Annotated in this window: 44 protein-coding genes and 3 pseudogenes (1 of these 47 running past the window's edge); 18 read left to right on the top strand and 29 right to left on the bottom strand. The window is 55.6% G+C overall.

The annotated features are described in order from the left end of the window. The coding region (locus ACFOFO_RS19310) for a hypothetical protein (protein WP_390332456.1) at positions 1-814 on the top strand (814 nt) is incomplete at its 5' end. 232 nt (positions 815-1,046) lie between these two features. Here the strand turns inward: ACFOFO_RS19310 and ACFOFO_RS19305 are convergent. The 6 genes from ACFOFO_RS19305 to ACFOFO_RS19280 all read right to left on the bottom strand — a co-directional run bounded on the left by ACFOFO_RS19305 (position 1,047) and on the right by ACFOFO_RS19280 (position 6,084). Then, positions 1,047-1,310 carry a DUF1488 family protein gene (locus ACFOFO_RS19305; protein ID WP_390322533.1) on the bottom strand — a complete coding sequence of 88 codons (264 nt, stop codon included), beginning with the start codon at positions 1,308-1,310 and terminating at the stop codon, positions 1,047-1,049. 652 nt (positions 1,311-1,962) lie between these two features. Further along, a complete protein-coding gene (locus ACFOFO_RS19300; protein ID WP_390332454.1) occupies positions 1,963-2,532 on the bottom strand; it encodes a cysteine dioxygenase family protein in 570 nt (189 codons plus the stop codon). A gap of 431 nt (positions 2,533-2,963) precedes the next feature. Further along, positions 2,964-3,878: a glutaminase gene (locus ACFOFO_RS19295; protein ID WP_390332459.1), complete on the bottom strand. Its 915-nt coding sequence runs from the start codon at positions 3,876-3,878 to the stop codon at positions 2,964-2,966. A gap of 444 nt (positions 3,879-4,322) precedes the next feature. Next, complete coding sequence (locus ACFOFO_RS19290) at positions 4,323-4,607, bottom strand: hypothetical protein (protein WP_390332452.1); 285 nt, start codon at positions 4,605-4,607, stop codon at positions 4,323-4,325. Between the two features lie 384 nt (positions 4,608-4,991). After that, entirely contained in the window at positions 4,992-5,360 is a 369-nt protein-coding gene (locus ACFOFO_RS19285; RefSeq protein ID WP_390322530.1) for a cation transporting ATPase C-terminal domain-containing protein, read from the bottom strand. A gap of 337 nt (positions 5,361-5,697) precedes the next feature. Then, complete coding sequence (locus ACFOFO_RS19280) at positions 5,698-6,084, bottom strand: cupin domain-containing protein (RefSeq protein ID WP_390322529.1); 387 nt, start codon at positions 6,082-6,084, stop codon at positions 5,698-5,700. A gap of 373 nt (positions 6,085-6,457) precedes the next feature. On the opposite strand from ACFOFO_RS19280, the gene ACFOFO_RS19275 reads away from it, so the two are divergent. Next, entirely contained in the window at positions 6,458-6,826 is a 369-nt protein-coding gene (locus ACFOFO_RS19275) for a cupin domain-containing protein (RefSeq protein ID WP_390322528.1), read from the top strand. Positions 6,827-6,958: 132 nt separating this feature from the next. Next, positions 6,959-7,165, top strand: coding sequence for a hypothetical protein (locus ACFOFO_RS19270; protein ID WP_390332451.1), 207 nt, complete (start codon positions 6,959-6,961; stop codon positions 7,163-7,165). Positions 7,166-7,661: 496 nt separating this feature from the next. Here the strand turns inward: ACFOFO_RS19270 and ACFOFO_RS19265 are convergent, their stop codons facing one another. The 3 genes and pseudogenes from ACFOFO_RS19265 to ACFOFO_RS19255 form a co-directional block, all read right to left on the bottom strand. Next, positions 7,662-8,060, bottom strand: a complete 399-nt coding sequence (locus tag ACFOFO_RS19265; RefSeq protein WP_390322526.1) for a cupin domain-containing protein — start codon at positions 8,058-8,060, stop codon at positions 7,662-7,664. 190 nt (positions 8,061-8,250) lie between these two features. Continuing rightward, a pseudogene (locus ACFOFO_RS19260) lies at positions 8,251-8,343 on the bottom strand (integrase); the annotation flags it as partial. A gap of 71 nt (positions 8,344-8,414) precedes the next feature. Next, positions 8,415-8,846, bottom strand: coding sequence for a YybH family protein (locus ACFOFO_RS19255; RefSeq protein WP_390322525.1), 432 nt, complete (start codon positions 8,844-8,846; stop codon positions 8,415-8,417). A gap of 59 nt (positions 8,847-8,905) precedes the next feature. Here ACFOFO_RS19255 and ACFOFO_RS19250 point away from each other — a divergent pair, with 59 nt between their 5' ends. Further along, the gene (locus ACFOFO_RS19250) at positions 8,906-9,127 is read left to right on the top strand and encodes a hypothetical protein (protein ID WP_390322524.1); all 222 of its coding nucleotides are present in this window, start codon (positions 8,906-8,908) and stop codon (positions 9,125-9,127) included. Between the two features lie 235 nt (positions 9,128-9,362). Further along, positions 9,363-9,650 (top strand): hypothetical protein, encoded by a 288-nt coding sequence (locus tag ACFOFO_RS19245; RefSeq protein WP_390322522.1) that lies wholly within the window; start codon positions 9,363-9,365, stop codon positions 9,648-9,650. A 397-nt stretch (positions 9,651-10,047) separates the two neighbouring features. On the opposite strand, the gene ACFOFO_RS19240 is transcribed toward ACFOFO_RS19245, so the two are convergent. The 3 genes from ACFOFO_RS19240 to ACFOFO_RS19230 form a co-directional block, all read right to left on the bottom strand. After that, on the bottom strand, positions 10,048-10,938 hold the full coding sequence (locus ACFOFO_RS19240) for an alpha/beta fold hydrolase (RefSeq protein ID WP_390322521.1): 891 nt from the start codon (positions 10,936-10,938) through the stop codon (positions 10,048-10,050). Between the two features lie 418 nt (positions 10,939-11,356). Next, entirely contained in the window at positions 11,357-11,908 is a 552-nt protein-coding gene (locus ACFOFO_RS19235) for a hypothetical protein (protein ID WP_390332448.1), read from the bottom strand. Between the two features lie 485 nt (positions 11,909-12,393). Then, positions 12,394-13,347, bottom strand: coding sequence for a LysR family transcriptional regulator (locus tag ACFOFO_RS19230; RefSeq protein ID WP_390332447.1), 954 nt, complete (start codon positions 13,345-13,347; stop codon positions 12,394-12,396). Positions 13,348-13,448: 101 nt separating this feature from the next. Between ACFOFO_RS19230 and ACFOFO_RS19225 the strand changes: the two genes are divergently transcribed. The 9 genes from ACFOFO_RS19225 to ACFOFO_RS19185 all read left to right on the top strand — a co-directional run bounded on the left by ACFOFO_RS19225 (position 13,449) and on the right by ACFOFO_RS19185 (position 21,897). Then, a complete protein-coding gene (locus ACFOFO_RS19225) occupies positions 13,449-13,607 on the top strand; it encodes a hypothetical protein (protein WP_390322517.1) in 159 nt (52 codons plus the stop codon). 280 nt (positions 13,608-13,887) lie between these two features. After that, complete coding sequence (locus ACFOFO_RS19220; RefSeq protein WP_390322516.1) at positions 13,888-15,081, top strand: M20 aminoacylase family protein; 1,194 nt, start codon at positions 13,888-13,890, stop codon at positions 15,079-15,081. A gap of 656 nt (positions 15,082-15,737) precedes the next feature. Then, entirely contained in the window at positions 15,738-16,808 is a 1,071-nt protein-coding gene (locus ACFOFO_RS19215) for a porin (protein ID WP_390322515.1), read from the top strand. A gap of 89 nt (positions 16,809-16,897) precedes the next feature. After that, entirely contained in the window at positions 16,898-18,094 is a 1,197-nt protein-coding gene (locus ACFOFO_RS19210; RefSeq protein ID WP_390322513.1) for an ABC transporter substrate-binding protein, read from the top strand. Between the two features lie 64 nt (positions 18,095-18,158). After that, positions 18,159-19,019, top strand: a complete 861-nt coding sequence (locus ACFOFO_RS19205; RefSeq protein WP_390332445.1) for a branched-chain amino acid ABC transporter permease — start codon at positions 18,159-18,161, stop codon at positions 19,017-19,019. An 11-nt stretch (positions 19,020-19,030) separates the two neighbouring features. Next, positions 19,031-20,050 carry a branched-chain amino acid ABC transporter permease gene (locus ACFOFO_RS19200; RefSeq protein ID WP_390322512.1) on the top strand — a complete coding sequence of 340 codons (1,020 nt, stop codon included), beginning with the start codon at positions 19,031-19,033 and terminating at the stop codon, positions 20,048-20,050. Further along, positions 20,047-20,814 (top strand): ABC transporter ATP-binding protein, encoded by a 768-nt coding sequence (locus ACFOFO_RS19195; protein ID WP_390322511.1) that lies wholly within the window; start codon positions 20,047-20,049, stop codon positions 20,812-20,814. The genes ACFOFO_RS19200 and ACFOFO_RS19195 overlap by 4 nt, the downstream gene beginning before the upstream one ends. Then, positions 20,811-21,515: an ABC transporter ATP-binding protein gene (locus ACFOFO_RS19190; protein WP_390322510.1), complete on the top strand. Its 705-nt coding sequence runs from the start codon at positions 20,811-20,813 to the stop codon at positions 21,513-21,515. Before ACFOFO_RS19195 ends, ACFOFO_RS19190 begins: the two co-directional genes overlap by 4 nt. Before the next feature lie 64 nt (positions 21,516-21,579). After that, the gene (locus ACFOFO_RS19185) at positions 21,580-21,897 is read left to right on the top strand and encodes a hypothetical protein (RefSeq protein WP_390322508.1); all 318 of its coding nucleotides are present in this window, start codon (positions 21,580-21,582) and stop codon (positions 21,895-21,897) included. A 2-nt stretch (positions 21,898-21,899) separates the two neighbouring features. Here ACFOFO_RS19185 and ACFOFO_RS19180 read toward each other — a convergent pair whose 3' ends face one another. The 6 genes from ACFOFO_RS19180 to ACFOFO_RS19155 form a co-directional block, all read right to left on the bottom strand. Further along, positions 21,900-22,493, bottom strand: a complete 594-nt coding sequence (locus ACFOFO_RS19180; protein ID WP_390332443.1) for a DUF5710 domain-containing protein — start codon at positions 22,491-22,493, stop codon at positions 21,900-21,902. Positions 22,494-22,653: 160 nt separating this feature from the next. Beyond that, positions 22,654-26,673 carry an NACHT domain-containing protein gene (locus ACFOFO_RS19175; RefSeq protein WP_390332442.1) on the bottom strand — a complete coding sequence of 1,340 codons (4,020 nt, stop codon included), beginning with the start codon at positions 26,671-26,673 and terminating at the stop codon, positions 22,654-22,656. Between the two features lie 478 nt (positions 26,674-27,151). Beyond that, positions 27,152-30,232, bottom strand: coding sequence for a type I restriction endonuclease subunit R (locus ACFOFO_RS19170; protein ID WP_390322504.1), 3,081 nt, complete (start codon positions 30,230-30,232; stop codon positions 27,152-27,154). A 152-nt stretch (positions 30,233-30,384) separates the two neighbouring features. Continuing rightward, entirely contained in the window at positions 30,385-32,733 is a 2,349-nt protein-coding gene (locus tag ACFOFO_RS19165) for an AAA family ATPase (protein ID WP_390332440.1), read from the bottom strand. Next, the gene (locus tag ACFOFO_RS19160; protein ID WP_390332437.1) at positions 32,730-34,052 is read right to left on the bottom strand and encodes a restriction endonuclease subunit S; all 1,323 of its coding nucleotides are present in this window, start codon (positions 34,050-34,052) and stop codon (positions 32,730-32,732) included. The genes ACFOFO_RS19165 and ACFOFO_RS19160 overlap by 4 nt, the downstream gene beginning before the upstream one ends. Next, the gene (locus ACFOFO_RS19155; RefSeq protein WP_390332435.1) at positions 34,042-35,610 is read right to left on the bottom strand and encodes a class I SAM-dependent DNA methyltransferase; all 1,569 of its coding nucleotides are present in this window, start codon (positions 35,608-35,610) and stop codon (positions 34,042-34,044) included. Before ACFOFO_RS19155 ends, ACFOFO_RS19160 begins: the two co-directional genes overlap by 11 nt. A 296-nt stretch (positions 35,611-35,906) precedes the next feature. Here ACFOFO_RS19155 and ACFOFO_RS19150 point away from each other — a divergent pair, with 296 nt between their 5' ends. The 3 genes and pseudogenes from ACFOFO_RS19150 (at position 35,907) to ACFOFO_RS19140 (ending at position 38,670) form a co-directional block, all read left to right on the top strand. Further along, on the top strand, positions 35,907-36,602 hold the full coding sequence (locus tag ACFOFO_RS19150) for a DUF6946 family protein (protein ID WP_390322502.1): 696 nt from the start codon (positions 35,907-35,909) through the stop codon (positions 36,600-36,602). Positions 36,603-37,111: 509 nt separating this feature from the next. Continuing rightward, positions 37,112-37,442 (top strand): annotated as a pseudogene (locus ACFOFO_RS19145) (HsdM family class I SAM-dependent methyltransferase); the annotation flags it as partial. Between the two features lie 130 nt (positions 37,443-37,572). Beyond that, on the top strand, positions 37,573-38,670 hold the full coding sequence (locus tag ACFOFO_RS19140; RefSeq protein WP_390332434.1) for a PLP-dependent cysteine synthase family protein: 1,098 nt from the start codon (positions 37,573-37,575) through the stop codon (positions 38,668-38,670). 252 nt (positions 38,671-38,922) lie between these two features. Here ACFOFO_RS19140 and ACFOFO_RS19135 read toward each other — a convergent pair whose 3' ends face one another. From ACFOFO_RS19135 to ACFOFO_RS19125, 3 genes are all read right to left on the bottom strand, one after another. Beyond that, entirely contained in the window at positions 38,923-40,125 is a 1,203-nt protein-coding gene (locus ACFOFO_RS19135; RefSeq protein WP_390322501.1) for a cyanophycinase, read from the bottom strand. A 234-nt stretch (positions 40,126-40,359) separates the two neighbouring features. Beyond that, positions 40,360-41,577, bottom strand: coding sequence for a polysaccharide pyruvyl transferase family protein (locus ACFOFO_RS19130; RefSeq protein ID WP_390322499.1), 1,218 nt, complete (start codon positions 41,575-41,577; stop codon positions 40,360-40,362). Between the two features lie 725 nt (positions 41,578-42,302). After that, positions 42,303-42,788, bottom strand: a complete 486-nt coding sequence (locus ACFOFO_RS19125) for an adenosine-specific kinase (RefSeq protein ID WP_390322496.1) — start codon at positions 42,786-42,788, stop codon at positions 42,303-42,305. 272 nt (positions 42,789-43,060) lie between these two features. On the opposite strand from ACFOFO_RS19125, the pseudogene ACFOFO_RS19120 reads away from it, so the two are divergent. Beyond that, positions 43,061-43,293: pseudogene (locus ACFOFO_RS19120) on the top strand (DDE-type integrase/transposase/recombinase); the annotation flags it as partial. A gap of 87 nt (positions 43,294-43,380) precedes the next feature. On the opposite strand, the gene ACFOFO_RS19115 reads toward ACFOFO_RS19120, so the two are convergent. The 8 genes from ACFOFO_RS19115 to pgi all read right to left on the bottom strand — a co-directional run. Then, positions 43,381-46,290, bottom strand: coding sequence for an EAL domain-containing protein (locus tag ACFOFO_RS19115; RefSeq protein WP_390332458.1), 2,910 nt, complete (start codon positions 46,288-46,290; stop codon positions 43,381-43,383). 218 nt (positions 46,291-46,508) lie between these two features. Then, on the bottom strand, positions 46,509-47,285 hold the full coding sequence (locus tag ACFOFO_RS19110) for a hypothetical protein (protein ID WP_390322491.1): 777 nt from the start codon (positions 47,283-47,285) through the stop codon (positions 46,509-46,511). Between the two features lie 896 nt (positions 47,286-48,181). Next, complete coding sequence (locus ACFOFO_RS19105; protein ID WP_390322490.1) at positions 48,182-48,970, bottom strand: outer membrane beta-barrel protein; 789 nt, start codon at positions 48,968-48,970, stop codon at positions 48,182-48,184. A gap of 227 nt (positions 48,971-49,197) precedes the next feature. Beyond that, the gene (locus ACFOFO_RS19100; RefSeq protein WP_390322489.1) at positions 49,198-50,202 is read right to left on the bottom strand and encodes a hypothetical protein; all 1,005 of its coding nucleotides are present in this window, start codon (positions 50,200-50,202) and stop codon (positions 49,198-49,200) included. Positions 50,203-51,021: 819 nt separating this feature from the next. Next, positions 51,022-51,300, bottom strand: coding sequence for a hypothetical protein (locus ACFOFO_RS19095; RefSeq protein WP_390322488.1), 279 nt, complete (start codon positions 51,298-51,300; stop codon positions 51,022-51,024). A gap of 259 nt (positions 51,301-51,559) precedes the next feature. Next, positions 51,560-52,585 (bottom strand): glucokinase, encoded by a 1,026-nt coding sequence (glk, locus tag ACFOFO_RS19090; protein WP_390322487.1) that lies wholly within the window; start codon positions 52,583-52,585, stop codon positions 51,560-51,562. A gap of 213 nt (positions 52,586-52,798) precedes the next feature. Next, positions 52,799-55,573, bottom strand: a complete 2,775-nt coding sequence (gene ppc / locus ACFOFO_RS19085) for a phosphoenolpyruvate carboxylase (RefSeq protein WP_390332432.1) — start codon at positions 55,571-55,573, stop codon at positions 52,799-52,801. A gap of 60 nt (positions 55,574-55,633) precedes the next feature. Next, positions 55,634-56,305, bottom strand: partial view of a glucose-6-phosphate isomerase gene (gene pgi / locus ACFOFO_RS19080; RefSeq protein WP_390322486.1) — the 3' portion only. It continues 1,011 nt past the right edge of the window; the window shows 672 of its 1,683 coding nt (coding positions 1,012-1,683); the start codon falls outside the window, past its right edge — the gene reads right to left on this strand; the stop codon is at positions 55,634-55,636.

Here is a 56,305-nt window from a genome sequence, read left to right as displayed (position 1 = left end):
GAATGGGTGTCCAGTTTGCCGTGAAATCGGTGTCCAGTTTGGTGTGGAATACGCAACGGGGCGCTATGGCGCACTATTCAAGACGCTTGCCAATGCCAACAACAAGAGCAACTTTCTCGCGTTCTTGCTGGAAGTGACCTTTGCCCACCAATTTGAGACCGCCGGAATGCCTCTCGCATACGAGGTCAAGCAGGTCTCCGAGCAAACCAGCTCGGTTGACTTTAAGCTGGCTGCCCAGACCGGCGACGCCGTATTCTTCGAGCTGCAGTTGCAACAACAGGACCAGCCGACTGCTAACCACATCGCCGAGCAACTGGCGCAAGGCCTAGTCTACGCAGCCATGAAGGACGGCGATGGACAGACGGACGAAATCTTCCGCCTGCAATCGACCATCCTCAGGAAGGTTCAGAAACCGGATGGCTCACCAGTCAAGTTCCTGCAGAATGGGGCGGGCATTGTGAACATCGTCGTCGTGTGCATCTCGGACATCCTACTGGAGACGCCCGACGCGTTCGACTGTACCCTGACGATGTACGGCGACCTCGAGGTGCCAGAGCATTGCCGGCGCGGGGTATTCGGTCTGTTCCAAGACACGAAGGCTGGAGACACCGAGGAATTCCAGGTCCGTGCGGCGAAGTACGCGCACATTAAGGGCACCCTCCACGGAGTGTTGTTCATATTCCGGCCCAACGGGTCAGGCGTGCTGGACTACCACTTGCAGCAGGTCATGGTCTGGAACCGCAACCTCGTGTCGCAGGCTCAGGCGGCCCCTCTGATGAAGCAGATTGCAGCGGCGTTGCCGGCCAAGGTATAGGAGGAGGAGCGTAGCCGACCGGCACTCGACATCTTGTCAGCAATGCATTTGAATGCCGAGTTCAGGTCAGCCTGCTATCCGCGCGGAATCGAATGACCGGAATCGAGGCGAGCCACAAATGACCGATGTTGGCCGATTCCAGCCTTTCAAGTACACCTTTCAAGTACAAATTAGTTCAGACTTGATCCGACATGCGATGTCGGATCAAGTCTGAACTAATTTGTATGAGCCGTCAGAATTCTCCAGTACTCAGAAGCCTCTCGGTTCCACTGCTGCGCTCCAACAGGCGAGTGGCAACTTCTTCGATGCGCGCCCTATTTTGCTTAAAGGTGCTAACCCAGCTTTGCCCCGATGAAGATGTGAGGTCGAAGTGGTCCTCAAGCGCTTCGCGTGATATGACGCACCAAACTATGTCACCATCGACAACAGCTTGGAATGCAACCCCTTCGCTGGAGTCTATATGCGGCTCAATGCCGCGTGGAAAGCTGATATTCATAACCACCTCCTTGCCTGATCGACGGGACTGTTGATACTCCCGGCGGAGTTCTACATAGATCTAGCATACCCGCCTCCTACAAGGATGGCACGTTCGGGTCAATCATCCATTTACCATCCACGCCTGAGTCGTACTACCCGATCATCTGCATTGCGTGATCGAACTTCCGCCTGGCAATACAGATTTTGCGACACGCTGGCGCTTGATAAAAATTCGTTCTTCCAAATCTGCAGGTGCTGGTGCAAATTGACCGAATCGAGGCGAACAGTCTTCGTCTTTGTGAAGTCGGGCCTCTCGTTGTCCGTGAGTCCGGCATTCTTCAAATGAACGAATGCCATCGACGTTGCCCATCTTTCGACGCCGGCGCAGTCTGGACTCGCGGCGAACGCCGAACACGCAAGACCGGGTAGGACGAGCGCTGCAATTCGTACGACGAGCATCTTCATGACGCCCAACGACATGAGCGGCGTGCCGGCTTGCCGGGGCACGCCCGCTCGATGGAGGGGGTATGCCTCATTGGCTGGCGGCGAGGTAGAGCCATCCACTGCCGCCGTCCCGACGCATGACCGTAGCCTGCGCTCGCGCGAGGCACTGCGGCTGAAGTTGCAAGAAATCGCCCTTGTTCCTTGGGTGCTCGGTGTAGGCACAGTATTCAACCCTCAACCTTCACAACAAACGGCATCTCCATGCGTTTTTCCAGATCAAACTGTGACCGTCCCGTATGGTTGATGTGCTTCCCGTAGATATGAAGAGAGACGGTGACCACGTCAGAATCGTTCCAAACGCTATGTATCATGCCTCGTGGCATAGCTATGACATCGCCTACATTGCATACTTTCTCGCCGACCTTCTTGAGTTCGGCGTAACCCTGCCGACTATTGTCATCCACTCGCTCATAAAATTCGTTCTTCTCTGGGCCGTCTACTCCTGCGACTACCGCCCACGTGCCGTGGTCGTGCGGCGGGGCGCCTCGATGCGGAAGCCAGCTCACAGCCAGAATAGCCAGCGTGTGGTTGGGTTCCTCGTGCAGTAAATAGACGCCGAACCCCTGATCTGGGTCGGCGTGGTACATGCGGTCCTCAAGCCAGTTTGCTTTGGCGCGGGCAGCACGGTGCGCAAGTGGACGAATACCAGCAAGAATTTCGCGCTCATCGTTGAACCTCGCGCACACTTGCTTTAGGTCAGCCACGAGCTGTGGAATGGTATAGCCATCAGTGATCATTATCGTCCTCCTTTGCTGCCAAACGCCAGACTTCAGCGGCCACCGAGGGCAGTCCGCTGGAATGATGGGATGGACTCCCCCCACTTTTTTTCCATGACGATGTTGCAGTGAGCGTACACTGGGTGCGGCCCCTCCGATAGCGTGCTAAATCCGTGCTTGCGATATAACGCGATTGCGGGGGCAAGGACAGTGTTCGATAGAAGATAGCCCCTCGATGCTCCTCTCGCTCGCGCGCGCTCAAGCGGGCTCGCGGGCAGCGCTGGTTGGTTGGCGGCTAGTCCACCGGGCAACCCACTGCACACCGGAAAACGGTGCGTGGCAGGGGAAGTTTTCACGTTTGTGCAGAGACCTATTAACAGACCCTAGCAGTCAAAAAAACGGCGGATGCAAGGTTTTCATTCGCCATTTTTGTTGATATTGTCGTTTCTTCGCTAAAAAATGGAGCGCGCCGTCAATGTGGTAAACCGCTCCAACGCATAAGTGCCGGCCAGCGAGTTGCCGGTGGCGTCCAGCCCGGGTGACCAGACTGCCACTGCCAGTTCTCCGGGTACCAATGCCAGAATGCCGCCACCGACGCCGCTCTTGGCCGGCAAGCCCACGCGATAGGCAAAATCGCCTGCTGCATCGTAAGTGCCGCAAGTCAGCATCAGGGCATTTAGGCGCTTGGAAGAGCTGGCACCGAGTATCTGCGCGCCACTCCATGGCACGGTGCCATGCTGGGCTAAAAAACTGCCTGCCTTGGCTAGCTCGGCACAGCTCATGGTGATGGAGCACTGGCGGCAATAACTGTCGATCACGGTCTTGACCGGATTATGCAGATTACCGAAATCCTTCATCAGATGTGCAATCGCATAATTGCGATGCGCGGTTTCGCGTTCAGACTGGGCAACCGTCGCATCAAAATCGATATTTGGCTGATCAGCAATCATGCGAACGAACTGCAGGATCGCAATATCGGATTGCACAAAACGGCTGGACAAAATATCTGTGATCACCAGTGCCCCAGCATTGATAAAGGGATTGCGCGGTTTGCCGCGTTCGTACTCCAATTGCACCAGGGAGTTAAATGGGCTGCCAGAAGGCTCGCGCCCGACGCGCGACCAGATCGTATCGCCTTCCCGCGAAAATGCGAGTGCCAGCGCAAATAACTTGGTCACGCTTTGCAGCGAGAATTTTTGATCTGCATCGCCTACCGAAAACGTCTGGCCGTCCAGACAATACACTGCCATGCCAAAGTGCCGCGGCGACACCTTGGCGAGTTGGGGAATATACGTGGCCACCTTGCCTTGCGAGAGCAAAGGCTGCACTTCGGCGCAAATGGTTGCAAGAATGGTCTGGTAATCAATGGCAACAGGCATAGGCGGTGCGAGAAGTCGAGGGGTTGGGAGCGCTTTTGGTACGCGAATATGTGGGTATGGAATTCGTGCTCATGGCTTAGGTTCAATTGCTCTTCGCTCTGGAAATGCCATCACGGTTTACTGTCCGTGGACTCAAGCGACCTAAATGCAAAACATCTACCAAGGCCGGGACAGATCCTATTTTGCAACACAAAAACAATATCTTGAGGGGACGGACTACGCTGTGCATTGCCCCCAACTCTGCTGAATATAGAAAATCGTTTTAAATAGAGAACTCGACGGCTCTATTTGTATATATGCCAGCTCGACTTGACAGCGCATTTCAATTCGCGCTGAACGGCACGTCCAAGATAAACTGAGCAGCCAGTCCAGTGCCGCAAGCCCGTCGTACCCGCACAGTGTGTTCGGTGACAGCATGAACATCATCAAACCCTACCCCGTGAAATCTCGCCGGCTCATCACTAATGCGGACTGGTTGGCCGCTAACGTCTGGACCACCGCGCCGACCAAACTTGCGTCAAGTTCTTCGGCGTCTCGACCGGTTACCGCGCTCACGATGGATATTGCCTGCAGCACCTGCGCTTTTGTTAATTCCACCGCAGCGCCAAATATGGCCGCTTCGTCATCAGTCAATTCCATAAACTTTGTCTTCACGAGAGACTCCGTTAATAAAGGAATAGGAATCCTAGCATGAAGGGAACGCCCTAATTTTTTCATCCGTGATGATCCTGGCGTTGATGGAAGCGAACTTCGCGCATGAGAGCGAGAATGCGAGGGCGGCGTGATGTTACAAAAAGTCGTTTGCCCCGAGCAAAACAGGATTCATGTCAGGTCGCGCACCAAAATATCTGCGCAACACCTGAATGATGGAATGTCTATCCCTCGTATGCCTTCGCGACGGATGCCTTGAACGCATAGTCCTCTGCAAGTGGGAACGTTGGGTGCCGCCACTTTGGCACTTCGATGCCGTTTCAGGAAGGGGACGACCATTCCATTAGCCTCGCCCATGAACGGACGTTCATCCGATGATGAGAAGCGAAGGATGCATTGTTCCGTCTTAAGACGTTGCCTGAACTTATGCCGCCTATAGAGGCTGACGGGCTAAGCCCGGGTGACAGATCTGCGCGGCCACCGTCCAGCCGCTGACCATCTGTAGAAGCCCTGCTTGGCCAATTCAACAACGAAGAGATAGACAAGCACCATGGCCCCGAGAATGAAATAGAACTTGGCAGACGGTGGCACAAATCGGAAATACGTTCCAATCGGCGTAAACGGCAACAGCACCGCGATAGCCACAACCGCCAGAGAGGTTGCCGTCAGCAGTGGATGGGCGCGGCTTTTCAGTGGGTTCCCCCGAGTGCGGATAATGAAGATCACCAGCACCTGCGTGCATAGAGATTCAACGAACCAGCCTGTCTGAAACAATTTTTCGTCTGCCCGAAAAACGATCAGCTTGCCAAAAGGTGGCAAGTTTGATGCGAATATGCGGACGTGAAGTAGCGCCGCTACAATGTTGGCTCAAGCCATTCGCACGTGTGTCAACCGAGTGTGAAAATGTGGAGATATATTTCAGCGATCGGCAACACTGCGTTGGGCGGCGGTCACCTGCGGGCAAGGCAAATTGCCCGCCTTGCTGCAGACTCGGCGCCCACGCATAGTCACCTTCCTCAACGAAAACGACCCGGTCGCACAGGCGGTCGAGTCGTTAAAGCCCAACCCAAGCGTTATGCCGTTCGCGTTCTCAGAAAATCGCTTGTCTGAGCGGCATTACTCCGCAATAAGGGTTTGGTGCATCGTGCTGCCTACGTCATTTTAGGTTCACCACGTAAAGGACAGTCTCGGTTTTACCGATGTTTTTGACTATATAGGAGGCATCGGTTGACTCATCAACCCGCACTTCACCGGTCTTCCATTGACGAATTTCTTTCGTGCCGTCGAGGTAGATGCGTTGGAGTGTTCCTCCCTTTAAGGCGCGTACGACGCGATAGGGGCGCGCCCTACTTTCGCTTTCGGCGCCTGGTTTGAGTCTTTGCTCTACGACCCGCACCTTATCGTTGTCCAGCAGTACCGTCAATTCCTCCTTTAATGGAGCCGCTGTCGCCTTGTCCTGCGCCATTGCCTGATTCACAATGCCTGCTGCCAACATGAACACAGGAACCAGCACACCAATGAAAAGCCGGACTAATTTGTTCATAATGCACCCTCCTTCCGAGTGTTATTAAAAAAGCCCAGGCGCGGCGATCCCGGTCGAGGCCTATGTACTCCGCAAAGGAAATATGGCCCGGTCTGTGATATGACGGGATTTTCTCAATAACGGATCTCCACATCCTATTGAGAAAAATCCGGCAGAGTCTGCGTCATATCAATAGGTCGATCCTCTCCTGTGATGTAACAACACCACGTATTGCGCTTGCGATGCACTGACCTATATTGAATTATTCAGTTTGAGTTCAAACCTCAAAACAGATTAGTCGATAAAGGCGCATCTGGTTCAACCACTTTCACTGCTCAATTATCCTGATTCGCCAATACCATACTCGCCTACAACTTACTTGGAGGGTCATGCGATGAGTGCGTCGTTAGAGAAAAAATCTTTGGACAAGCCGGACGAAGTCCGCCCATTCAAAGATGGAAAAGGCAAGGTAGCTGTCTTTACACTCGGCAACCACACAATGGGCCGTGGCGAGTTCGAACCTGGTTGGCGCTGGAGTCTGCACGTGAAACCGATAGCAGGAACGGATTCTTGCCAAGCAGCTCATACAGGCACCATCCTTGAAGGGCGAATGGTCGTTAAAATGGACGATGGATCTGAGATGGAATACGGGCCGGGCGATGTCTTTTATATGCCCCCTGGGCATGATGCCTGGGTAGTTGGAAACCAACGTTGTGTGTTGTTCGATGTAACAGGCGTCGCAAAATACGCCAAACCCCAATAAGACCGCTCTTTGCCCTGCTTCAACTGTTCTACAGTTCCACAAAACTTCAAGATGGCCGCCCGTTTCCATGTCACAGGCGGCGTTTCCTGCTGAACCTCTGCGCAACTCACAACCTGCAGACGCTGGTGCGAATTGACCACCGCGCCGGTTCTCGCTGACCTGCTGCGCCGGCCCGAGCTGACCATCCCTGATGGAGTTGACCACCCGGATCGTGAATGGCTGCATGCTGTCTGCCCCGACAGACCGGTATCGACCCTGAGCCGTCATCGACGAAAAACGAAAGCGGCCATTCACCGCAAGGGTGAAAAAATGGAAGCGGCCGTTCGTGATGCGAAGTAAATATTCCGAGCTGAACGGCAGCTGTGTATTGTCAACGGCCATTCGGGCTTAGAATACCAATGGGAACTGTCGGCCAAGACCTGCCGGTCAAGCATCTGCGTTCTAAGGTCTGCTACAGACTGGTTGCGGTCACTCGGCGTCGATGGAGCGCCAACCAGTTCTATGCAAAATGCGTTCTTCGTCTACATTGGAACGAACGGCGGCTTAGGTGGGTAGACCCGCCGTTGACGGAAATTTATCAACGAGCGGCTGGTTTTCCAACGCCTGGCGGGCGGGTTTCGACCCATTGCGGTCATTTGACCGTGCCAAAAGCGGACGCACGAGCGACGCACGTTTCCGGTTCAGAGTTCGGGTCTATCGCGTCACTACGACTTGAGGCAGTAACAATAAAGAAACTGATACGTCGTGCCAAACAGTGTTGGTGTACTTTAATTGCATTTCAGACAATTCATCGCCAAACTCACTTCTCAGAGAACTCGCGCGAAAAATGCCAGAGTTACTCGTCGACGACGGTTTCATGCTCCGCTGGGAGGATGACTTCAAGCAACTCGCAGTCATCCGACCATCCAACGACGGTGTGTCGAATATTTGGTGGTTGTATCCAGCATGAACCTTCTTTCATGGTCTGGACTCCGTGCCCCTCGAACTCGCTTTTGAACCAGCCTTTGAGGACATATATGAGCTGGAATTGCACATCGTGATGGTGCCGCTGGCTGAAGCTTTCTGAAAACGGTGCAATCATCCGAATGACGTGCGCCGTGGCAGCCCCGTTGGTCGCCATTGCAACCCCTAAGTCTCGATAGGACGAATAGCTGCGAAGACCCCCTGTTTTGAAGTCATCTTCGTTGAGATGGCTTACCGTGAATTGCTGGTTTGGCGAAGTGACGACTGTCATGACGAACTCCTTTAAGTAGCACCCCAATATCCAAACCACGACATCTTGCGAAGCACAAGACTTCTCATAAATATGGGATGACCGCTTTGCAGTTGAAGCTTGGTAGGCGGCTATTGGCCGTTATGGAAAGCGTTCCATAATGGCCAGTCAGCGACCGTCGCGTTCGGCGGTCGTGACCAGTCTGGCGGGACTACACCTCCGTCTGTTCGGCGATCTCTAGAGCATCGTCGACCTCGATCCCAAGATACCGCACGATGCTTTTCAGCTCGCTGGGGCTCAGAATTGGCCAACCCTGCTCATCGACACAGGTCAAGTCCACATTCACATTTCACCCAAGATGGCAGGATAGGTTGATTACGTCTTGGCCTGCATCCCCTTAAGAACATCCAACATCGCCGGAGAAACATCCGTGTGGTGATGGACGATCTTCCAGCTACCCGCCTCGCGGCGGTAGATGTTTGTAACGCGATGATCCAAGGTAACCTGTTGTTCAGCAAACTTAGCCTGCCCACGCTCAGAACCCAGTTCGTAGGCCAGATCTCCTATGACCTGAATCATCTGATCATCCAGTCTTATCTGTCCCTCTGATGCGATCTGGGCCACTTGCTGAAATGATTCTTGGACTTTGTCCCAACCGACCTGCCGTCCGCCAATCGGATGCATGGCCGTTACGACCTCACCGTGCGACCAGATGTCTGACAGTGGCCGGGCATCCCCATTGGCCATGTTATTCAACGCTGCGTAGAACTGTTCTGATGCTTTGCGCACTTCGTCTTCTGTGGACATAATCATTCTCCTTGAGTGATTAGTGGGCTACTAATTTAGCATACACTACCGGCCGTTTCGTGCTGAAGCAACTGGCCGTCAATGTCCGCTACGCGGAAATTCTTGCGTTGCCCTTGAAGGTCTCCTTTGGCCGGATGCTGACGGCCAGCCATTCTGATGGCCCGTTGCATGCTATCGTGAAAACATTGGCAGAAATTTGTTTCATCACAAGAGATACGTCAATGTCCGCATTTGGCCTCGTTACATTTCGCTTGTATGTCATCGGCGTTTGGCTAAGCTGAACAAATGACGTGACAAGAGGCTCTCTTCGGCGACCACCGGCAGCTTGTGGCCGATTTTTGTACGCGTTCAGCATCATGGCAGAAAGCGGCCATACGGCTTCGCGCGAAGCGGCGCAGCAAAACTGTCTCCCGATAACAAAGTTGACCTAAACCGCTGCGCGTTGAGGATTTCACTTTATGCGTCAACATCAAGGGCCGCGACAGGCGGCTCCTTTAAGCTGAAAGGAGAACGAAAATGGCATACGGGATCGTGCATTACTTCCCTGGTGGAACGAAGGAGCAGTACGAGGCGTCAATCGCGGCGGTGCATCCGAGCAGGGAGAGCCTGCCGAAAGGCCAGATCTTCCACGCGGCTGGTCCGTCGGCTGGCGGCTGGACGATCGTGGCTGTCCACGACTCCAAGGAGAGTTGGGAGCAGTTCCGCGACGGCATCCTGATGCCCCGAATGCAACAGGGCATCAAGGGCGGGTTGACCCCGCCACCACAAGAAACGGCGTTTGACGTCCACAACCTGCAGCCGTAACAGCCTATCCGGGATCGTTCTGCTTCGTTCGCAGCTTTCGATCGGAGCGCTGTGTGCCGACGGTGGCACAGTAAAGATTAACGGCCCGCTTCAGACTGACACCGGCCATTCAGGCGTCACGGGTGACTGGCAGCAAAGCAGCGTCGGACCTGCCCGCCAGGCCTTGGAAAACCAGCCGCTCGTTAAGAAATTTCCGTCAACGGCCGGTCTACCCACTTAAGCTCCCGTTCGTGCCAATGTAGGCGAAGAACGCATTTTGGATAGAACTGGTTCGCGTTCCATCGAAGCCCAGTGACCGCAACCAGTCTTGACCTGACGTAGAGCGCGGGACGCCCAATGTCTCTTGATGGCCGGCACGGGACATTTCGACCGCTCCGCCGTGCTCAAGCCGACTCGATCAACGCAGATGCTCAACCAGCGCATCTGCCACATCGTCCGGCGCTTCCCTCGGCGGAAAATGTCCGACACCGTTCATCAAAAGGCGTCTGTATCCCACCGTGAAATGCTGTTCCAGGTTTTCCGATGAGTTCGGTTCATCGCATTGATCCGCGGCGCCCTGTACCATCAGCGTCGGCGTTGCGATTCGATCGATTGTACGCAGCCGTTCTGCGAGCTCCGAATACGCCGGGTCCGATGGTTCGTCTTTCCGCCAGCGTCTCCGATACCCATTGAGGGAAATTGGAACCCAATCGGGATTGTCAAAGGCCGACGCGGTCAACGTGAACTCCTCGTCATCGAACCAACCGGGCGGGGACCACGTGTCCCATTGAATCCGCGCAAAACCTTTCGCGTCGGCGCGGATTGCAGCAGGGCCGTCATCGAGCGCCATGAACCACTGGTACCAGAATTTTCTGGCTTGGGAAAATGCTGGAAGCTCGAACTTTCCGTAAGGCTGGAACGCCAGGGCCAGCGCTGCGATGCGACGAACGCGGTGCGGAAAGAGTGCAGCGAGCGTGTACGCGGCGCGGGCGCCCCAGTCGTGGCCGACGACGTCGAACCGGTCGAGGCCGATTGCATCGGCGAGATCGATGGCGTCCTGTGCGAGAGCCACACCCGATCCGTCGCGCACGGCATCTGCTCGCAGAAAGCGGGTATCGCCCGTGCCGCGAAGCTCAGGGATGACGGTTCGAAAGCCCGCGCAAGTCAGCCGGCTGGCGACGCCCTTCCAAGCTCTTGCCGAATCGGGCCACCCATGTAACAGGATGACTGACGGACCGTCGACAGGCCCGGTATCGAAAAACGAGATGTCGAGCGTCTGTGTCTTTGCGTGGCGTTTCTCATTGTTCATGTTCGACCCCAACTGAGATCTAAAAGAGCAGTATACCGAAAGCAGGACATGGAGCGCCACAAATGGCTGCTGTTGGCCGGCTGATTTAAGCCAGTCATTTTCTTCACTGCAAGGTGGTAGCGCACGCCAGCACTGCACAACAAGAAATCAATCGCGAAATAATCGCATCGTAAGTTCGACTGCTTGCTTGACTGTCGAACTTGTGGTGGCAGTTTGAAATGCGAATTGGTGGCTATTTTGAAATGCGAAACGCTGGCAACTTTCGTATGCGAAAGGGTGGCAAGGTCGATGCGAATATGCGATGAGGCTGGAAGCGGACGTACGACGATACATACGCGACCTTCCGCTTTTAGCCACATTTTGCCCGTCAGGCAGGCCTTGCTCTTGCAAGAATTTTGGTTGCATCATTTGCTTATGATTATTTGGCGTTTGCTGATTGGACGGATTGCGAGTCATGTGTATGGAAATGCCCTTGCTGACGCAATGTTGCCAGCGTCTTGGTGTAACTTTGCATGTAACCTTTGCCGAGTAACACTACGCCAGCGATTAAACCGTCACAGACATAGTGGCTGTTGATCTCGATAACACCTGCCTCAAAAAATTTACCGGAACCGCCGACAATGTCTCGAATGCGGTCGGTCAAACCTAGGACGCCAAAGGCAACTGAACTATCCGCCTGAATGAATATCGAGTAAGAGCGGGTGTCCCGCAGATAGACCCAGGAACCGATCTTGAGTGTCTTGACGGCACCAAGCATATTTGTATCGTAGCCATCGGTCTGCCTAGCATGCGCAATATACCGCTCCATCAATGATGGTTCCGCCATCAGTTTCTTGCGTGCCCTTTGCATTTTTTCGAGCAATGTGACTTCCAAATCTAATCCATGCGTGTCGACATCTATGGCAAGAAGGAATCGTTTGTAGGTCTCAATAAACCGCGTTGCAATATCGTGATCAAGAATCATGGGCATGAGATTGGTAGCTGTGTCACAGGCCGCTATTTTAATTGATCAAGGAGCTATCCAAATATCTCAATCCGTTTCGTCAGCCAATGTATTTGATGGATCAAGTCGACGAGGATATCAGCGCGAATGACTGTAATCGAGAACTTTCTCGACTGGCTGGTTGTGGCCGAACTGCGTCATTTGCGAAGGTCCGAGTTCGACCCTTTAGAAGCATTCAGGAATTTCAAACGACCGTCTGCTTAATACCGTATTGCGGACGCTGGCAACACCTGAGGTACATCATCAGCTTGGGAAAATGCCGCAGGACTGCGCTCTTCCAGCGAACGGTAGCTGAACATGGCGTGTTGGGTGACCTCGGATTTGCGAATGGATTTAACAGATAAATTGCTTTGACTACACAAAGTATACCCGCGCCCATCTATTGACAGGCCCGGGGGATCTTTCAACAGCCTGTTAAGTTGACAATACCCTCACACGTGCTGGCATTAAGTTCAGATCAGTAACTCCAGCGAGTCGAAGAGTAAGCGATCGTCGCTACTTGCAGACCGAAAATGACGACGGATTACATATATTAGGCAATCAATAAAGCACTGTGCAGCACTACTGAGTGTGTTATCGCGACGGGTGATAATACCAAGCCTTGCCAGTTGAAATTGCTCTTTTAGCGGTAGCACGACCATGCGTTCGCGGAGCGGCAAAGTGACAAGCAGTGGACCGGGATAAAAACCGATCATCCCAGCTTGTTCTACCAAAGTTTGCAAAAGTCCGAGAGAGTGCGCACGTATGATCCGGTTCTCGTCGATGTATGCGCCATGTTGCCAGAACAGGTTATCCATGAAGGCTTCACGACCATCTGTCGCATAATTTACTACCCAGTCATGCTCAAGCAGACCATGAATTGAGCTACAGCTCTGAAGCGGGTGACCGCTCCGGACTGCTACCCACGACCGATAGCTGAGTAGCACTTGACTAGAAAATTCTTGTGCCATCACGTCATTCAAATGTTGGCTGATCGCGAAGTCCATGTCGCCGTGACGCAAACGCGATTGTGAGACGCCCATCAGACCCTCGAAGATTTCTAATTGGACGTCTGGCATCTGTTGGCGAAAGCGCGTCACGACTTCTGGTAAAAAAGCCAGTATGACCCATGGTGTAATGCCAATGCTTAACTGGACTTTCCCTTGTCCGCGAAATTGCGCCAGCTCCGTTTGTGCACGGTTTAACTGACCGACGATGAGCCGGGCGTGGGTCAGGAGTGCCTTGCCGTATTCGGTAAAGCTAATACCACTGGCATTGCGCAATGCCAGCGGTAGCTGTTGTTCGGTTTCCAGTTCACGCAAGGCTTTAGTAACAGCGGCCTGCGATATTCCAAGAATGCGTGCTGCAGCTCGGATGCTGCCGGTCTCTGCGATCACGACTAATGCTTGTAGCTGATGTAATTTCATGAATATCCTAGGAGACAACTGCCAGTTGTCAGCATAACAAAATGGTGTCTACCTACTTATAGGCAGGCAAGTTACGATCATCAAAAGACGGATTGTACCGTTTGAATACAGTCAAGCTGATGGTCCAGGGACCGACAGCAAACTGGATTCGTGGCTTGCTATTGGAGTTCGGTTTGATCATCTGCTATCCATCTCATCTATCTGGCAGCCAGCAGCAGCGTGTCGCCGTTGCAAGTGCGCTGGCGATGGACCCGAACTGATGCAGCTTGACGAGCCGATCTCGGCTCTCAATCCGGAATTGCTAACAGATATATGCGCGCCATGTAAGCGCTGGAAAAGTGGGATGCACGACAATCGTCATGACCAATGAGATGGGGTTTGCGTGCGGAGTCTCAAATAACGCTATTTCTTGCACCAAGCAAAAATTGAAGAACATCGTGATCCGAATATGGTGGCTAAAAATAAAAAACAGTACCCGTTTCTAGCAATTCCTTTCTGGTTCATTAGAGTAAATTCAACGACAACAAACGAGAGCTTATCTTGAAACTGATCGATTCCATTCTCCAGTTCCACACCGAGTTACAGCAAATCCGGCGCGATATTCATGCGCATCCAGAACTCTGCTACGAAGAAAACCGCACCTCCGATATCATTGCGCAAAAGTTGTCTGATTGGGGTATCCCAGTGTTACGCGGTTTGGGCGTGACTGGCGTAGTCGGTATCGTCAAGAATGGTTGTAGCGATCGCGCGATCGGCTTGCGCGCCGACATGGATGCATTGCCGATGCAGGAGCTGAACAACTTCCATTACACGTCCAAGCATGAAGGCAAGATGCACGCTTGCGGCCATGACGGTCATACTGCGATGCTATTGGGCGCTGCCTGTTATTTGGCTAAACACCGTAATTTTGATGGCACTGTGTACCTGATTTTCCAGCCGGCGGAAGAGGGTGGCGCTGGCGCGAAACGGATGATTGATGATGCCTTGTTTGAGCAATGTCCGATGGAGGCTGTATTCGGCATGCACAACTTTCCAGGGATGGCAGTTGGCGCCTTTGGCGTGACACCAGGACCAATGCTGGCGTCTCTCAACGAATTTAAAGTGACAATCAAAGGCAAAGGTGGTCATGCTGCACAGCCCCATAAAGCGATCGATCCCATCATGATCGCTGTGCAGATTGCACAAAGCTGGCAAACCATCATCACGCTTAACAAAAGCCCGCTCGACCTGGGCGTGCTTTCGATCTCGCAAATTCATGCCGGTAGCGCGGTCAATGTGATTCCGGATGAGGCGACACTGATTGGTACAGTACGCACCTTCAGCATCGACGTACTGAACTTGATCGAACAACGCATGCGCGACATCGCACAGCACACAGCTTCCGCGTTTGATGCGCAGTTGGAATTCCAGTTCCGCCGGAATTACCCAGTGCTCGTGAACCATGCGAAAGAAACCGCGTTTGCGATCGACGTGATGCGCGCGATTGTTGGTACAGATCAGGTCGATATACAAATGGAGCCTTGCCTAGCTTCCGAGGATTTCGCTTTCATGCTACTCGAAAAGCCAGGCTGCTATGTTCACATCGGCAATGGAGGCGGTGAACACCGCGACTCAGGACATCATTTAGGGCCATGCAATCTGCACAATCCAAGCTATGACTTCAATGATGACTTGTTGCCGATCGGTGCGACTTACTGGGTACGGTTGGCCGAGACTTACCTAAATAAGGCATAAACGCATCTGTGTTTTAGCTGTGTTGTAAAGAGTGCGTTGAATAAAGTTGACTTCTATTCAAGCCTTGATTGGAGGATTTTCAATCTCAATTTTTGTATTAAATAAAAAATAAATCATGAAAAAACAAGAAATAGTTTTCATGCACAAATCAAGTTTTTAGATTGTTATGAAGCATACCAAAGCGACGCTAAGTCAGGTGAATCGGCAATGATAGAAGGTCACTTTATTCCAATTGAAAAGCGAAGCGGAAAGCCGACGCACAAGAAAAAGCGATTGTTGATGGGGTCTTGTATCTGCTGAAAGTGGCTGCGGTTGGCGGATGTCACCGAAGAATTTTCCGCCATGGAAAGCCGAGCATGGCCACTTCTGTCCGCTGGAATAGGTAATTTTCGCCGGCTCGGAAAAGAAGTGGAAATCCTAAGTGTAATCGCCGAAAACATCATCAGCATCGCCATGCTTAGGTCGGTGCTTTACAAACTCAGGTGAATTGATTGCAAGACATCTTCTGTTTTTTACCCGCCGTGGCGGCTCCACGGATCATCGTTCTGCAATAGCCATAACTGCTGGTCGTAGTTAAAATATAAAACCAGAAATTCATATCGAACTTATAAAAATCAGGAGACAGGATGCACCCAACTCAATGCAGGTTCAAAAAAATGCAACTCGCTATCGCCCTTGGCGGAGCGATGGCTATTCCGGCAATGGCACAAACCTCAGTCTCGGTTGCCGGTGTGATCGACACTTATGTCGGTTCGTTGAAATACAGCGGCGATTCCGGACGTACCAGCGTCGTTAACAGCAGCGGAATGACAACCTCGTGGATCGGCTTCAAGGGTTCTGAAGATCTAGGAAATGGACTCAATGCCAACTTCAAGCTGACCTCGTTCTTCCGCTCCGACACTGGTGCTTCCGGTCGTTTCAATGAAGGCGAAACGCTGTTCTCGCGCGATGCTAACGTCGGCCTGTCCGGCAGCTTTGGTGCCGTATCACTAGGGCGCGATCTGGCACCGAACTTCCTGCCATCGACTCTGTTCAATCCGTTCGGTGGCTCATTCAAGCTATCGCCATTGATGTTGCACATGGATGTCCCTAGGTTCAATGCATCCGGCTGGACTAACTCGGTTGCGGGCGATACCGGTTGGAGCAATGAGATCATTTATACAACACCTAACTTTGCTGGTCTGAAGGCCAACCTGCATTACCAGTTTGGCGAGGTGGCCGGCAATACCGGAAAAAATAATGTCGGTGCTAACCTGTTGTACTTCCACGGCCCGCTGGGGTTGACCGCTTACTACCAACGGGTTCAAGTCAACAATCCTTTGGAAGTTTCACCGAACAACGTACAACCGACAACCAACATTCCACTACCAAGCGGCATGATGGCAGCGCGCCAGTCAGCATGGTTTGTCGGTGGCAGCTATGACCTGACAATCGCGAAGCTGTTTGCAACTTACGACCAGACGTCGCACGACATTGACCTGAAGGACCAGACAGTCCAGCTAGGAGCCAGCATCCCGGTCGGCGCTGGCGCGATTCTGGCGTCGTGGGCCAATACCAAGCGTGAAGGTGCTGCCATCGGTGCTTCACTCAAGCGCAATACGGCGTCGCTGGGTTATGACTACAATGTGTCGAAGCGCACCGACCTGTATGCGGTCTATATGTACGACAAGATCACAGATCAAACCGTCGGCAACAGTATGGCACTTGGTATCCGTCATCGCTTCTGATCGAAATTTTCTCAGTAGTTGGTGCAGAACTTGCGTTAAAAATTGTAGATGCAAGCTGTTAATGAACCGTCATTTTTGGAGATGGAATTATGATCAATCGTCGCGGTTTTCTTAAGCTTTCCGCACTTGCAGCACCTGGCGCACTGTCATTCGGTGATGTGTTTGCGCAATCGGATGTCATTCAATTTGGCTGCCCGGTGCCGATGTCCGGCCCGTTTGCTGCCAACGGAAAATTTGCAGACATGGGCATGAAGCTGATGCTGCAGAAATACGGAAAAGTGCTAGGTAGAAATCTCAGCTACACCGCGATCGATACCGAAGGGAAACCGGCAACCGCGGTACGAAAAATGCAAGAGGCTATAGAAAAGGGAACGCACTTTTTTGCTGGCGGTAGCCTGTCGTCGGAAGCGCTGGCCATGGGCAAGGAAGCGGAAAAGGCCAACAGCATTTTCATCACTTATGCAGGCGCGGACGAGATCACGGGCACCGAATGCAATCGCGCCACTTTCCGCTGGTCGGCCCCCACTTTCGGCGCGATCGGACAAACCGTGCGTCCTTTGCTCGATAAACTGCCGAATGCGAAACGCTGGTACACGATCACACCGCAATATGTGTTCGGCGACGGCTTGCTCAGCGCCGCCAAGGCGGTCTTCAAGGAAAAGGGCATTGAGCACGTCGGCAACAGTTATCACTCGCTCGCCGAAAAGGAATTCAGCGGCTATCTGACCAATGCGATGGCAGCCAAACCCGATGTATTGCTGCTGTTGAATTTCGGTTCGCAGTCGTCCGACACCTTGCGCCAGGCGGTCAGCTTCGGCATGAAAAACCATATGACGATATTGATGGCCTGGGCCTCCGGCCTGGAACAGTTTGAAACGCTAGGCGCGGACATTTGCGACGGCGTGTATTTCGGCGCGCAATACTGGCATGCGATCGATTCGCCGTTCAACAAGGAATTCGTGAAGTTTGTCAATTCCAGCCTGACGATCGATCCCAATTACAGTCTTGCCAGTTCTTCCATCTGTACCAAGATCCTGCTGGACGCGATCATCAAGGCCAACAGCACTGACCCGAAAGCCGTGATCGCAGCGATGGAAGGAATGAAATACGAAGGTCTGACCGGCACCGAAGAAATCCGCAAGGGCGATCATCAAGTGCTCAAAAATTACTACCTGCTCAAAGGCAAGGCGAAATCGAAAATGCGCAGCAAGAACGATTACGCGGACATCGTTTCGTTCGGCAAGTCGTTCCTGCCGCTGGACAAAACCATGTGCAAGATCGCTTGAGCGAAGTATCGGCGATGATTTGGAGCATCGCCGCTGTCTGTCAAATCACGGGTACTGAGATGTCATGAATATATATCTGCTGCAAGTCGCAAACGGCGTAGGGATCGGCATGTTGTATTTCCTGCTTGCAGTAGGATTGAGCATCGTGTTCGGCTTGCTGCGCTTCGTCAATTTTTCGCATGGCGCATTTTTCCTGCTCGGCGCCTATTTCAGTTTTCAGCTTGGAGAGATGGGACTGAACTTCTGGTGGTCGCTGCTGGTCGCGCCGTTGGCGGTCGGGGCGTTTGCATGGCTGATAGAAAAATTCGTGCTGCGACATATCTATGCGTTGCCGCATCACTTTCATATTTTGTTTACGGTCGGGCTTGCGCTGGTATTGCAAGAAGCGGTGATCTCTTATTGGGGACCGTTGGGCAACAATATTTCACCACCCGATTCGTTGCAAGGTGTGGTGATGATGGGCAATTTCGTTTTTCCGAAATATCGTCTCTTCGTCATCGCGTTCACCGCCGTGATGGCCCTGCTGTTGTGGTGGGTGCTGGAAGGAACCCGGCTGGGCGCTATCGTGCGCGCCGGCAGCGAGTCGACGGAAATGGTGTCGCTGCTGGGCCTGAATATCAACCGTATATTTAGCCTGGTGTTTGCGCTCGGGGCGCTCACAGCTGGCCTGGCCGGCGCGCTGGCGGCGCCGATCCGCGGCGTCGAACCTTTCATGGGCATCGAAGCGCTTGGTATCGCTTTCGTCGTCGTGGTCATCGGCGGCCTCGGCAGTTTCTTCGGTGCGCTGGCGGGCGGCATACTGGTCGGCATCGTGCAAAGTCTGATGAGCACGATCTGGTCCGAGGGTGCTCATCTGATGATTTATATCGCGATGGCGGCAGTCATGCTGCTACGCCCTAACGGCCTGTTCGGCCGGGCCAGCTGAGGAGAATGGCAATGAACAACTTCATGCATTTTCGCTACACGCTGCTGGTCACCGCGACGGTACTGATCCTGCCGCTGACAGTCAGCTCGGGTACGCTGGCGACCGAAGTGCTGATCTTTGCGCTGGCGGCGCTGGGCTGCAATCTGCTGCTCGGCTACACCGGCCTGATGTCATTCGGGCAGGGTATCTTCCTGGGCGTCGGCAGTTATGCAACCGGCCTGTCGCTGCTGCATCTGCATGTGCCTTTGCTGCCGTCGCTGCTGATCGCGATGATTATCGGCGCACTGGCGGCATTGCTGGTCGGATGGTTTTCGATTCGCCAGCGCGGCACATACTTCGTCATGCTGACGCTGGCGTTCGCGCAAATGTTTTACTTCCTCGCGTACACGATGAAGGACATTACCGGCGGCGACAATGGCTTGCTCAATATCCCGCGCCCGAACCTGTCTCTGTTCGGCACAACCTTATTGGCGACTGCAACGCCGTGGCAGTACTACAGCTTTGTCGCGATCGTTTTTGTGCTGGTATTCTGGCTATTGCAGCGCATCGTCGATTCGGTGCTGGGCCGCACCTTGCTGGCGATACGCGACAATGAAACGCGGGCGGCGGCGGTCGGTTATGACATTTCGCTGTTCAAGCTGGCGGCCTTTGTTATCTCCGGCGCCGTCACCGGGCTGGCGGGTGGGCTGCATGCGATGATGACCGGCCTTGCGCCATTGTCCAATATCGAATACCACGCCAGCGAATCGATTCTGATCATGACCGTCGTCGGCGGCACCGGCAATCTGTTCGCGTCGGTGCTGGGCGCCGCATTCTATGTGCTGATCGGCAACTGGCTGTCGACCTTGTGGCCACGCTGGCTGATGTTGCTCGGATTGCTGTTGATAGCAGTAAGCCTGTACATGCACAAAGGTCTGTACGGTGTCGCGCAGTCGCTGTTGCAACGTCTGAAGGCGCCGTGCGGCGCTTACCCCGGTGCCGATGCCGCCGATAACGTGAACAGCCGCGCCACTAAGGAGAAACATTCATGACGACCCCGATCCTGAAAGCAGTGAACGTGACCAAACGCTATGGCAAGTTTACCGCGGTCAACAACATCACACTGGACATCATGCCTGGCATCGTGCATTCGGTGATCGGGCCTAACGGCGCCGGCAAGACCACGCTGTTTCACACACTGACCGGCACCACTCCGATCACCGCAGGTAGCATCCTGGTCGAAGGCGAAGAAGTCGCGCACTTGCCCGGCTACAAGCGCGTGCGCAAAGGCTTGGCGCGCTCGTTCCAGGTCACCAGCTTGTTCCCGAATCTGAGCGTACGGGAAAATCTGCGGCTAGCGGCACAAGGCCGAAGGCCGGCGCAAGCTCTCAATCCGTGGCGGCGCGCAGAGTCGCTAACGGCGGCTTGCGAGATTGCCGACGACTTGCTTGGGCAACTGAATTTGCATGGTGTCGCGCAGCGCGCGTCGGCCGAACTATCGCACGGTCAGCAACGCCGCCTGGAAGTCGGTATGGCGATGGCGGGCCAGCCGAAAGTCATTTTCCTCGATGAGCCGACCTCCGGCATGGGGATAGATGACATCGCTGAAATGAAGCTTCTAATCCACGGCCTGCGCGACAACTGTACGGTGCTGCTGATCGAGCACAACATGGATATCGTGATGGATATTTCCGACCAGATCACCGTGATGCAGCAGGGGCAGATACTGGCTCAGGGCAAGCCGGACGATATCCGTAACGATGAACGCGTGCGTCGCGCTTATCTGGGCAGCATGATCACCGGGGGGCGAGCATGATACTGAAAGTCGATGAAATCCACAGCTATTACGGCAAGAGCCATATCCTGCAAGGCGTGTCGGTCAGTGTTTCAGAGGGCGAAGTGGTGACGCTGCTTGGTCGCAATGGCGCCGGCAAAACCACCACGCTCAAAAGCATCGTCGGCGTCGTGCGGCCGCATCAAGGCAAGGTTGTTTTTCAGGGCGACAATGTGGTCGGCCTGCCGGCTTACCAAATCGCGTCGCGCGGCGTTTGTCTGGTGCCGGAACATCGCGGCATTTTCAAGTTGCTGACCGTCGAAGAAAATCTGACGATGGCGGCGCGGCGCGATTCCGCGTGGGGACTGAAAGATGTGTACAAAATCTTCCCGCGCCTGCAGGAAAGGCGCAAGAATGGCGGCGGCCAGTTGTCCGGCGGCGAACAGCAAATGTTGGCGATAGGACGCGCATTGATGACGCATCCGAAAGTGATGATGCTCGATGAACCGGTCGAAGGTCTGGCACCGGTGATTGTCGATGAAATCGTCGCGCAATTGAAACTGATCAAGGCGACCGGCATGTCCATCATCCTGGTGGAACAAAATCTGGAGGTTTGTACGCAACTTGCAGACCGTCATTACATCATTGAACAGGGCCGCGTCGTGTATGCCGCAAGTAATGCCGAATTTCTGGCTGACGATGGTGCGAAAGATCGTTATCTTGGCGTGAATATTGTTGCATGAATGCAGCACTAGGGCCCCTCAGGTGTTGCCAGCGTCCGCAATACGGTATTAAGCAGACGGTCGTTTGAAATTCCTGAATGCCTATTGTTGGCCGATTCCGGTCCTTCATGTATGTTCAGATTCCGGCCGCATCCGACACCGCATCTGCCAGCAAGCCGTTGGTCGTCTTTTTACACTCAACATCCATGCTGCTTGCGCCCATCCGCTAACAAAACATGAACGCCAGCATCGCCGCATCATCCTCAAGCATCACCAGCAATGTCACACTCCAGAAAAGCAGATGGGTTTGCAGGATGCCTGCAAGGCGCTTAACACCCATATCCATCCAAATATGAGTGCGACACAAGAAACGCCACTCACCCCGGAGCGGGGGCATCCGTAAGTTCAAAGCTGACCAAACGACTGCATCTGTAGTTGCAACGCCTCGGGCCACCAGCGGCTGAACAGGTGCACATCCACGCCGTGGGGGATGTACCACTTGCGCATGGCCCCGTCCCATCTTGCGCCTAGGCGCTTGACACTATCCTTCTCGGCAAACGGCACGTCCAGGAACAATATGGATTCCGCATTCCCGTGCACCACTGGATTAACGGCTTTACGTGCCGGCGTCGCGGGCCGGCTCGAAACGGCGCGTCCGTGGATGATGGCCTGTGCCGTAACGACCCGCTCCGTGCCATCAGCGAGCGTCTCCACCGCGCGCGCACCATCAATGGTGTCGGTAGTCGTTATATATGGCGGGTCAAATGGTGGTGCTTTATTCATCATCATATTCTTAAAAATCTCGGTCACGCGATCAGCATACCTCACTCGTCCCGGACGACCGATGGGAACGGCCGCATGATCAACTTGCACCAGCGAGAGCAGCAGTAACGGCATCCGCCAGGCCGGCACCTTCAAGACCAGGGTCGCACGATATTCGGCGCACATAGGCCGGCTAAAACGAGCTAGGCGCAGCGCTCGGCGATGGTTGAAGGACATGGCCGCCGTCTGCAGTAGCGCCTTGGCACGGCGCTACCGCATATCCCGCGCCTCCATTCTGACCACGGTTAAGCCTAGGGCAACCGATGTTTCGCGAGGTAAAACCTGATGGGGAACCATCTTTGCAGCATCGTCCGCGTCGCGGCGGCTAAGCAGTCCGTTACTCAGGCCAGCTTACATCCAGCACGCGAACGAAGATGCGCCGCCGCTCGGTCGGATCGAGTTGCGCTTCGAGACGTGTTCGGAGTTCTTCGGCTGAACGCGGCTGTTTTCCGCCGTCAGGAGGGCGCGGCATACCCATGCCGCCAAACCAAAGTACAAGATAAATGCCGAACCCGTGGGCACCCGGCGCGATGGCGTACTGATTAATAAGTTGCTTGCTCGGCGCGGTCCATAAGGATGAATTGCTATCGCGTTTGATTTCGATAGGTAGCTCGAATTCGGTGTGGTATGACAAGCGTAGGTCGGCGCGCTTGTCGTTGGAGTAATCACCTTCAGGCTGGCAATCAACATCAAGCTGGTTGAGACGTGTTCGCAGACGGAGGAGCAGCGCATCGCGACAAACATTTTCTTCGCGCTGGGTGGTCGGCTTCTTGTTCTCGATGTTCCAGAAGGCGCGGAAGCCGTCGTCATTATCTTGTCGGATTTCTCGGCCAATGTCGTCCAGATGAATCAGAGTAAGGGCTGCAAGGTCGGCGACGTCGGCAGGTGCTTTGCCGGCGAGTACCTGTGCAACCTGACGCGGCGTCAAAAATCGGAATTCATTCTCGCGTTGACGAAGTATCTGCTGATGTCGTGCGTTTTCGAGTGCGAATTTTAGCTTGGTCAGTGAGTGAAGGCCGAGTAAGCGGCTGATTTCCAACGCCGCATCCGTCGTCGCCATCGCGCCGAGGCGGACAATCAGGGCGCGGACGTGATCACCGCGTTGCATAGTATCTGTGACCCATCCGGCACCATGAGTCCACCCGGTTTCCGCATGCGGCGCAAGCAACTCGATCAGCTTGCCAAGTGTGTGGGCCGAAAGCGCATAGTCATTATTGCTATCGGTAAAACGTCCACCAAGGAAAACAGAAAGGTGATTGATGCGACTCGGCGATTTTCCCACATAACGCCAGAGCGCGGCCTCGTTGTTCGCAGGGTCTAACAAGGTGGCGGCCGCATGCCAGTAGACCTTTTGGGCCTCATCCATGCCCTTTGTTGCAATTTTCTTCTTGGCGAGGATACGGGGGTTTTCTGGCGTATAGCTTAAGGCTGCCTTGAGCAGACATTCCAAATGATTCAATTGCCCAGCTCGCGCACTTTTCGGAAAACTCTCCAGCAGGCGTGGCGCAACAATAGTGGCAACGGCACGGTATTCAGGGTCGCGACTAAGCGGATAGATGCTGTCGACAAAATCCTGACCGGCGTTTAGGGATGCGCTTGCATAGGCGGATAGCACATCGGCAACCAGCGCAGGGCGTTGTTGTACCAGATACATGAACCACGCTGGCGTTTTATCCACACCATAGGTTAGACGGAAGGCGACCAGGCGACGCAGATTTTCTTCGGGAAGGTGGTCGACGTTTATACCACCGTCCTGCCATCGCAAGTCCATACCGAGAAGACAGGGCAAGCGAAATCGGTGCTGCATTTGTTTAACACTCAGGTCAACGATCTCGTCGACAGTCGGCAAGTCAGCACGTTCGGGGCAGAGCCGTAGTCCCGCGTCTGCTGCGGCATGCACTTCATTACCGTTTTCACAGAAATTGTCGAAGCGCTCGGCAATTGTTTCGCCGGGAGAATCGATGAAGTGGTTCATCCATACGTTTGCGAGTTGTTCCATGAGACCGACGGATGCATTACCAACGCGAACTGCGGGAAGGTACGGTCTTATCCCGGTGGTGCGCTGTCGTCTGGTCTCGTCGTACTGCTGTTTACGCGCCGTCGCCCTTGAGGCCTGTTTGGAACGCCAGTCGGGAATTTCGCAAACCAACAAGTCCGCCAGCCATTGTTGCCGTCCAGGGTTGGCGACGCCCCAAGCATCGATGATGTCGAGCGATAGGCCGGTAGCGCCCTGCTGATACATGAGAGTATTGACCGCTTTGGACAGGTGTATCTGGGCGAGCGCCTCATTGACCGTGAGCGACACTTGCCAAAGGTGCCAGAGGCCGATGTCATCGGGGACAGCCGCATGGTGCAGCCGTGCTTCCGCAACGTAAAGGTAAACTGCTGGATTTTCATGGCGTTCGCACTGTGCGAAGCAGAGTTTTAATATCGCCTTATACCGAGCTGGTCGCACTTCCAGCCATCCTGCAATCGTCTGCTGCTGGGTCTTTTCCCTTATCATGTGACCATGCTGGTCGATGCCGATACCCAGCCAGGCAAACAGTCGGTCGTCAGTGATCTGGTCGCCGTGAATAGTGACGCCGCGTGCCAATAATGTGTCGGCCATCGTATTGAGACGGCGTTCATAATGATCGTCGAAACAGAATTCGGGACGGTCGACGAGTCCGTCCAATAGCAACGGCAGGTGTTCGGGAGCGCACTGCAGTATTTCATGCGTCCAGAACCAGACGTAACTGCCCAGCAGATTGGGGGCCTTGGGCGTGTGCAGGTGACGCAGCAGCGTCTTCGCGTCAATATGGGCCGGGAACAGGTGACGAAGTAGGAGGCCAGCAAGTTCGTCGTCGTCATCGGACACGCGGCCATCGGTGATATCGCCAAGCAGCGCAAGTGCAGTCTGCGAGTTGGACCCCACTTTGAGCCAGACGTGAAGTGCATTTTTCCTGACAGACGTCCATCGAGTTTCGTCGCGGATGACAGCAAGCATGACCGGAACTAGTTCGGGCTGGACATCGCCTTGTTCGACGATGTCGAGAACACAGTCAACTAGTGCCTGATCGGCATCGCCGCGCACCGGTGAGTTCAGGATTGTCAGGAAGTCCTTGCAAAGTTCGGCATCGGCCAGTGCACCGAAGCGATGCTTTGTCGGCGCGTCCCAGCGAAACTCGGTGAAGCGTTCTGCCTCGCGGCGTAGTCCTGCAAGAATGTGTCGCTTGTCGGGCACCGGCATAGGTTTGACGTCACCATAGACGATCACCGTTAGCGGATCAGCCTCAATTAAGCGCGGGCGGGCGGCATGACAGCGCAGCGCAAGCCAGCCGTAAAGACCACGCAAACCGGCGACAGCGCGGCCATCCCGGCCAAGCAATAGGTTCAGCACACGTCCTAGAAGTAGACCTTCATCGATGCGCTGTGCCAGCCAGCGCGCAGCGAGGTATTCGGCTACGCTGCGATGACTTGGCGACACGCGCTCTTCACCTTCGGGGCGGAATAATTTGCTGCCGATGGCTTGCCATGCATCATCCAGGTCGGACAACGCGAGACTGTCGAGGGGCATGAGGCGCTTGCTCGCACTGGCCGAATCAAGCGCGATGCCAGTTTGGTCGGATAGAAGCAAGATTGCACAGAGCTGGCCGGCTGCATCCAACACTTTTGGGACAGAGCGAGATTTGGTGCGTGCAATGTCACGATGCCTTTTGTTGTGTTCCTCTGCGAGTTTTTCGCACGCCAGTTCGTAGGTGTCGTCTCGCGTGGTCGGCCACTGATCGTCACGGATTGCGCGGGCGAGCATTTCCAATGTCTGCGGATTGTCGAGCAAATCGGCGACGCCGTGCTGTTCAGCAGCCTCGACAAATGCGTGTGGATCGTCGATTTCAAGATTTTCACGCAAGATGACCAGAATGTCCTGGGAACTCAGTGCTTCGAGAATCAGCACCGCAATCTGCTTATCGGGCGACGCCACATCGAGTTCGCCGCGATCGGTTGATCCGTACCAGTCAGCGGATCGGCAGGAAATGCGAAATGGCGGGTATCCAACACGCCTTAACTGTTTGCGAATTTGATGGAGCGTGTTGTTAGCGCCGCCGCTCGCGCGGGTTTCGTCTAGGCCATCAAGAAATATTGTCTTTCCCGCCCAGTCAGGTTCTGGGTCATCTCCGATGAAGTCGTCAATGCGTAGAAACAGCCCGCCCGTCGCCGTTGCTTCCATTTCAAGCGCACTGGACTTCCCCGCACCGGGTTCGCCGAGTAGTACCCAGGCGGCATGCGTGCGAAAACTTTCCAAGTATTCGGGCTGGTTCTCGACCACAGCGCTGAGGGGATCGGGTGCCTTTCGGGCACGACGAGGGACGAGCGTCATTGTTTCACTTCAGCCGGTCTTCCGCCGGGCGCGATAGGAGTGCGGCAAGTGGAATGGCCCCTTTCGCGGATGACGACTTGACTCGTATCCTTGAATTTTTCAGAAAACACGTTTAACCCTTTTGGCGATCCATAGTTTGCGCCGCTTATTGCGTTGGTAGCTTAAATCCACTTTATCTGGGCTTTCACGAAAGCATTTTGCGTGGCATGCGTCGACTGCGATGTTGAAGAGGTGGGCGCCGAAAGCGCTTTTCCATCAAATTTTCGTATGACTGATCGTTGCAAGCGTCAACAAGTGCTAAAGCCGCACGGTCAGATTGCATCGCGGTAGGCCATCCGGCAATAAATAATCGATTCTTATCAACATGACGTCAAAATAAGCTGCGGTCATTACTCACATTGAAAAATGTCTTGCAACGCTACCAGTTGCGCTGGACATCGCTGGTTCACGAATGCGGGCCGACGCCACAATTTATAGATCACGCCCACTCTGCACACAATGATTCCGCTTGCCGCAACACCATCTGCACCGCCTCGTCCTGCTTTACTGGTGGGTACTTGTACTTTCGCAAGATGCGCTTGACCAGCAGCCGCAGCTTGGCCCGCACATTGTCCCGCACCGCCCAATCCACGCTGACATTGCGCCGCAAACTCTCGGCGAGTTCATGCGCGATTTTCTTCAGCGTCTCGTCGCCCAGTTCGCGCACCGAATCTTCATTGGTCGCAAGCGCGTCGTAGAAGGCCACCTCGTCTGCGTTTAAGCCAAGTTCGGCGCCCCAGTCGGCCGCCTCCTTGAATTTCTTTGCCATCGCGATCAGTTCTTCCATCACCTGCGCGGTTTCAATCGAGCGGTTCTGATAACGCGTGATGACGTTGGCGAGCAGTTCAGAAAATTTATTATTCTGCACCACGTTGGTCGCGAAGCGCGTTTTGATTTCGCCCTCCAGCAGCCGTTCCAGTAATTCGACTGCCAGATTGCGCTCGGGCAGGTTGCGCACTTCATTGAGGAAGTCGTCATCGAGAATGCCGATGTTCGGTTTATCCAGGCCCGCCGCATCGAAAATATCGACGACTTGGTCCGACACCAGCGCCGAGCCGATGATTTGCCGGATTGCCACCTCGCGCTCTTCATCGATCTTCTTCTTGCTGGTGATGTCTCGCTTGGTCAGCAGTACCTTCACCGCTTGCAAGAATGCCACTTCTTCGCGCACGGCCTTCGCTTCGTCGAGCGTACAGCAGAGCGTAAATGCTTTCGACATTGCCAACGCGATGTCGCCAAACCGCTTCTTGCCGTCTTTCAGCCCCAGCACATGGTTCGCGGTTTTCGCCAAGACGCCATGTCCGCCGGTGAGAAAGCCGCTGTAGTCATACCCGTGTAGCATGGCGCGCAGCACATCCAGCTTTTCTTCCAGCACTGCGTACGCCTCATTCGCGTCGACAGTCGGTCGGCCCCGTCCCTTGCTGGCCGTGTACTCCTTCAGCGCCTGTTTCAGCTCGCCGGCGATGCCAATGTAATCGACGACCAGACCGCCCTGCTTGTCGCGGAATACGCGGTTGACCCGCGCAATCGCCTGCATCAGGTTGTGGCCCTTCATCGGCTTGTCCACGTACAGCGTATGCACGCAGGGCGCGTCGAAACCGGTCAGCCACATGTCGCGCACGATGACCAGCCGTAGTGGATCGTCCGGGTCCTTGAAGCGCTTTTCCAGGCGTTTCTTGACCTGCTTCGAGTAGATATGGGGCCGCAACAGCGGCTTATCGCTTGCGGAACCCGTCATCACGATCTTGATTGCGCCTCTTTCTGGGTCGGCGTCGTGCCAGTCCGGTCGCAGCGCGATGATCGCGTTGTACAGGTGCGCGCAAATTTCGCGGCTCATTGCGACAATCATCGCCTTGCCAGTTTGCGCCTTGCTGCGCTCCTCAAAGTGCGCGACCAGGTCTGCCGCCACCTGTTTGATGCGCGGCTCCGCGCCGACCACCTTTTCCAGCGCTGCCCATCTGCTTTTAAGCAGCGCTTGCTGGTCGTCTTCCTCGTCTTCGGCCAGTTCGTCCACTTCGGCATCGATATCTGGCAACGACTCTTCTTTCAGGCCCAGCTTGGCTAGGCGTGACTCAAAATAAATCGCCACTGTCGCGCCATCGTCGCGCGCCTGCTGCATGTCGTAGATGTGGAGGTAGTCACCGAACACCGCGCGCGTATCGCGGTCTTCACTCGACACCGGCGTGCCGGTAAAGGCGACAAATGTGGCATTCGGCAGTGCATCGCGTAGATTCTGCGCGTAGCCGACCTGATAGCCCTTGGCGTCGCCCTTGAACTTCGCCTCGAAGCCGTACTGGGTGCGGTGCGCCTCATCGGCGATCACCACAATGTTGTGCCGGTCGGACAGCAGCGGAAAACTGTCTTCATCCTCGCCCGGCATGAATTTCTGGATCGTGGCGAACACGATGCCGCCCGATGGCCGGTTCGCCAGCTTCGCGCGCAAATCCTGCCGCGTTTCGGCTTGCACCGGCTGCTCGCGCAACAAGTCCTGCGATAGCGAGAACACACCGAACAACTGGCCGTCCAGATCGTTACGGTCGGTAATCACGACGATGGTCGGGTTCTCCATCGCCGCCTCACGCATCACGCGGGCGGCAAAACAGGTCATCGTGATGCTCTTGCCGGAGCCTTGCGCGTGCCACACCACGCCACCCTTCTGGCTGCCGCCTGGCCGCGATGCGGCAACCACCTGATTGGTCGCAGCACGCACCGCGTGGAACTGGTGATAGCCGGCGATCTTCTTGACCAGCGTGCCGTCGTCCTCGAACAGAACAAAGAAGCGCAGGAAGTCGAGCAGGTATGCCGGTGCCAGTACACCGCGCACCAGCGTTTCGAGTTCGTTGAACTGCCCCAGCGGGTCCAGCGTGACCCCGTCAATCGTGCGCCAGGCCATGTAACGCTCGGCATTGCTGGAGAGCGAACCCATCATCGCCTCAGTCCCATCCGAGATCACCAGCACTTCGTTGTACTGAAACACATCGGGGATTTGTTCCTTGTACGTCTCGATCTGGTCAAACGCTTTCCAGATATCGGCGTTCTGGTCGGCGGGGTTCTTCAGCTCCAACAGCACCAGCGGCAGACCGTTGATGAACAGGATGATGTCGGGGCGGCGGGTATATTTGGCACCCTTGATCGAGAACTGATTGATCGCCAGCCATTCGTTGGCAACGATATCGGCAAAGTCGATCAAGCGTACAAAATCACCTCGGGTCTCGCCATCTTTCTGATATTGGACCGGCACACCGTTGATCAGCAGGCGGTGGAACTGGCGATTGGCCGCCAGCAGCACTGGCGTATCCAGATTCAAGACCTGCTGCAACGCATCTTCACGGGCGACCGACGGCACCAGAGGATTGAGCCGATTGATCGCGTTGTGCAGTCGGTCGACTAAAACGACCTGGGTATAGTTGCTGCGCTCGGGGGAATTGCCATCAATGGCAATCTCGGGGCCATAGACGGAGGTGTAGCCGACATCGGCCAGCCAGGCGAGGGTTTCTTGTTCGAGTTGGTCTTCAGTCATGTTGTGGATTCAGCTTTTCTCAAGTTCCAACTCTATGCCAGTGGTGGCACCCAGATCAGTAATGTTTTTATCTTGTACGAACCGGGGCGATAATTTCCGCCCTGTTTGGTCACAGATGGTTCGCAGCACAACGCGTTCGAGCTGTCCGAAAGTCATTCAGTGGCCTCATCCATGCTGCGTCCGCAAATACCTGCCATTCGGTCGAAGTGACCGGCATCTACGTGTTTTATCAACCTCAATACATCCTCAAGGATTTCCGGCCCCTCGGCGAGTATGGAATGGTCATGCTCAGGTTCTGCCACCATGCTGTGATGTGAATAGCTGTGCGTGAACCTGATAATTCTTGCTTTCTTGGCATCATCAAATCCCTCGATGTCATCAATCTGCTGCTGGAGCCTGCCAGCCTTGTCGGGGCGTTTGAAGGACATAACGGCTTCAAGCAGCCGCCTCGCCACATTCGACATTCCATAAAAATCAGCCATGGTCTGTCCTTCCGCAGGGCGCGAAGCGTCCATTACGGTCTGGAATAGGTAGTGGTATTCCGACTCATGGTTTTGTAGGAGCGGGTCGAGTGCCGCTAGGTACGCGGTTCGATGTCCATCCGTGCTACGCGACTTAAGCATATAGAGCTGTGCATCGCGATCCTTCTTCTTCCGGTGTGTAAGCCAATTGCTCACCTGCCGGAAGAAGGTAAAATTGTGCGTAAGGACAAAGAGCTGACCGACATTTTTGAGTCGAGCCTTCATAAAACCAAACGCGCAATACAACGAGTTCGCATCCAGGCTTGAAACAGGGTCGTCGACAACCACGATACTAGCCTTGAGGTCAAAGCCTGTATCTTCGAGCGATTTCAAAAAGTAAATGAAGGAGACTGCTGTCCGTTCCCCCTCACTGAGATTCAAGGCCGGCACGCCATTCCTTGTGATGGTGTACCCCGTATCGTGCGCGATGAAACGCAGCTCGTCTCTGCCGAGATACGACGCCATGTCCCGGTTCAGGTCTTCTGCTGCCTTCAAATGATGGCGGATCGCAGCTTCTAGGGTTGCGATATTGGCCCGCATTGCGCGTGCAGTCGCTGTAACTTGGTCTATTTCCTTTTGCAGATGGGCGATTGCGCTCAGTTGGGCCTGATATTCGCCAAGAACCTTGTTAACTTCATCTATCTCCAGCGCGCCGCGAGCAGCCGCCTGCTCTTTCTCAAAATTGGCAGATAACTGATTGTGCTTATCAATCGTTCCGCACAAGCGCTCGAACGCATTCCGGCCTGCCAGCGCGCCGATTCCTGAGCCGACAGCCATCAGCACTTGGAAGAAAGTCTCCAACTTCCCCTGTGGGGTGCCATCATCGCTACCACCAATTAGGAAACGACGGAATTCAACGCGCCGAAAGGGCTGTTCTTTTTTCGCCTCCAATGCTGCACGTAGCGCATCCAGATAAGCGCCGACGACAAATGACTGGCTGCGTAGCGCCGTCTCTGCCTCTTCGTAATCGCTGATTAGGTGCGAATAGAGCAATCCCTTGTTGGGTACATTGATATTGCGCACGAAGTTTTGGGTGGCCGTCACGTCGGCGATCAGTGTCGCGACCTCGCTTTGGAATCGATTGAATTCGTCATTGAAGTGCGCCTCAAGTCGTTGTAGCCGTTCAGGCGGTAGTGGCTGCGTACAGAACTGGCAGTGGCTGTTTGAATGCTCTCCGCGATGCAGGAGTAGGCCTTGTCCCACCCAGTTTGCGATTGCTGGACTGCTTATCAAGTCGTCAATCGTGCTGGCAACGACCGAACGGTCGAGAACCTCTTGGACCCTGCTGGTCAGCGCGACAAAGTCAGGATAGTCAGCGATAGGTCGATTGACGGTGTCTTTTGCAATTCCTTCCTTGGTCACTAGATGCCGCTGCCGTTCCTCGGCGGTGAGCAGTGCAACGGGCGTACCAGAACATAAGTGGTCCGTAGTTTGCTTGAACCTTGCTGAGTTGTAGCTGTTGTATGGGCCGCCGCCGGTGGCAGTCAGCAGGTTTTTGATGGCCTTGGCTTGTACAGAACAAAATTCTTCGTGATCGCGCTCGCCGGCGCGCAGGCTCTCGTTCAACCGTGCCTTTTCTGTTTCGGCGTCAGCACACTGAACCTTCAGGCGTTCGATCTGCGATTGTTTCTCGGCGCTGTCTTCTCCCAGGAAATACACTGGGGGAAGGCTGCCGTTGGCCACCTCGAAAATCGAGCGGTTTAGGGTGTCACGATTGAATACCCGTACTTGCGGAAGTACTGCCGTGGGGATGTCGTTCTGCCCCACGGTTCGATCGCCGATGCGAAACTGCACCTCACCTTCGTCAACCGCCCGCTTCTCTTGCAGATGGCGGAACAGGTTCGAGAGCGTAGTTTTCCCCGCTCCGTTCCAGCCATAGATGAGGTTGAACCGGGCAAAGTCTGGCAAGGCTGCTTGCCACGCGAATTCTCTAAATATCCGGTGGCCCTTGATCTTTGACAGGCGAGTGACCAGCATCATGCTGCCTCTAGTGCAGTCTCGGCCTCGGGCATACGTAGCTGGCCGGAGATCAGTCGGGGGAGCATGGTGTCGCGGAGGGTGGCGAGAGTTTGAGTTTGTTCCAAGTTTGTTTTGATGCGATTCATCACAGGGCTTAAAACAGTTTCAAATGCTTGAATTACATTTTTGTCTGGGTAAATTACGAATACACCCCTCATCGTGTCCGTCGTGATGGTGTCGAATACTGAGCCGTGGCTCCGTTGCTTCAGTGATTCAACCAGGCGATAGGTACTGAAGTAAGTAAAGTAGGCATCATCCGCTTTACCTCGCAGACCGTAACAGGATTGATTCATAGCCATTTCTCGTCCGACCAATGCCAAGCGACCGACAGTGCCACGTGCGGAAATAATTGTGGTGCCTTCTGCCAGCAATTTGGTAGATGAATTATTGAGACCTTGTACAGAAATGTGCTTGGCTGTGTCGATAACAAATACATCAGTAGTGGCTGGAGCATCAACAACTGAGAACCACGGAATATCACCACCCCAGTATTCTGGTATTGATGTTTTCGGCGTGCCTCCACCTATTACTTTTACCGTATCAGTAAACGCGAGACGACTCCACCCCTTCGGCACCAAGCCCAATTCCGATTCCTCGAAGCTATCGGGGAAGAGCGCTGCGGCGGTGGGGTCCATGCCTTCCGGCTCGCGGCCTTGCTGTTTGGCCCGCACGGGGTCGAAGTCCACGAACCAGGATTTGAACAGGGCCTGGGCGATGGCTTCGAGGGTGGTGTTGGTTTCGCGTAGTAGTGCGATGCGGTCATCAAGGGCCGTTAAAACAGATGCCACCTGTTTTTGAATTGCCAGCGGCGGCATCTTAACTGGAGTTTTTTTAAGGATGCCAAGATTCGTATGCGGTACACCTGTTTGAATTGCAGAATTTCGTATGTACCGCAACTGATCCGGCGAGTTAAATAGGTAATAAAGAAAGTTAACGTCAGCCTTGCTAGGATCAACGGTGATCTTCATCTGGCTTTGCGATACTACGTAACGATCATGTCCATGATTAGGAACAATCGAGACCTGCCCAAGTGTTCCGCGCTGCGTAAACACCAGATCGTTTGGCCTTGCGATGTTTTGGCTTAGCTGTACAGTTTTTTCATTCGACACATAAACAAACGCGCCTCCAACCCACTTCTCGCCCATGTTTGCGCCACGGATAACCGGTACGCCTGTCTCCACATAATCCTTGGAAACAAGGTTCGATCCGAACGGTCCTCCAACAATCGCGTTCTTTTGTGGTGCGGCCAAATCAGCCAGTGTCAAGTCGTCAAAACTCATACCCCAGGCCTCCCAACTTCTGGCGTATCAGTTGATCCAGTTCCGCGCCTTTCGCCATTTGTTCACCCAGCATCTCGGTCAGCTTTTGCATCTTGTCGGCAAAGCCCTCGTCATCGTCTTCAACCGCTTCTGCGCCGACATAGCGGCCGGGGGTGAGGACGTGACCGTGTTCGGCGATTTCTGCCAGGGTGACGCTGCGGCAATAGCCTGCGACGTCGGCATATTCTTCGCCTGATGCATCCTCGCCGCGCCAAGCGGCAACGGTGTTGGCAATCTTCTCTATGACTTCATCGGTGAATTCGCATTGCACGCGGCTGATCATGCTGCCCAGCTTGCGAGCGTCGATGAACAGCACTTCGCCTTGTCGAGCGCGCTTTTCCTTGACCAGGAACCACAGGCAGGCAGGAATCTGGGTGTTGAAGAACAGTTGGCCGGGCAGCGCGATCATGACTTCGACCTTGTCGGCCTCGACCATCGCGCGGCGGATATCGCCCTCGCTGTTTTGGCTGGACGACATCGAGCCGTTGGCCAGCACGATACCGGCACGGCCTGCAGGCTTGAGGTGGTGCAGCATGTGTTGCAGCCAGGCATAGTTGGCGTTGCCTTGCGGCGGGGTGCCATAGACCCAGCGTGGGTCGCCTTCCAGGCTGCCATGCCACCAGTCGGAGATGTTGAACGGCGGATTGGCCAGCACAAAGTCGGCGCGCAGGTCGGGGTGCTGGTCGCGCACGAAAGTGTCGGCGGGTTCTTTGCCCAGATTGAAGTCGATGCCGCGAATGGCGAGGTTCATCGCCGCCAGCCGCCAAGTGGTGGGGTTGGCTTCCTGGCCGTAGATGGAGACGTCGCCCAACTTGCCGCCGTGGGCTTCGATGAATTTTTCGGATTGGACAAACATGCCGCCCGAGCCGCAGCAGGGGTCATACACCTGTCCATGATGCGGAGCGAGTACCGCGACCAGTGTCTTGACTATGCTGGCGGGCGTGTAGAACTGCCCGCCGCGCTTGCCTTCGGCACTTGCGAACTGGCCGAGGAAGTATTCATACACCTGGCCGAGCAGATCGCGGGCATGGTTTTTGGCCGTATCGCCCGATTCACCAAAGCCGATTTTGGAGACCAGGTCGACCAGTTCACCCAGTTTGCCGTCGGGCAATTGGACACGGGCGTAGCGTTTGTCGAGGATGCCTTTGAGCTTGGGGTTTTCAGTTTCAATCAGCGATAGCGCATCGTCGATGCGTTTGCCGATGTCGGCTTGTTTGGCTTGGGCGCGCAGGCTTTCCCAGCGGGCGGCTTCGGGCACCCAGAATACGTTGACTTCCTTATAGTAGTCGCGGTCTTCCAGTTCTTCGGCGAGCAGCGCGGCGTCGGCGTCATGCAGGAAGTAGTCGTCAGCAGCATCGGCAAAACGGCGCGTCAGCTCATCACGGCGGGTCTGGAAGGTGTCGGAAATGTACTTGACGAAGATGAGGCCGAGGACGATGTGCTTGTATTCGGCGGCGTCCATGTTGGCGCGCAGCTTGTCGGCAGTGGCCCAGAGTGTTTTCTTGATGTCTTCGATCATGCAGGGCAGGCAAATAGGATGGAGGAAATGAAGCCCCTATCTTATCCGATCCGATTGCCTTGCTGATAAGAAACGTCAGGAAGATTTGCCTGCCAATTCCAGCTTTTCCTTGATGGAATTGGACTAAGTTGTAATCCGGCAATAAAAATCAAAAGCGCCTGAAATTTAATAATATAAATGCAACTATTGGTCTATAGTCACTTGGCGGGAAGCTGCACGGAAAACCTGCCGAGCCGGTTTCGTTAACGTTGCTGCCAGCTCAAATTACTTGCTGATTGCTTTCATGGGGAGAATTTATGAAGCGTATATTTGTGCCGACTGCAGGCGCGCGGGATTGGCAGCGGCTGCTCGCAAAGCCAATGTTGCACTGGAAGAAGGGACGCTCAGCAATGACGACCGCAGCCTGCTGGGAAGCTATGCCCGGCCAGCTTCCCGTGGAAGTCAAAGCGATTCTGGACTCCTCGAACGAGGCCGAACTGACAGGCTTGCAGCTTCTTGCTGCCCTTCCTGAATGGGAAGTGCCATTACCGGGTGGCGCACGGTCGTCATTTACAGACGTCCTTGCCCTAGCCTCGAATAACGCAGGTTTGGTCGCTGTAGCGGTTGAGGCGAAAGTCGACGAAGCGTTTGGCCCGACCTTGCGCGAGAAACGTGCTGATCCTAGCGACGGTGTGCTGGGGCGGATTAGCTATCTGCATGAAGTACTGAGACGGGAATCGCCGCTCGATGACCAAATTCGCTACCAGTTACTGCACCGTACGGCGTCGGCACTGCTGACCGCAACCGACTTCCATGCGTCGGCGGCGGTCATGTTGGTCCACTCTTTTAGCCCGACTGCACGCTGGCGAGAAGACTTCGATGCTTTTTCTTCCGCTATGGGCGCGACACCATTATCGGATAACCTATCGGTTGTTCCGGGATTTGCGGGTCCAAAACTGTATCTGGCATGGTGCGCCGGCAACCAAGCATTTCTTGATGATGACCTTGGGTAGCGACGGATAGTCAATCAGCGGCGACGTAGCGACGGATAGTCAATCAGCGGCGACGTAGCGACGATCACCAACCGCGACAATAGTCGCTCGGCGGGCGTAGGCCGGACACGGCACTGATCACGGCTAAAGCATCGTTGGCTCGAATACGATAAAAAGACTAAGAAATATTTTTGCGGGTATCAGTGCGGGTATATGCGATTCGTAAAATTTGCAAACCAATTATCCATGCCTGTTTTGATGCCCTATTCAAGTCCACCTATCGCTCAGTGCCGGTGATGCACTCGGTGTCGTCGTCGTGGCCGTGGTCAGCAGCATGGCCTTTCGTCATCTTCTTGAACCGCCAGTCGCTCGTTGGCTGCCGTCCCGAAGCGTAGCTGTGGTCGCAGCCAAAGTCGCCTGCACGGTCTGCGTCGCGGATGGTGTAGCTGTAGGCTTGTCTTCTCCGATGGTCGTCTGGGTCGTGGCCGTGGTCTGAAAGGATGGCAGAACTGGATCACTCGGTTGCAGCCACCTTCGTGCGCAACCAGCCCCGACCTACGCTCCGATCTTGCACTCGCCAATCCTGCCTTCAATCTCTCCGACTGGTGGCACGGCAGCCTGGATCGCGACCCGCGCTGGGGGTAAGGCACACCGCTGCAAGGCAATGCCAATTACGCCTGGCTGCAACACATGCTGCACCACCTCAAACCGACAGGCCGCGCCGGGATCGTGCTGGCCAACGGCTCCGTTTCCTCCAGCCAGAACAGCGAAGGCGACATCCGCCGCGCGATGGGCGATGCCGCCCAGGTCAATGTCAAACCTACACAAAGCGGCGACAATTTGTGCAATTCGCCGAGCTGCCCGTAGTCGGCGCAAGATGGCCGCCGCGCTATTGGCAATTACTCAAGTTCATGCCAAATCATGTGTCCGTGCAGGACTGGAATCGCTAAATGCGCGAAAATAAGGTTTCTTTTTTCCGGGCAGAAATCTGATGAATTCTCGCACTTGGGTCAAACAGGCCGTTCGCATTATCGAAGCCGATTTCAACCGCTCGGCAGATACGCATTTATTTCCATTGCAACTGCCAGCATTTCCGGACATCCAGCTATATATCAAGGATGAATCCAGCCATCCGACCGGCAGCCTCAAGCACCGGCTCGCACGTTCGCTGTTTTTGTATGCGCTGTGCAATGGTTGGATTCAGCGTGGCAGCACGATTATCGAGGCCTCCAGCGGCTCGACTGCGGTGTCCGAGGCCTATTTCGCGCGCTTGCTGAATTTGCCATTCATTGCGGTCATGCCGCGTTCGACCTCGCCGGAAAAAATCGCCTGCATCGAATTTTACGGCGGGCGCTGCCATTTGATCGACGAAGCCAGCCAGGTCGCAGATGAATCGCACCGGCTGGCGCGCGAGACCGGTGGCCATTTCATGGATCAGTTCACTTACGCCGAGCGCGCGACCGACTGGCGCGGCAACAACAACATCGCCGAATCGATGTTTATGCAAATGCGCGACGAGCCGCACCCGATCCCGAGCTGGATCGTTTGCGGCGCCGGCACCGGCGGCACCTCGGCGACCCTGGGTCGCTACGTGCGCTACCAGCGCTATGACACGCAAATCTGCGTAGCCGACCCGGATTACTCGGTATTTTTCGATTACTACCTGAACGGTGACAGTACATTGACCGCCAGCCAAGGATCACGCATCGAAGGCATCGGCCGGCCGCGGGTAGAATCTTCGTTCGTGCGCGATGTGGTCGATGCGATGGTCAAAGTGCCGGACGGCTATTCGCTGGCCGCGCTGCAGTACCTGGAACAGGCGCTAGGGCGCAAATGCGGCGGCTCCACCGGCACGATTTTCTGCGCGGTATTGAGCCTCGCAGCGGAGATGCGCACGCGCGACGAGGCCGGCTCCATCGTCGCCATCCTGTGCGACGGGGGCGATCGCTATCTGCACAGCTATTACAACCGAGACTGGTTGAGCGCCAACGGATTCGAGATCGATGCACAGGCGGCGGAAATCGGCGCTATTGCATCGGACCCGTCCGCCCGCCAATGGCCGCTAACCATTAGTAGAAGACCTGCGTAATTGCGCATTTCAGAATGTGCCAGGTCCGATTGAGTGGATAGGTGCAAAGAAACGCCGTGGGATTTCTCGCGTGCTTTTGGAGTAATTGGAATCCTGTCGCTTATTTGTGCATTAGCGGGATCGCTTATCTGGGGTTATGGGGATCTGTGGCTGTGAACATAAGGCAATAGGACACGATGATGTGAGCTGTCCTTGCTCATGGCGGAAATAGGTCCAAGTCCCCCAGCAACTCAATAAATCGAGCGTCAAATCTCAATACGGAGACGACGTTAACTCGCCAGAGTATGCATCGACGTAGTACCCCGTCAACCCAGTCCAGTCGGACAGGTTGAAAACGGTATCGGAGTCCGCAAGTTTCTTGATCTCTACATTCATCATGGTCAACGGTTTCCCTGACGCACACACGGTTGGCGGATTTAACGGCCGGACGAAATAGACGGCGCTCTGCGTCGTTGTGGACGGATTCGTCACTCTTCGCGCAGTGAAGGCGGCGTTGGTGCCCTCGTTCCCTTGCACCAGCAAGGCAGTCTCAACATCCACGCCGATACCGCGCGCGGTGGCAGAACTGCTTGTTCCTGACGCGAGTATCCCTCCTGGACAACCGAAACTTGAGTTGGGAGCAACCAGCCGTGCAACAAACGCAATCAGTCGCCCCATTCGATCCCGGCTGTCAAGGTGGGCGTCGAGAACCGTGTTCGCCAAGGATGGCGGAGCTAAAAAACCTCCCGTCAGGCTCAACGGACTTGGATCCAGCGTCATGTATTTGTTGTAGGGGTTGGACAAGGCCTGAGTTGAGGTGACAGTTCCTTTGAGTGCGGCATAGTCGAACTGCCCCAGGACGGCCAGCCCTGCACTGGTACCGCCAATCGGCACGTTGTTTCTCATCAGAGCCTGAAGGGTCTGATCCAGCCTCGTTCCCTTCCAATAGTTGATGTAGTCGCTCTGATCGCCGCCCGCAATAAACACGGCATGGGCCTTGCTCACCACAGAATTGACAAATGCATCGTTCGCGGCTATGACGCTGGGAATCACGAGAGTTTCAACCGAAGTCAGCCCGAGGGATGCACCGCCGACCCATTGATCCGCGATGGTCGCTGACGTCGTTAGAGCCGCATCGCTGTAATAGATGTAAGGATCGTAGGCATCGGTGCCCGTGGCGCGGATCACGACGAAACGCCCTCCAGTTCCTGATTTGATGCCAGCTCTGGTGATCATCCAGCGAAACGCCTCGTCAACATCAGGACCACCGCCCATCAGCACGATCGACGAAGTAGACGGGGGTGTCGGTGTCGCTATCTGTGCCTGCGCGTTGCCCGTGACGAAATAGCTATAGGGCTTGCCTCCCGCGCTAGCGATGCCAAGCGCGGCCGTAAACACCAACCCCACCCCCCCACTCACCAAAATTCGTCTCGATAGCCAGCACGTCATCAGATTGGAAAAGAAGGATGTTTTCATGATCACAGGTCTCCACAAGAAACGGCGGTTGTTCAGATAGGTAATGGCGTTCTCTCACAAAAATTTGCAGCGGGCAGACACCAGCCGATGTCTGCCTCTGGCCGGATGCTGCCGGTCAACCATCAAATCGCTAAATCCTATAGTGGAAACATTGGCAAAAATTTATTAAATATCAAGAGATACAGCATTGGCAGCTCTTGGCCGATGCTGGTCATTCGTGAATTGCACGAAATTTCAGCCCAGCCTAGAGCAGATCGGAATGAATCCTTGGCGGTAACGGGTGACTAGCTCTCTGGCCGTGTGCTGGAGTTGTGCTCTGTCTATGGCCAAGGCATGCCGAATTCCGTGAGCGATTTCGTATACTTCAACTGTCGCGGGCGTGCCTGCCTCTTCCCAGGTGGCGGCGAAAGCAGCCTGCTTGGTGGGCCGCGTTGCCTGCGCTGGATGGTGGAGATTAATGCGCGGCAGGGCGAATGCCATGGCAACGATCCTGCCATGGAGGCTGCTTCCGAAATAGACGCGACTGTAGGCGATCAGGGCGCAAATGTCCCAGAGGTTCAGGGATCTGAATATCTTCACCGATGGAGCGTGCATGCGTGCTGCGGCGCGCTGGTAGCACAACAGATCGTCGTGCCACGGCGCTGCACCAGCGCGGAAAAATGCCACACCAAAGCCGCTTGAGATCGCAATCTGATCAAGCTGGGCAGCGATTTGCGTCAGTGTTTCATCATCGCCAAAGTCGGCACTGAACTGCACGGCAATATACCCTTGAGGGAACGCCCCAAGAATCTGCGCGATCTCGCTTTGCCTTGCGCGCTGGCGGATCTTCGTGCCGAACATGTCCGCCACCATCACGGCAGGATCGGGGATGAGCCGGGTCGTGACACCTGATGCGTCCAATAGCGCCTTTGTTTGCTTGTCTCGCACACTGACATCATCCGCTGCCTTGAGCTTCGCCAATACTTCGGCGCGCATCGCCGGTTCACATTCGTTGAGGTCCACGCCGCCGACAGCGTTGTAGAACACGTGGGCCGCATGGGGAAACAACTCTCGTGGCAGGGTATAGGGCGCCAGCGCGGCGCCTCCCAGCTTACTACGCGCCCATGCCAGCCTTTCTTGTGTCCGGCCATCGAGCCGTGCAACGGTTTCTTGCGCCTGATCCGGCGGCAACAACATCACCGCTGCCTCCCAGGCGTCGCAGGTAAGGAGTTCACCGCCCACGTGGATGATGTTTGCAGGGCGTTCGCCCCAGTGTGCGGCAAGTTGCGCTAGCGGGCTGACCTGATGCCCGCCATGAGATCGCAAATCACGCTCTGCCAGGCCGGCGAATAGCAATTCTTTACGTGCCAGCATGCCTGTGACGATGTGTGGGAACAAGAGGTCACCGAAGTTGTGGCGATCGAAAGCGCCAAACAGAACGGTGGGAACGCCTGTTGTTGCATCGTGTGTCACGGGATGAATCCTAAACGCTGCGTCTTGTGGCAGGATACTTGTCTGAAGTGTCGTGGCGCAGACAAATCCGACAGGCAGTGTCAGAACTCGCCCCTGAGCGGAAGATCGATCTCCGTCAAAGCAGATGCTCAACTAGGCAATGTAACGACACTTGAAAAAATGCGGCGCCGCCGGCCGGGCGTTTGCGTGGAGCGGGTGGTTAGAGCGTTTCTTGCACATAGTAGAGCTGCTTATGGCCACGCTCCATATAGCGCTGCGCAGTTGCCTCTGCCGAGCCAAATTCGGGGGAAATACCAGATAACAGTGCGGTTGCCGTTGTCGTCGAGCCGCCAAAGCGCCCAATGGGGAAGTCACAACAACGCCCTTGATAACAACCATCAGTGCGTCAAATTCTGCGCACCAACAGTCACAAGGACGCCGTCCAGCACTGAGTCGCACTCAGGTGCTGGAGTGGTGTAAGGCGCTCTCAGAGTACCGGACATCGAACGCCCGTCCTATTTCACATAGTCGTATAAAGGCTTGTCTTTGTCGACGACATGAACGGTAAAGAGCTTGAGCGACCCGTCTCCGATAACCTTGAAGCCGCCATGAGGTACGTCCCGAAGATTCAAGATGGGAGTTCCAGTTTCCAGCATCGAAGGCTCCTTCCCAGGAGCTTGAATCATCGCTCTGTAGAAGCTCTTCGGCGGTGTTTCATTGACAAATCAGTCGCACCAGCGCTTGAATCAAAGCTTGTAACCGATCTGCCGCAACAATGCCTTGCGCCACTGGATGTCGTCTTCGGCCTCGATATCTTTAGGTGGAAAGCCGTCCACTACTCCCAGGATTCCTCGGCCCTGCTCCGTCTCGGCGAGAATCACTTCGGTCGGGTTGGCCGTCGCGCAGAATATGCGGCATACCTCCGGCACCATCTTGACGGTGTTCAACACATTCAGCGGGTAGTAGCCGTCCCCGAGGAACACGATGAAACAATGGCCGGCAGCGATGCTCATGACATTCTTCCGGGCAAGGTCGATCAACGCGGGATCGGTGCCCGACCATCGCACCAGGCATTTGCCGGAGGCTTCGCAAAAGGCCAGTCCAAACTTTATGCCTGGCACGGTGGCCACCAACGCTTCGTGGATGTCTTCAACGGACTTGATGAAGTGCGTCTGGCCCAGAATGAAGTTGGTCGCTTCCGGCTTGTCGATTTTCACGGTGATGAGTTGCATGGCGAACGCTTCCTTAAACTTATCCGACTCCCCTGAGTGAACTCCTAAAGCAGATCAAACGCAATACTTAACGATCAAATTTTCTAGTCTAACTCTAGCAAAAAATATCGCGAGTTCACCGCAACATATCGTGCGTTCCATCATGCACCGGGCATTACGATTTACGATTCTGATGCAATTATCGCCATTCGCTGGAATAGCCAAATTTTGAATGTGATGGCAAAGCTCAATAGCATGGAGGATCTGCTCAAGGGCGAACCGTTGAACAGGGGATTATCATTTTGTGCGTGCGCTGGTACTTGCGCTACAAGCTGTAATATCGTGATCTGGTCGAAATGATGGCCGAACGAGGCTCGATGTGGCGCACACGACGATTCTGCGCTGGGTACAGCGCTTGGTCCCGGAGTTTGAGAAGCGCTGGAACCGATATGCCAGTAAAGAAGGTTCATCATGGCGGGTCGATGAGACCTATCTCAAGATTCGTGGCCGGTGGGTCTACCTGTATCCACTCATGCCCGCACAACAGGTGCCGGCGCCACAAGCGCATCTGGTGATAAGCCGGCCACAATCGCGGCGCGCCACCGCATCAGGCTCAGTGCGGTTTTTTGAATATTATCTGGTCAAGCAGATCGATTTGCGCCAGCGTGTTAGCTGACTTGCCCAGCATGTGTACAAAGTGCACGAGTTGCTCGTCCTGAATGAAACTCGCTGATGAAGCTGCCATCAGCAGATTTTCAGGTGACTGCGGCCGCGCCACGGCATAGCCTTGCACATAGTCGACACCAATCTCAGCCAATGTCTCCACGGTCGCATTGTCTTCAGCCCACTCAGCGATGGTTTTCATGCCGAGGTTCCGGGCCAGGTTGACGATCGCTTCGACGATGGCAACATTGGCCGGGTGCGCGTTCATATTGACGATGAAGCTGCCGTCAATCTTGAGCAGGTCCGCCGGCAGCTCCTTCAGATACGAGAACGAGGTGTAACCCGCGCCGAAATCGTCGAGTGCCACCTTGACGCCGTAGCTGCGCACCTTATCGATGAAACGGCGTGTATTTTCGAGGTCGTGCAGTGCCACGCTTTCGGTAATCTCGACACATAATCGACCGGCAATGTGCATGTTTTTCGCCAGCATAACGAACGCATCCTGCACGAACCTTTCATCGTTGAGCGACGCACCGCTCAAATTCATGCAGACGAATTGCGTGCGCGTCAGGCGCGCGTAGTGGGTGTCGATCCAGGCCAAGGTCGTCGATAGCACCCAGCGATCGATCACGCCGATGCGGCCGCTGTTTTCTGCCGCCGCAATGATGCTCCCGGCGGGCATCACGCTACCGTCATAGTTGCGCATCCGCAGCAACACTTCGAAATTGAGGGATTCATGCGGCGCCGTAAGCGACATGATGGGCTGCATCTCGAGGAACAGGCCTTCGGTCGCTGTGCTGGACGAAAGGCGTTCGACCAATCTGAGCTCGGCTTCGCGCTCACTGAACGCGATCGCGTTCTTTTCGTACACGACCAGACCTTCGTGATGACCGCTCTTGGCATCACGACAGGCACGGTCAGCAGTCGACACGATGTCTTTGATTTGCATGTCCGGGCCGACTTCGATCAACCCGATCGAGCCGCGCACCTGAAACGCCTTGTCGCCCACGCGAAAAGGCGCGGTGCAAATACTATCGACGATACCGCGACAAATCCACGCAGCGAGCTGCATTGTGGTGTCGGGCAGAACGATGATGAATTCGTCGCCGCCGACGCGACCAACTTGCTGGCTGCCTGTGAGCAGTTTGGTGATGCGCTCACAAACCTGCTTTAGCACCTCATCGCCAGCGGTGTGGCCAAACAGATCATTGATTAGCTTGAAACGGTCCAAGTCGAGATAGGCCAGCGCGAGCGGTTCACCTTCAGCCATTTGCCGGATGGCGCGGTCGAGCACTTTCTCGATGCCACGGCGATTGAAGACCTTGGTGAGCGGATCGTTGTTGGCCATGAAGCGCAGATCCTCGGTTGCCCTGGATTGCTCGGTGACATCCTGCAACAAGCCTTCAATCTTGCCGTGCGCCAGCGTTGCCTTGACCATAAAGTGCCTGGAATCGCCCTTGGGCGTCTCTCGACCTTTGAGTTCCAGTTCGCCATCAGTCTGGGTAGTCACCAGGTGCGACAACTGAGTCCAGGCGCCCTCGTTGAAATACTGCCCCCATACATTGGGCTCGTCAGGCATTGTTTTTAGGTCCAGCATCGTCAGCAAGGCTGGATTGGCGCTCAAGAATCGGCCGTGCAAGTCAAGGGTAAACAGGCCAATGGGCATCGCCTCGTAGGTGTGTTCGAGTTCGGCTTGTGCTTCCAGTCGCTGGTTGTGCTCCAGACGCATTTGTTCGGCAATTGCCAGCGCCGCCAGCAAGGTCGACGATAGCGCTGCAGTGACACTGTTGACGGCACCAATCAGGCCTTTGAAACCCATTGCGGCTGAAAGTACCTCATAGAAACTGGCAAGCAGCGTAATGCCAATGGAAGCGCTATACAACAATGCCACCCGAGAGCGTGTCTGTATCAGGATACGCCCCAGGTAAAACACCAGCACCACAATGTTGAGGGCAGTTGCGACCCACATGATTGGCAGGAACGACTTGTAAGACAGGAGCACCGACATGAGAAGCAGCGGCACGCAGGTCCACTGCGCGAAACGCAGCAGGAAGGTATAGCCGACTTTCGCGAGGTCGTCGCGAAACAGCGTTCTGAACCAGGTGATGGTCAACATGTTGTACGCAGCAATGGTCACGGGCCGGCCCAGCATCAGCACATCCTGCGGAACCGCGCGACCAAGCCATTGCGTGTCCCAGCCCGCCGACAGGGCGCCCATCCGCAAGTTGACCAAAAGCCATGTCGCGAACAGTACATAGGTGGCATTGCGATTGATCAGTGCAGTGATTAGCACGAATAGCGCCAGGATAATCAAGCCGCCATCGAGTAGCCCGGAATTGCGGTGGAACTCCTGTGAACTGTTCTGTAGCTGCACCGCCGGCCATTGCAGCAGAGATATGCGGGCGGGGCCGATGAACGATGCCCGACACAATATTTGCTTCTCCGACAGGGTTGTAGGGAGAGTTAGCGCATAACCCGCCTTGGCCAGTGAAATCTCGCCGTTAGTGCTAACGCGACTCCCGCTCCCAAGCGGTCGCAAGCTTGTTGCATCCCAACACGTAATTTCATTCGCATGCCGCGAAGGAAATTCGACCATCAAGGGTAGGTTTGCCGTCTCGGGACGGACGTGGAAAGTGAACCAAAACGGTGCTTCAGATAAACGTGTGTCGTGATGCAGGACGTTTTGTCGATTTTCTAGCTGGGCCAAGGCTTGCGCCGGAGTGAGCGCAGCGCTGGAACTAGCCATAACACGGAATTCAAGTTGCTTCGCGTCGCTAGCCGGATAACTTGTTTCCCAAGTGAAAAACGCAAGCAAAGATACCAACCCGATGAAGCCTGGCAGCGCATATGTCGAAAACATATACAACAGCTGATCCAAGCTCATGGGGACAGCAGTGGCCCATCTTCGGTATAAATCAAAAACTTTTGACATCGCTATTAATAATTCATCACAGATACGAGCGCGCACGACAATACAACGAGACTCTACAATTTCTCCTAGGATAGCTGAAATGTGTATCCATGGCGCAAGAAAAATAGCCTGCCCGCAACACAAGGAGGACGGGCAGGCTGCAGACGTTACATTCTCATAACAGAATCCATGGCAGATTCCGTAGGCTTGTAGGCCGTATCGATGAGAGTATGGACACCGACATCGATATCCGCATGGAGCGTGCGGAAGAAGAAGTTGAACAGCGGGTGCTTGGTCGCAGCCCAACGCGGCTCAACCGCGCTGACAGCTAATGACATGATCCGGTGTGGCAGGTTCCCAACATGCCGCAAGGGAATAAAGCCCAGATCGGGATAGACGTCTTCGAATAGCAAGCGCTCATATTGCCGGTCAAGGGGCGACCGACCGGTGGCCACCATCGATTCGATCCCAGTCTGATGGCAATACAGAAAAAACGCCTTGAAGAGCACGGTTTTAACGACGCGCCCAATCTTGTCTTCAGTAACCCCCAGGCGAGTCGCTTCGGCCAGCGATTGTTCCTTGAGCCAGCTTGGCAGATCGACTGATTGCTCGACGCTGAGCGGTTTGTAGTGGTTGGTCTGAATGCGCATGGTGCCGAGGGGGGAGCCGTCCAATTTGGATTCCGCAAGCAACACCACCACGCCATTTTCCGCGTCACTCGTCTCGGGCGACTTGAGCGTTTCGGCGAATGTTGGCACATGGCGCGCGTAGGCCGAGTGACGGATATGCACGGCCTTGCAAAGATCATCTTCATTGCGCACTAGCCTGACCGTAAAGGGAAGCCTTTCCTCGGCCATGACCGGTTGCTGGGGCACTCGTGCGCGCGGTGCACTAGTGACGATCCAAGGGGATAGATTGACTGCTGCGGCGTGTTGCTGGTTCATGGTGATATTCCTCAAAGGAAAAGATAGAGTGGATTGCTCAAGCGAACACGCCTTGAAAAATTGATTTTCATTAATTCACGGCGTGATCGAGTGCAAGCGTACGCGACGCATTGCTCCACAGATACTAATGTGATCGCTGAGGTGATCGCTGAAGTGATCACATGAAATGATTGCTTCAAAAACAACATGCCGATCAGAAATTTTAGGATGGGGAAAGCTTGGCCGATAAATCATGCGCAGCTTGATCACCCGCAATCGGCGACAAGCTTGTCATTGATGGGTGGGAGTTTTTTGGAACATCCGGCAAGTTGGAATCAATCCACACTGCCATGGAGGGCGTATCAGGCAGCTATGCAGGTGTTTTGCGGGTATGCCGATCGCCGCCTATCTGGGCGAGAAGGCAATTATCCGCGGGCTGGAATTGCGGGAAGGTAATTAACACAGTACCAAAGAACAGCCGGAAAAATCTGGCACGCTTGGACCAAATTCTACGACAGGCCGATGGGCTGGGGGCACGCTGCTGATCGCCGACGCCTGTGTTCACCATCTAGACCATGGCTCCATCCGTTTCTAGATGGCAATGACCGTGCTATCCGACTACAGAGTCATTGCGACCTATGGAACCTGTCCGAGGGCATACGGTCGCCAAGCCGACGTCTTGCTAAATCGGTCAAGGGGCCTACTATGCCAGGCTACACAACGCCGACATGACGCGTCAAGGTGACCTGGATGGACGGTTCCGTCTTCGACTTGGTAACCAGATAGCGCCATTCGGCTCGGTTCCCTCGCGAGCCGAAAGAGCGGCATGGCAACATTGTTCTGAACCCTGCGGAAGTCGACTTGTTAGTACTCTCCGGTTATACGAAGCACTTAGTCAACTCGCTCAAGCACTATTATCAGAAGATGTACAAGGCAGTTAAGGTAACGCCACGCTTCACATGCTCTGGCTGCGCAATTGTCCCCATGAATTGCCCGTTGCGGGTGACCGGCATGTCGTCGCTGCGCTCGACCCTGATCCAGTCGTAAGCGGTGCGCAATTCCCAATGCGGAATAAAAGCAGGCCGGATGCTTGCGCCGACTTGCAGGCCTTTCGACCACTTCGTTTCGAGCGCTGCTGGATCCAGCAGACCAGAGAAACCCACTCGCAGCCGCTCCGGCTCGGAGATCACGACTGCGGCATCCGCGGCGATTACGCCGGCGCCAGCCAGATTCCATTTCCCTTGCACGCCAGCGAGCATTCTTCTTGAAGTGTACTTTTCTTGCAATCCGGCCGCAGTGTGGGTGCCCCGGATGTCGCGCGCCCACTTTTCCCATTCGAGCGCCGCGAACGCCGAATAACTATCGGTTAAAGCATAAGCGCCCCCGGCGCGAAGGTGTATGAGCCGCGTCGACGTCGTGGAATCCACCGCGCCGCCGATCTGGGTCTGGCCGTGGTACGGGATCGAACGATCGTGGATCACTCCTTCCGTGAACCAGATCAGCTCATTCGCTTTGTACGCCACGCGCGCCGAGATGCCGGGAAGCCAGCCCTCCTCGCGCACCAGCTGGCGGCCGGTCTGGTCAAACTCGGTGTTGGTCTGGTAGCGAGCGCTCAAACCGACGCCGCCTTGCCATTGCGCGCTGGCCGGCTGCACTAACGACGCTAGTAGCGCCGCAGCGGCTGCGGCGCGAAAGATCAATGTCATTGGAATTCCCAAACGAAAAAAGACTCCTATAACATCGAGCTGTTTTCTCATTCTGTTGATGGTTGGCCGCAAGGCAAGCGGTCATGCGGATAGACAATGAAAAAGCCACAGGATCCAACCTCTGTGGCTTTTTCTCTTACTACGCCCCGGAAAATCGCGCTTACGCAAGATTCAACATGTTTAGTAAGCGGCCCACCTTTAACCGCGCTACATTGAGCGTGAACCGATTAGAGACTCGACTTGAGGGTCGTCCAGCTGACGGTGATGGTCTGTGTGATCACGCCGTCGCCCTTCGCGCTGTAGTCCAGTCGCACATTGTTTGCGTCAATGACGGTCACCGTCACTGAAGACGATGCCCCGTTGATGATCATTGAACCGGAAGTCGGCGTACCGCCAATCGTGCTCACAAACGGCTGCAGATTCTTCACGGTGTAGGTGAACTGGCCGAGTGAGCTGGTATTGCCGGACATCGTGTAGTTGGCGGTGGTATTGACCGTACTACCAAAGATAACGCTGGTCGCCGAATAGTCGGTTAGCGTACGGTCGGCGACCTTCACGCCTGCTTTGCTCTGCGAGCCTTGCAACGACTTGCCAGAAATCGCGAGCGACTTGCTAGTTGAAGAGGACTGGTTATACCCGATTTTCATGTCGCCGGTTGCCGTGACAGATTCGCTGCCGCTGGTCACACCGAATGCGTTGAACTGGAAGTCCAACGTTGCGCTCCAGGCGCCGGTGGTGGAAACCGTGCCAGTGATACCGGACAATATGACCGTGAAGGCGCCATTGATGGTGGCCCCGTTCTCGACGCAGTTGGTGGCTGTGAAGGTCAGGTTGTCGCCATTGCTCGGGCCGGTCTGACTTTGTGCAGTGCCATTGATCGCTATGGTGCCGCCGCCAGGGCATGCTTGCGAAGTGGAGACGCCAGTGAGTAGCTTCGGCGCGCCACTATCGAATGCCTGCATGACCAAGTCGAGCGCGGGCGATACCGTGCTGACGCCTGTGCCTTCAATGCTGACACCCGTCACCAGCGTACTCACCCCGGTCGACGAATTGCCGATGGCCCCGTTCGCAGCATAGGCATTGCCGGCAACCTGAGTGGAGTTGGCGGAGGAAATTGTTGAAAGTGTTGTCGTTGATCCGGGGAGCGTCGATGTCGAGGCAGAGGTGCTACCGCCGCCGCCTCCGCAGGCTGAGAGAACCAGTGCAGTGCCGATCGTCAGGGACAGCAGCAAGGAGGTATTCTTGATTTTCATATTACTCCAGGAAGGAAAGTGGGCTTTTTTAAGCTGGCATGCCCAACGTGCCGTGGCTAGTGTAAAGGAAATTAATAAAATGACATAGTTCTTGAGCGATCGCCTTAGGTTAGCCAAAAGCTTGCACGTCCATTAGATACAGTGTTCTCAAAGGCCGCTGCCGGACATAGTTGCCAATTCAATAGTCAGTTTCTGGAACAGCGTTGCCAGCACTTTTGAGGGTCAGCGAGCGGGTTACAGTAAGTGAATCAAGGAACGGTTAGCCATCTTTGAGGCGCAGTGACATGTGCACTTCACCTAGCTCTCCTTCGATGAGCATCGCGTCCCATTCGCGGCCGAACGTCTCGAAGTCCACGGATGTTGGCGATCGCATGATATTGCGCCAATTTTTTCAAAAATTATCGTCGATGATTGAACGTTCGTCGTGGCGATGGAACGCAGCAACAGTGCAGGCTCCAGCCAATCGCAGGTGGGTCAATCGAATGTGAAAATACAGGGTCAATTTTCGGCGATATACAACAATCAGGAGCCCAGATTAATCGCAAAAGCCACGCCCACCCCTACTACGGCATGATCTTCAGCTCCATGCGCTGCGACATTGGCACCAGTTACGAGATGGCCAACATATGAACGCGCCGTCAGCCCAGCAGCGATATCCCGGCACATGGGTCAAAATTGAATCGGCGCCCACAAGCTCAGCGTTGACTGTCTGCTTGGGAGAGTATCGATCGGCCGCCTTCGGTTGGTTGCAGACATTCCTTCGCTGCGCAATTGCTTGATGCAGCGCGGGGTGTGATGCTAATCATCTCTATGGTGTTTCTCTTTCTTCTCTTTCTTTAGTTTGCATTTGTCTTTCTTGCATTTCCAGTATTCATCTTCTCGCTCTACGTAAACTCGCTGTGGTTGTACGTACACCGGCTGAGGCTGCACATACACAGGCGCCGGCGCCGGCACATAGACACCTGGAATACCCACATTGATGCCTACATCAACATTGGTTGCCATAACAGGTGTTAACGGAAGCATTAAAGCAGCCGCGGTGATTAGACATGCCGAAGTGGGGAAATACTTTTTCATTATTTGGACTCCTTCATTTATTTCTTTATTGAACACTTAACGATTTTGTGTGACTAGATGGAAAAAGTAAGAGGCGTTGCAAAATGTAACGCGTCGGGCGCAAGCTGCGATTTTAATCTTACCTAACGCCCGCTCAGTGTCATCGGCGGCAACCCTGTCGGATCTTGCCAGGAATCAGAGATTGAAACACGGAACCTGATCTGGAACAAGTTGATGCAGTCTGCCTTGGGTAACAGCGTCGTGTAACGACAACGCTGTTTTACTGAACACCCGGGGCAGTGGTAACTGTGGCCGGAAAGGATTGCTGCTCGATCGCCAGGGCCGCGCCGGTCAGGGCCGCCAGGGTGTCGGTGATCAAGGCGGTCGGGACTTCCTGCAGATAGTGGCGAAAACGTCCCTTGGCTTCGAAACGCTCGCGGAAGCGCGACGCAAAGAAGTACTGGCTGAACCGTGGCACGATGCCGCCACCGATATAGACACCACCGCGCGCGCCGAGCGTCAGCGCCACGTTACCGGCGAAACTGCCAAGCAGCGCGCAGAACACATCGAGCGTTCGGACGCAAACCGGATCGCTGCCCGCCGACCCATGCGCGACGATCTGCTCCGCAGTGAAACGGGCCGCAACGGCCCCCATCAGCTCGGCGACGGCGCCATGCAGCACCGGCAACCCGATACCTGACAGCAGCCGTTCGGCCGACACATGCGGATAGTCGCGGCGCACCCGCGACAATAGCGCGCTTTCAAACTCGTCGGCTGCTGCCAATGTCGCATGGCCGCCCTCGCCAGGCAAGGCGACCCAGCCAGTGCAGGTCTGCATCACGCCCGCCACGCCCAAGCCGGTGCCGGGACCGATCACCGCCAGGGTGCCATGCGGTTTGGGAAGCGCAGCATGGGCCTGTATCTGCGATGGGCGCAAGCGCGGCAGCGACAATGCCAGTGCCTCAAAATCATTCAGCATGATCAGCGTGTCCAGGCCCAGTTCGGCCTGTACCGCGGCGCGTGAAAAATTCCATTGGCTATTGGTCAGTGCGATCTGGTCGCCTGCCACCGCGGTAGCCACCGCAAAAGCGGCGTGGCGCGGCGGCCGGTAAGCATCGCCCAACACGCCTGCCAACTGGTCCAGATAAGCAACCGCGGCCTCGGCCGGTCCGGCATGATCGGACACCGGCAAGTGCTGCACCTGCTCGACCCCGTTGTGACTCCCGGTGATCCAGCCAAAACGGGCATTGGTACCGCCGATATCGGCCACCAACCATGGAAACGACGCTGCCAGTGGCGCACTCACAGCCAGTTCCTCTCGAACGGGGTCGCGCCACGATGCTTGCGGATGCGACGTGTCAATCGAACGGGATACAAATGTGCAGGCACGGTGGTCATCAGCCTTGCTGTTGCATTGAATGATGCGCTCCGAACCTTGCCGAAGTTGGCGTGGCCTGCCAACGGCGGGTGCTGCGTCCGCGCGCCGCCACAGCATCGCAGCACGCCAACACCAACACCCTCACCCGCTGTTGCGCAAGCCCGCCGCAATTCCGTTGATCGACAGATGGATGCCGCGCCGCACGCGCTCGTCAGTATCGCCGTGGCGATAGCGTTGCAGTAACTCGACCTGCACGTGGTTCAGCGGTGACAGGTAGGGGAAGCGGTTGCGGATCGAGCGTTTCAGCAACGGATTCGCATCGAGCAGTTCGGCCTGGCCGGAAATTTGTTTCAATGCACTCAGTGTCGCCTGATGCTCGGCCTGCAGGCGCGGGAAGATGCGGTTGCGCAAGCCTTCATCCTTGACCAGCTGGGCATAGCGGCTGGCGATCCCGATGTCGCTCTTGGCCAGCACCATTTCCATGTTCGACAGCAGACTGGCAAAGAAGCCCCAGCCCTTGAACATCGCCTGCAGCGTCTGCAGGCCGTCGTGCGGATGCGCCTTCAGGTAAGCCTGCACCGCGCTGCCGAAGCCGAACCAGCCGGGCAGCATCAAGCGGCATTGCGACCAGCTGAACACCCACGGAATCGCGCGCAGGTCGTCGATTGCGGTCGACTTCTTGCGCGACGCCGGGCGGCTGCCGATGTTCAGGCTGGCGATTTCGGAGATCACGGTCGACTCCCAGAAATACTGCTCGAAGCCTTCGGTCTCGTACACCATGTTGCGATAGGCGCGGAACGCATGCGCCGACAATTCGTCCATCGCGGCCAGGAATTGCGGCGGCGCGGCCGCGTCCCGATGCGACAACAGGCTCGCTTCCAGCGTCGCGGCCACCAGCACTTCCAGATTGCGGCGCCCGACTTCCGGATTGCCGTACTTGGCGGTGATCACCTCGCCCTGCTCGGTCAGACGGATCTGGCCCTGCACCGCACCGGCCGGCTGCGCCAGGATCGCCTGATAGCTGGGGCCGCCGCCGCGTCCGACCGATCCGCCACGGCCGTGGAACAGCCGCAAGCGCACCTGGTGCCGCTCAAACACCTCCACCAGTTCCAGCTCGGCCTTGTACAGCTCCCAGCCGGACGTCAGGAAACCGCCATCCTTGTTGCTGTCCGAATAGCCCAGCATCACTTCCTGCGCATTGGCGCGGCTTGCCAGCAGTCGCGCATAGGCCGGCAGCGCCAGCAGGCGATCCATCGCCTTGGCGCTGTTCTGCAAATCGCCGATGGTTTCAAACAGCGGGATGATGTTGACATCGAGCCGGCCTTCGAGCGGATGCAATAAGCCGGCCTCCTTCAGCAGCAGCGCCAGTTCCAGCATGTCGGACACGCCGTCGGTCTTGGAGATGATGCAGTTCGGTACCGCGCCCTTGCCGTAGGCCAGCTGCGCGCTACGGGCGCCGCGGTAAATCGCCAGCTCGGAACGGGTCTCCTCGCTGTATGGCAGGTAGGGCGAGGCCAGCGGACGGGCCGAGCTGATCTCGGCGATCAGCAAGGCGATGCGCTGGTCCTCGTCCAGCTGCAGATAATCGGTGCCCGGTTTCGCCGCTTCCAGCAGTTCGGCCACCACGCGCTCATGCACGTCGGAATTCTGACGCAGATCGATCGGCGCCAGATAGAAGCCGAACACGCGTACCGCGCGCCGCAGGTGACGCAGGCGGCCGCGCGTCAGCGCCGCCGAACCGTGTTGCAGCAACGATTGATGCACCACGTCCAGATCGGCAATCAGCTGCTGCGCATCGGTATAGGCCGCTGCGACGCCGCTGGCATGGAGCGCCGGCGGATGTCCCAGCAGATGCTGATAGGTTGTCGCCAGGCGCGCATAGATGCCGCTGATCGCGAGCCGATACGGTTCGTCGGTGCGGTGCAGCGAATGATCGGGCGATGCCGCCGCCAAGGCCAGCAACTCGTCCGAGACGCTGACCAGCAGGCTGGCGACCGACAGCTGCGAACCCAGCGTATGCAGCTCGTTCAGGTAGAAATTGAGCGCACGCGACGACTGCATCTTCAGCGTCTGTTCCAGCACCTCGGCGGTGACGAAAGGATTGCCGTCGCGGTCGCCGCCGATCCAGCTGCCCATCTGCATGAAGGTCGGCAGTTCGACCTGCGTCAGCGTGCCATCCTTGCGGCACAGCAGATCCTCCAGCCCCGCATACAGGTGCGGCAGTTCGCGCAGGAAGGTGTAGTCGTAGAAGCTGAGGCCGTTTTCGACCTCGTCCAGCACCGACAGCTTGGCGGTGCGCAGCATCCGGGTCTGCCATAGCGTCAGCACCGCACGCTGCAACGCTTCCTCGTTGGCTGCCGCCTCTTCCGGCGTCAGCTGGATGCGATCGCGCTCGTCCAGCAGGCGGCTGATCACCATCTGGCAATTTAAAATGCTCTTGCGCTGCACCTCGGTCGGATGCGCGGTCAGCACCGGTGTGACCTGCGCGGTCTGGAAGAAATCCAGCAGCGCCTGCGTATCGCGGCCGTCGCTGTACAGCGTATTGATGGTATGCGCCAGGCTGCCTTCCTTTGGCGCCGAGCCGGCGATCAGGTGGGCGCGGGTACGGCGGATATGGTGCTGGTCTTCGGCCAGATTCACGAGATGCGAAAAATAGCTGAATGCGCGGATCACCTGGGTGGTCTGGTCGTTGCTCAGGCTGTCGAGCGTACGCTCCAGTTCTTCGCGCGCCTGTTCGTCGGCGTCGCGCCGGAAGCGGATCGAATTCTGCCTGACCTGTTCGATCAGCGCAAAAATCTCTTCGCCATGCTGGGCGCGCACGGTATCGCCGAGCAGACGACCGAGCCTGCGAATATCGTCGCGCAAGGACTGATCTTTATCATCTTCCGACAGAAGGGGCATGGTTAGGGCGTTCATGATGGTCTACTTTGCTTGAGTCGTTTAAATGGAATCGTACTCGAATAACGCTGGTGCGGCTCACTTGCTCTGCAGTATCTGCAGCAGGCCGCGGGTCGAGCTATCGTAATCCTCGTTGACGGCGTCTGGGTCGAGGCTGATCAACTGCAGCGCCAGCGACTTGCCCAGCTCCACGCCCCACTGGTCGAACGCATTGATGTCCCAGATCACCGATTGTACGAATACCTTGTGCTCATACAACGCGATCAGGCCGCCGAGCGAACGCGGCGTCAGCGCGTCGAGCAGCAGCGTCGAGCTGGGACGGTTGCCTTCGAATACGCGGTGCGGCAACAGCCATGCCGGCGCGTCGGGCAGTTCGGCACGGACCTGGTCAAGATCCTTGCCATGCGCCATCGCCTTCGATTGCGCAAAGCAGTTGGCCAGCAATGCGCGGTTGTGTTGCGGCAGGCCGCTGTCGTCCTCGATCACCGCGATGAAATCGGTCGGCGTGATCGCTGCGCCCTGATGCAGGCACTGGAAATACGCGTGCTGGCCGTTGGTGCCGGCTTCGCCAAACAGGATCGGCGCAGTCGCATAGTCGACCCGCTGGCCGGCGCGGGTAACCGACTTGCCGTTGCTTTCCATCTCGAGCTGCTGCAGGTAGGCCGGCAGCCGGTGCAGGCGCTGGTGGTAGGGTGCAATCGAGAGTGCCTGCTGGCCCAGAAAATTGATATTCCAGACGCCGACCAGCGC

Source organism: Pseudundibacterium arcticum, assembly GCF_042646465.1.
Taxonomy (GTDB): Bacteria; Pseudomonadota; Gammaproteobacteria; order Burkholderiales; family Burkholderiaceae_D; genus Undibacterium_A; species Undibacterium_A arcticum.
This window is presented reverse-complemented; position numbering and strand designations above follow the sequence as displayed.

What these genes read in the sequence shown, in the direction of transcription:
- ACFOFO_RS19150 (WP_390322502.1), top strand. Translation starts at nt 35,907, where the DNA reads ATGAAGCGTATATTTGTGCCGACTGCAGGCGCGCGGGATTGGCAGCGG.
- ACFOFO_RS19300 (WP_390332454.1), bottom strand. Translation starts at nt 2,532, where the DNA reads ATGATCACTGATGGCTATACCATTCCACAGCTCGTGGCTGACCTAAAG.
- ACFOFO_RS19245 (WP_390322522.1), top strand. Translation starts at nt 9,363, where the DNA reads ATGGCATACGGGATCGTGCATTACTTCCCTGGTGGAACGAAGGAGCAG.
- ppc (WP_390332432.1), bottom strand. Translation starts at nt 55,573, where the DNA reads ATGAACGCCCTAACCATGCCCCTTCTGTCGGAAGATGATAAAGATCAG.
- ACFOFO_RS19105 (WP_390322490.1), bottom strand. Translation starts at nt 48,970, where the DNA reads ATGACATTGATCTTTCGCGCCGCAGCCGCTGCGGCGCTACTAGCGTCG.
- ACFOFO_RS19235 (WP_390332448.1), bottom strand. Translation starts at nt 11,908, where the DNA reads ATGCCCATGATTCTTGATCACGATATTGCAACGCGGTTTATTGAGACC.
- ACFOFO_RS19265 (WP_390322526.1), bottom strand. Translation starts at nt 8,060, where the DNA reads ATGACAGTCGTCACTTCGCCAAACCAGCAATTCACGGTAAGCCATCTC.
- ACFOFO_RS19170 (WP_390322504.1), bottom strand. Translation starts at nt 30,232, where the DNA reads ATGACTGAAGACCAACTCGAACAAGAAACCCTCGCCTGGCTGGCCGAT.
- ACFOFO_RS19210 (WP_390322513.1), top strand. Translation starts at nt 16,898, where the DNA reads ATGATCAATCGTCGCGGTTTTCTTAAGCTTTCCGCACTTGCAGCACCT.
- ACFOFO_RS19160 (WP_390332437.1), bottom strand. Translation starts at nt 34,052, where the DNA reads ATGAGTTTTGACGACTTGACACTGGCTGATTTGGCCGCACCACAAAAG.
- ACFOFO_RS19275 (WP_390322528.1), top strand. Translation starts at nt 6,458, where the DNA reads ATGAGTGCGTCGTTAGAGAAAAAATCTTTGGACAAGCCGGACGAAGTC.
- ACFOFO_RS19205 (WP_390332445.1), top strand. Translation starts at nt 18,159, where the DNA reads ATGAATATATATCTGCTGCAAGTCGCAAACGGCGTAGGGATCGGCATG.
- ACFOFO_RS19180 (WP_390332443.1), bottom strand. Translation starts at nt 22,493, where the DNA reads ATGTCCTTCAACCATCGCCGAGCGCTGCGCCTAGCTCGTTTTAGCCGG.
- ACFOFO_RS19115 (WP_390332458.1), bottom strand. Translation starts at nt 46,290, where the DNA reads ATGTTTTCGACATATGCGCTGCCAGGCTTCATCGGGTTGGTATCTTTG.
- ACFOFO_RS19280 (WP_390322529.1), bottom strand. Translation starts at nt 6,084, where the DNA reads ATGAACAAATTAGTCCGGCTTTTCATTGGTGTGCTGGTTCCTGTGTTC.
- ACFOFO_RS19125 (WP_390322496.1), bottom strand. Translation starts at nt 42,788, where the DNA reads ATGCAACTCATCACCGTGAAAATCGACAAGCCGGAAGCGACCAACTTC.
- ACFOFO_RS19140 (WP_390332434.1), top strand. Translation starts at nt 37,573, where the DNA reads ATGAATTCTCGCACTTGGGTCAAACAGGCCGTTCGCATTATCGAAGCC.
- ACFOFO_RS19190 (WP_390322510.1), top strand. Translation starts at nt 20,811, where the DNA reads ATGATACTGAAAGTCGATGAAATCCACAGCTATTACGGCAAGAGCCAT.
- ACFOFO_RS19195 (WP_390322511.1), top strand. Translation starts at nt 20,047, where the DNA reads ATGACGACCCCGATCCTGAAAGCAGTGAACGTGACCAAACGCTATGGC.
- ACFOFO_RS19240 (WP_390322521.1), bottom strand. Translation starts at nt 10,938, where the DNA reads ATGAACAATGAGAAACGCCACGCAAAGACACAGACGCTCGACATCTCG.
- ACFOFO_RS19200 (WP_390322512.1), top strand. Translation starts at nt 19,031, where the DNA reads ATGAACAACTTCATGCATTTTCGCTACACGCTGCTGGTCACCGCGACG.
- ACFOFO_RS19305 (WP_390322533.1), bottom strand. Translation starts at nt 1,310, where the DNA reads ATGAATATCAGCTTTCCACGCGGCATTGAGCCGCATATAGACTCCAGC.
- ACFOFO_RS19165 (WP_390332440.1), bottom strand. Translation starts at nt 32,733, where the DNA reads ATGATGCTGGTCACTCGCCTGTCAAAGATCAAGGGCCACCGGATATTT.
- ACFOFO_RS19175 (WP_390332442.1), bottom strand. Translation starts at nt 26,673, where the DNA reads ATGACGCTCGTCCCTCGTCGTGCCCGAAAGGCACCCGATCCCCTCAGC.
- ACFOFO_RS19110 (WP_390322491.1), bottom strand. Translation starts at nt 47,285, where the DNA reads ATGAACCAGCAACACGCCGCAGCAGTCAATCTATCCCCTTGGATCGTC.
- ACFOFO_RS19255 (WP_390322525.1), bottom strand. Translation starts at nt 8,846, where the DNA reads ATGTCCACAGAAGACGAAGTGCGCAAAGCATCAGAACAGTTCTACGCA.
- ACFOFO_RS19230 (WP_390332447.1), bottom strand. Translation starts at nt 13,347, where the DNA reads ATGAAATTACATCAGCTACAAGCATTAGTCGTGATCGCAGAGACCGGC.
- ACFOFO_RS19290 (WP_390332452.1), bottom strand. Translation starts at nt 4,607, where the DNA reads ATGAAAAAATTAGGGCGTTCCCTTCATGCTAGGATTCCTATTCCTTTA.
- ACFOFO_RS19155 (WP_390332435.1), bottom strand. Translation starts at nt 35,610, where the DNA reads ATGATCGAAGACATCAAGAAAACACTCTGGGCCACTGCCGACAAGCTG.
- ACFOFO_RS19215 (WP_390322515.1), top strand. Translation starts at nt 15,738, where the DNA reads ATGCAACTCGCTATCGCCCTTGGCGGAGCGATGGCTATTCCGGCAATG.
- ACFOFO_RS19095 (WP_390322488.1), bottom strand. Translation starts at nt 51,300, where the DNA reads ATGAAAAAGTATTTCCCCACTTCGGCATGTCTAATCACCGCGGCTGCT.
- ACFOFO_RS19135 (WP_390322501.1), bottom strand. Translation starts at nt 40,125, where the DNA reads ATGAAAACATCCTTCTTTTCCAATCTGATGACGTGCTGGCTATCGAGA.